58 protein-coding genes, 1 tRNA gene and 1 pseudogene (2 of these 60 cut by a window edge) are annotated in these 55498 nt (G+C 65.0%); 18 read left to right on the top strand and 42 right to left on the bottom strand.

Going from position 1 to position 55498, the window contains the following annotated elements:
• From BSY239_RS07385 to BSY239_RS07360, 6 genes are all read right to left on the bottom strand, one after another.
• Positions 1-425, bottom strand: the 5' end (the start) of a protein-coding gene (locus tag BSY239_RS07385; RefSeq protein ID WP_069046277.1) for an alpha/beta fold hydrolase. The gene continues 469 nt to the left of window position 1, outside the view; only the first 425 of its 894 coding nucleotides appear in the window; it begins with the start codon at positions 423-425; its stop codon lies beyond the left edge, outside the window.
• A gap of 25 nt (positions 426-450) precedes the next feature.
• A complete protein-coding gene (dusA, locus tag BSY239_RS07380) occupies positions 451-1479 on the bottom strand; it encodes a tRNA dihydrouridine(20/20a) synthase DusA (RefSeq protein WP_069046276.1) in 1029 nt (342 codons plus the stop codon).
• A gap of 55 nt (positions 1480-1534) precedes the next feature.
• A complete protein-coding gene (locus BSY239_RS07375) occupies positions 1535-2740 on the bottom strand; it encodes an HD-GYP domain-containing protein (protein ID WP_069046275.1) in 1206 nt (401 codons plus the stop codon).
• Positions 2741-2847: 107 nt separating this feature from the next.
• The gene (gene phbB, locus BSY239_RS07370) at positions 2848-3585 is read right to left on the bottom strand and encodes an acetoacetyl-CoA reductase (protein ID WP_069046274.1); all 738 of its coding nucleotides are present in this window, start codon (positions 3583-3585) and stop codon (positions 2848-2850) included.
• Positions 3586-3666: 81 nt separating this feature from the next.
• A complete protein-coding gene (locus BSY239_RS07365; RefSeq protein ID WP_069046273.1) occupies positions 3667-4845 on the bottom strand; it encodes an acetyl-CoA C-acetyltransferase in 1179 nt (392 codons plus the stop codon).
• A gap of 33 nt (positions 4846-4878) precedes the next feature.
• The gene (locus BSY239_RS07360; RefSeq protein WP_069046272.1) at positions 4879-6741 is read right to left on the bottom strand and encodes a PHA/PHB synthase family protein; all 1863 of its coding nucleotides are present in this window, start codon (positions 6739-6741) and stop codon (positions 4879-4881) included.
• A gap of 129 nt (positions 6742-6870) precedes the next feature.
• On the opposite strand from BSY239_RS07360, the gene BSY239_RS22020 reads away from it, so the two are divergent.
• Complete coding sequence (locus tag BSY239_RS22020) at positions 6871-7200, top strand: hypothetical protein (RefSeq protein WP_083239857.1); 330 nt, start codon at positions 6871-6873, stop codon at positions 7198-7200.
• Here BSY239_RS22020 and pgeF read toward each other — a convergent pair.
• Both pgeF and maiA read right to left on the bottom strand, forming a co-directional pair.
• Positions 7120-7890, bottom strand: coding sequence for a peptidoglycan editing factor PgeF (gene pgeF, locus BSY239_RS07355; protein ID WP_069046271.1), 771 nt, complete (start codon positions 7888-7890; stop codon positions 7120-7122). The two genes, BSY239_RS22020 and pgeF, sit on opposite strands and share 81 nt — an antisense overlap.
• Positions 7890-8531, bottom strand: a complete 642-nt coding sequence (maiA, locus tag BSY239_RS07350; RefSeq protein WP_069046270.1) for a maleylacetoacetate isomerase — start codon at positions 8529-8531, stop codon at positions 7890-7892. Before maiA ends, pgeF begins: the two co-directional genes overlap by 1 nt.
• A 113-nt stretch (positions 8532-8644) precedes the next feature.
• On the opposite strand from maiA, the gene BSY239_RS07345 reads away from it, so the two are divergent.
• The gene (locus BSY239_RS07345; RefSeq protein WP_236944154.1) at positions 8645-9193 is read left to right on the top strand and encodes a hypothetical protein; all 549 of its coding nucleotides are present in this window, start codon (positions 8645-8647) and stop codon (positions 9191-9193) included.
• A gap of 20 nt (positions 9194-9213) precedes the next feature.
• Complete coding sequence (locus tag BSY239_RS07340) at positions 9214-9804, top strand: hypothetical protein (protein ID WP_172823087.1); 591 nt, start codon at positions 9214-9216, stop codon at positions 9802-9804.
• Positions 9805-9847: 43 nt separating this feature from the next.
• Here the strand turns inward: BSY239_RS07340 and BSY239_RS07335 are convergent, their stop codons facing one another.
• From BSY239_RS07335 to BSY239_RS07315, 5 genes are all read right to left on the bottom strand, one after another.
• Positions 9848-10957 carry an alkene reductase gene (locus tag BSY239_RS07335; RefSeq protein WP_069046268.1) on the bottom strand — a complete coding sequence of 370 codons (1110 nt, stop codon included), beginning with the start codon at positions 10955-10957 and terminating at the stop codon, positions 9848-9850.
• A gap of 157 nt (positions 10958-11114) precedes the next feature.
• The gene (locus BSY239_RS07330) at positions 11115-11597 is read right to left on the bottom strand and encodes a hypothetical protein (RefSeq protein ID WP_069046267.1); all 483 of its coding nucleotides are present in this window, start codon (positions 11595-11597) and stop codon (positions 11115-11117) included.
• 97 nt (positions 11598-11694) lie between these two features.
• On the bottom strand, positions 11695-12597 hold the full coding sequence (locus BSY239_RS07325; RefSeq protein ID WP_069046266.1) for a ribose-phosphate diphosphokinase: 903 nt from the start codon (positions 12595-12597) through the stop codon (positions 11695-11697).
• Positions 12597-14162: a thymidine phosphorylase family protein gene (locus BSY239_RS07320; protein WP_069046265.1), complete on the bottom strand. Its 1566-nt coding sequence runs from the start codon at positions 14160-14162 to the stop codon at positions 12597-12599. Before BSY239_RS07320 ends, BSY239_RS07325 begins: the two co-directional genes overlap by 1 nt.
• 29 nt (positions 14163-14191) lie before the next feature.
• Positions 14192-14911 carry a GntR family transcriptional regulator gene (locus tag BSY239_RS07315; RefSeq protein ID WP_069046264.1) on the bottom strand — a complete coding sequence of 240 codons (720 nt, stop codon included), beginning with the start codon at positions 14909-14911 and terminating at the stop codon, positions 14192-14194.
• Between the two features lie 65 nt (positions 14912-14976).
• Here BSY239_RS07315 and BSY239_RS07310 point away from each other — a divergent pair, with 65 nt between their 5' ends.
• The 7 genes from BSY239_RS07310 (at position 14977) to BSY239_RS07280 (ending at position 21925) form a co-directional block, all read left to right on the top strand.
• Positions 14977-16350, top strand: a complete 1374-nt coding sequence (locus BSY239_RS07310) for a Rieske 2Fe-2S domain-containing protein (RefSeq protein WP_069046263.1) — start codon at positions 14977-14979, stop codon at positions 16348-16350.
• Positions 16347-17825, top strand: coding sequence for a glutamine synthetase family protein (locus tag BSY239_RS07305; RefSeq protein WP_069046262.1), 1479 nt, complete (start codon positions 16347-16349; stop codon positions 17823-17825). Before BSY239_RS07310 ends, BSY239_RS07305 begins: the two co-directional genes overlap by 4 nt.
• A gap of 9 nt (positions 17826-17834) precedes the next feature.
• Positions 17835-18158 carry a 2Fe-2S iron-sulfur cluster-binding protein gene (locus BSY239_RS07300; RefSeq protein WP_069046261.1) on the top strand — a complete coding sequence of 108 codons (324 nt, stop codon included), beginning with the start codon at positions 17835-17837 and terminating at the stop codon, positions 18156-18158.
• 45 nt (positions 18159-18203) lie between these two features.
• Positions 18204-18905 carry a fumarylacetoacetate hydrolase family protein gene (locus BSY239_RS07295; RefSeq protein ID WP_069046260.1) on the top strand — a complete coding sequence of 234 codons (702 nt, stop codon included), beginning with the start codon at positions 18204-18206 and terminating at the stop codon, positions 18903-18905.
• Between the two features lie 120 nt (positions 18906-19025).
• Entirely contained in the window at positions 19026-20072 is a 1047-nt protein-coding gene (locus BSY239_RS07290; RefSeq protein WP_069046259.1) for a TRAP transporter substrate-binding protein, read from the top strand.
• Between the two features lie 77 nt (positions 20073-20149).
• Positions 20150-20704, top strand: a complete 555-nt coding sequence (locus BSY239_RS07285) for an NUDIX hydrolase (protein ID WP_069046258.1) — start codon at positions 20150-20152, stop codon at positions 20702-20704.
• 36 nt (positions 20705-20740) lie between these two features.
• On the top strand, positions 20741-21925 hold the full coding sequence (locus BSY239_RS07280) for an MFS transporter (protein WP_069046257.1): 1185 nt from the start codon (positions 20741-20743) through the stop codon (positions 21923-21925).
• Here the strand turns inward: BSY239_RS07280 and BSY239_RS07275 are convergent.
• The 4 genes and pseudogenes from BSY239_RS07275 to BSY239_RS23060 all read right to left on the bottom strand — a co-directional run.
• Positions 21922-22236, bottom strand: a complete 315-nt coding sequence (locus tag BSY239_RS07275; protein WP_069046256.1) for an ATPase with chaperone activity — start codon at positions 22234-22236, stop codon at positions 21922-21924. The two genes, BSY239_RS07280 and BSY239_RS07275, sit on opposite strands and share 4 nt — an antisense overlap.
• Positions 22237-22249: 13 nt before the next feature.
• Positions 22250-23515 carry an RNA-guided endonuclease InsQ/TnpB family protein gene (locus BSY239_RS07270; RefSeq protein WP_069046255.1) on the bottom strand — a complete coding sequence of 422 codons (1266 nt, stop codon included), beginning with the start codon at positions 23513-23515 and terminating at the stop codon, positions 22250-22252.
• The gene (locus tag BSY239_RS07265) at positions 23512-24249 is read right to left on the bottom strand and encodes an IS1595 family transposase (RefSeq protein ID WP_069046254.1); all 738 of its coding nucleotides are present in this window, start codon (positions 24247-24249) and stop codon (positions 23512-23514) included. The genes BSY239_RS07270 and BSY239_RS07265 overlap by 4 nt, the downstream gene beginning before the upstream one ends.
• 36 nt (positions 24250-24285) lie before the next feature.
• A pseudogene (locus BSY239_RS23060) lies at positions 24286-24444 on the bottom strand (transposase); the annotation flags it as partial.
• Positions 24445-24576: 132 nt separating this feature from the next.
• On the opposite strand from BSY239_RS23060, the gene BSY239_RS22380 reads away from it, so the two are divergent.
• From BSY239_RS22380 to BSY239_RS07255, 3 genes are read left to right on the top strand one after another with little or no spacing between them, the layout of a single operon-like run.
• Entirely contained in the window at positions 24577-24741 is a 165-nt protein-coding gene (locus BSY239_RS22380) for a hypothetical protein (protein ID WP_156775432.1), read from the top strand.
• Positions 24738-24992 (top strand): TIGR03643 family protein, encoded by a 255-nt coding sequence (locus BSY239_RS07260; RefSeq protein ID WP_069046253.1) that lies wholly within the window; start codon positions 24738-24740, stop codon positions 24990-24992. The genes BSY239_RS22380 and BSY239_RS07260 overlap by 4 nt, the downstream gene beginning before the upstream one ends.
• Before the next feature lie 11 nt (positions 24993-25003).
• Positions 25004-25558 carry a pyridoxamine 5'-phosphate oxidase family protein gene (locus BSY239_RS07255; protein ID WP_069046252.1) on the top strand — a complete coding sequence of 185 codons (555 nt, stop codon included), beginning with the start codon at positions 25004-25006 and terminating at the stop codon, positions 25556-25558.
• Positions 25559-25561: 3 nt separating this feature from the next.
• Here BSY239_RS07255 and BSY239_RS07250 read toward each other — a convergent pair whose 3' ends face one another.
• Complete coding sequence (locus tag BSY239_RS07250) at positions 25562-27547, bottom strand: hybrid sensor histidine kinase/response regulator (protein ID WP_172823085.1); 1986 nt, start codon at positions 27545-27547, stop codon at positions 25562-25564.
• An 88-nt stretch (positions 27548-27635) separates the two neighbouring features.
• Here BSY239_RS07250 and BSY239_RS07245 point away from each other — a divergent pair, with 88 nt between their 5' ends.
• Positions 27636-28112 carry a hypothetical protein gene (locus BSY239_RS07245; RefSeq protein ID WP_172823084.1) on the top strand — a complete coding sequence of 159 codons (477 nt, stop codon included), beginning with the start codon at positions 27636-27638 and terminating at the stop codon, positions 28110-28112.
• 70 nt (positions 28113-28182) lie between these two features.
• Here BSY239_RS07245 and BSY239_RS07240 read toward each other — a convergent pair.
• The 10 genes from BSY239_RS07240 to aceA form a co-directional block, all read right to left on the bottom strand.
• A tRNA-Pro gene (locus BSY239_RS07240) sits at positions 28183-28259 on the bottom strand.
• A 35-nt stretch (positions 28260-28294) separates the two neighbouring features.
• Positions 28295-28750, bottom strand: a complete 456-nt coding sequence (locus BSY239_RS07235; RefSeq protein WP_069048848.1) for a MerR family transcriptional regulator — start codon at positions 28748-28750, stop codon at positions 28295-28297.
• Between the two features lie 239 nt (positions 28751-28989).
• A complete protein-coding gene (locus BSY239_RS07230) occupies positions 28990-29316 on the bottom strand; it encodes an integration host factor subunit alpha (protein ID WP_069048847.1) in 327 nt (108 codons plus the stop codon).
• 25 nt (positions 29317-29341) lie between these two features.
• Positions 29342-31771 carry a phenylalanine--tRNA ligase subunit beta gene (pheT, locus tag BSY239_RS07225; protein WP_069046250.1) on the bottom strand — a complete coding sequence of 810 codons (2430 nt, stop codon included), beginning with the start codon at positions 31769-31771 and terminating at the stop codon, positions 29342-29344.
• 22 nt (positions 31772-31793) lie between these two features.
• Positions 31794-32846, bottom strand: coding sequence for a phenylalanine--tRNA ligase subunit alpha (gene pheS / locus BSY239_RS07220; protein ID WP_069046249.1), 1053 nt, complete (start codon positions 32844-32846; stop codon positions 31794-31796).
• 122 nt (positions 32847-32968) lie between these two features.
• Positions 32969-33328, bottom strand: a complete 360-nt coding sequence (gene rplT / locus BSY239_RS07215) for a 50S ribosomal protein L20 (protein ID WP_069046248.1) — start codon at positions 33326-33328, stop codon at positions 32969-32971.
• A gap of 24 nt (positions 33329-33352) precedes the next feature.
• A complete protein-coding gene (rpmI, locus tag BSY239_RS07210; protein ID WP_069048846.1) occupies positions 33353-33556 on the bottom strand; it encodes a 50S ribosomal protein L35 in 204 nt (67 codons plus the stop codon).
• A 185-nt stretch (positions 33557-33741) separates the two neighbouring features.
• On the bottom strand, positions 33742-34356 hold the full coding sequence (gene infC, locus BSY239_RS07205) for a translation initiation factor IF-3 (RefSeq protein WP_083239854.1): 615 nt from the start codon (positions 34354-34356) through the stop codon (positions 33742-33744).
• A 108-nt stretch (positions 34357-34464) separates the two neighbouring features.
• Positions 34465-36372 (bottom strand): threonine--tRNA ligase, encoded by a 1908-nt coding sequence (thrS, locus tag BSY239_RS07200; protein WP_069046246.1) that lies wholly within the window; start codon positions 36370-36372, stop codon positions 34465-34467.
• A 246-nt stretch (positions 36373-36618) separates the two neighbouring features.
• A complete protein-coding gene (aceA, locus tag BSY239_RS07195) occupies positions 36619-37950 on the bottom strand; it encodes an isocitrate lyase (protein WP_069046245.1) in 1332 nt (443 codons plus the stop codon).
• Between the two features lie 296 nt (positions 37951-38246).
• Between aceA and BSY239_RS07190 the strand changes: the two genes are divergently transcribed.
• Positions 38247-39218, top strand: coding sequence for a DMT family transporter (locus BSY239_RS07190; RefSeq protein ID WP_083239853.1), 972 nt, complete (start codon positions 38247-38249; stop codon positions 39216-39218).
• A 1-nt stretch (position 39219) separates the two neighbouring features.
• Here BSY239_RS07190 and BSY239_RS07185 read toward each other — a convergent pair whose 3' ends face one another.
• Both BSY239_RS07185 and hemN read right to left on the bottom strand, forming a co-directional pair.
• Complete coding sequence (locus BSY239_RS07185) at positions 39220-39891, bottom strand: sulfite exporter TauE/SafE family protein (RefSeq protein WP_069046244.1); 672 nt, start codon at positions 39889-39891, stop codon at positions 39220-39222.
• 3 nt (positions 39892-39894) lie between these two features.
• Positions 39895-41274, bottom strand: a complete 1380-nt coding sequence (gene hemN / locus BSY239_RS07180) for an oxygen-independent coproporphyrinogen III oxidase (protein WP_069046243.1) — start codon at positions 41272-41274, stop codon at positions 39895-39897.
• Positions 41275-41425: 151 nt separating this feature from the next.
• Between hemN and fnr the strand changes: the two genes are divergently transcribed.
• Entirely contained in the window at positions 41426-42145 is a 720-nt protein-coding gene (gene fnr / locus BSY239_RS07175) for a fumarate/nitrate reduction transcriptional regulator Fnr (RefSeq protein WP_069046242.1), read from the top strand.
• A gap of 112 nt (positions 42146-42257) precedes the next feature.
• Here the strand turns inward: fnr and BSY239_RS07170 are convergent, their stop codons facing one another.
• The 9 genes from BSY239_RS07170 to BSY239_RS07130 all read right to left on the bottom strand — a co-directional run bounded on the left by BSY239_RS07170 (position 42258) and on the right by BSY239_RS07130 (position 50127).
• The gene (locus tag BSY239_RS07170) at positions 42258-42488 is read right to left on the bottom strand and encodes a hypothetical protein (RefSeq protein ID WP_069046241.1); all 231 of its coding nucleotides are present in this window, start codon (positions 42486-42488) and stop codon (positions 42258-42260) included.
• Between the two features lie 31 nt (positions 42489-42519).
• Positions 42520-42804, bottom strand: coding sequence for a hypothetical protein (locus BSY239_RS07165; RefSeq protein WP_069046240.1), 285 nt, complete (start codon positions 42802-42804; stop codon positions 42520-42522).
• 25 nt (positions 42805-42829) lie between these two features.
• Entirely contained in the window at positions 42830-44281 is a 1452-nt protein-coding gene (gene ccoG, locus BSY239_RS07160) for a cytochrome c oxidase accessory protein CcoG (protein ID WP_069046239.1), read from the bottom strand.
• Positions 44282-44287: 6 nt separating this feature from the next.
• Positions 44288-45205, bottom strand: coding sequence for a cytochrome-c oxidase, cbb3-type subunit III (ccoP, locus tag BSY239_RS07155; RefSeq protein ID WP_069046238.1), 918 nt, complete (start codon positions 45203-45205; stop codon positions 44288-44290).
• Between the two features lie 33 nt (positions 45206-45238).
• Entirely contained in the window at positions 45239-45376 is a 138-nt protein-coding gene (locus BSY239_RS07150) for a cbb3-type cytochrome oxidase subunit 3 (protein ID WP_069046237.1), read from the bottom strand.
• A gap of 16 nt (positions 45377-45392) precedes the next feature.
• Positions 45393-46019 carry a cytochrome-c oxidase, cbb3-type subunit II gene (gene ccoO / locus BSY239_RS07145; protein ID WP_069046236.1) on the bottom strand — a complete coding sequence of 209 codons (627 nt, stop codon included), beginning with the start codon at positions 46017-46019 and terminating at the stop codon, positions 45393-45395.
• A 10-nt stretch (positions 46020-46029) separates the two neighbouring features.
• Complete coding sequence (gene ccoN, locus BSY239_RS07140; protein ID WP_172823083.1) at positions 46030-47475, bottom strand: cytochrome-c oxidase, cbb3-type subunit I; 1446 nt, start codon at positions 47473-47475, stop codon at positions 46030-46032.
• Between the two features lie 78 nt (positions 47476-47553).
• A complete protein-coding gene (gene ccoS / locus BSY239_RS07135) occupies positions 47554-47691 on the bottom strand; it encodes a cbb3-type cytochrome oxidase assembly protein CcoS (RefSeq protein ID WP_069046235.1) in 138 nt (45 codons plus the stop codon).
• A gap of 42 nt (positions 47692-47733) precedes the next feature.
• On the bottom strand, positions 47734-50127 hold the full coding sequence (locus tag BSY239_RS07130) for a heavy metal translocating P-type ATPase (protein ID WP_236944152.1): 2394 nt from the start codon (positions 50125-50127) through the stop codon (positions 47734-47736).
• Positions 50128-50206: 79 nt separating this feature from the next.
• On the opposite strand from BSY239_RS07130, the gene BSY239_RS07125 reads away from it, so the two are divergent.
• Together BSY239_RS07125 and BSY239_RS07120 are read left to right on the top strand one after the other, a co-directional pair.
• Positions 50207-50650, top strand: a complete 444-nt coding sequence (locus BSY239_RS07125) for a universal stress protein (RefSeq protein WP_069046234.1) — start codon at positions 50207-50209, stop codon at positions 50648-50650.
• Between the two features lie 66 nt (positions 50651-50716).
• Entirely contained in the window at positions 50717-52084 is a 1368-nt protein-coding gene (locus tag BSY239_RS07120) for an MATE family efflux transporter (protein ID WP_156775430.1), read from the top strand.
• 306 nt (positions 52085-52390) lie between these two features.
• Here BSY239_RS07120 and BSY239_RS07115 read toward each other — a convergent pair whose 3' ends face one another.
• The 3 genes in view from BSY239_RS07115 to BSY239_RS07105 are tightly spaced (at most 32 nt apart) and all read right to left on the bottom strand, a layout consistent with a single transcriptional unit that may run on beyond the window.
• Positions 52391-53932: a malonate--CoA ligase gene (locus tag BSY239_RS07115; RefSeq protein WP_069046232.1), complete on the bottom strand. Its 1542-nt coding sequence runs from the start codon at positions 53930-53932 to the stop codon at positions 52391-52393.
• Positions 53933-53964: 32 nt separating this feature from the next.
• The gene (locus tag BSY239_RS07110) at positions 53965-54735 is read right to left on the bottom strand and encodes an enoyl-CoA hydratase/isomerase family protein (RefSeq protein ID WP_069046231.1); all 771 of its coding nucleotides are present in this window, start codon (positions 54733-54735) and stop codon (positions 53965-53967) included.
• A 4-nt stretch (positions 54736-54739) separates the two neighbouring features.
• On the bottom strand, positions 54740-55498 hold the 3' portion of the coding sequence (locus BSY239_RS07105) for a Bug family tripartite tricarboxylate transporter substrate binding protein (RefSeq protein ID WP_069046230.1). The gene runs 234 nt beyond the window's last position; 759 of the gene's 993 nt are visible here — the last part of the coding sequence; the start codon falls outside the window, past its right edge; it ends in the stop codon at positions 54740-54742.

Here is a 55498-nt window from a genome sequence, read left to right as displayed (position 1 = left end):
GTGGGGCTCACCAGGGCCATGCGCCGCACCGTGTGGGGGGCCTCCTGCTGTGCGCGCACCACGAACTCGCTGGCCAGCGACACGCCCAGCACATCGATCGCCTCCACGCCATGGGCCGCCCGCATGTGGGCGAGCATCGCGTGGATCGCGTCGGTCATCAGTCGCGGCGTGTAGACCCGGTCGCTGCGGTCGGAGAAACCGAAGCCCGGGAGGTCCAGCGCGTACACCGCACGGCGCCGGCGGCAGTGTTCAAACATCGGCTTCACCTCGGCTGCAGACCCAGAGGCGTTGACGCTGTGCACCAGCAGCACCGGCGGCAGGTTGGCCGCCCCCGACTGCGGCCAGGCCCGGTAGGCGCTCACGCGGCCCGCTGGTGTGTCGATCTCGAAGCGTTCAGCATCCAGCGCGGGGGGCAATGCAGACATGAGGACCTTGTGGAAGGGATGGGCGTCACGCCACCGGAGCGGGCACGGACCGGTTTTCAGCTTCGATGCTCTCCCGCGCCATGGCCCACACCTCGCGGGGCGGCAAAGGCTTCAAGCGGTGGTCGCTCCAGATCTGCCGCCAGCGCCGCGCCCCGCGCAGGCCGTGGCGCAGGCCCAGCATGTGACGCGCAATCGCGTACCAGGGGCAACCGTCCTCGGCAAAGGCACGCTCCATGTAGCTCACCATCTGCTCTTCCACCGCCTCGCGTGTGATCGTGCTGGGTGCGGCGCCGAAAAAGGTCTCGTCCCACGAGGTGAGCAGCCAGGGGTTGTGGTACGCCTCGCGCCCCACCATCACACCGTCCACCTGCTGCAGGTGATCGGTGATCTGCGCGTTGGTGGTGATGCCGCCGTTGATGCCGATGGTGAGGTGGGGAAAGTCGCGCTTGAGGCGGTACGCCAGCTCGTAGCGCAGCGGCGGCACTTCGCGGTTTTCCTTGGGGCTCAGGCCGTCCAGCCAGGCATTGCGGGCGTGCACCATGAACACGTTGCACCCCGCTTCGCTCACCGTGCCGACGAAGTCGCGCACAAACTCGTAGCTCTCCACGCGGTCGATGCCGATGCGGTGTTTCACCGTCACCGGAATGGACACCGCGTCCACCATGGCCTTCACGCCATCGGCCACGGTCTTGGGCTCGGCCATGAGGCAGGCACCAAACGCACCGCGCTGCACACGGTCGCTCGGGCAGCCGCAATTGAGGTTGATCTCGTCATAGCCCCAGTCTTCGCCCAGCTTCGCGGCCATGGCCAGCTCAGCCGCGTCGCTGCCACCGAGCTGCAGGGCCACGGGATGCTCTTCGGCGTTGAACCGCAGGTGGCGCTGCACACTGCCGTGCGCCAGCGCGCCGGTGGTCACCATCTCGGTGTAGAGCAAGGTGTTTTTGGTCAGCAGGCGGTGCAGGTAGCGGCAATGCCGGTCGGTCCAGTCCATCATGGGCGCGACCGAGAGGCGCCAAGGGCTGAACGGTGGGTGGGTGGGGCTGGCTTCAATCATCTGGGGGAAATGGCTCGCTGACGCAGCCTGGGACTTTACCGCGCCCTTCGTTGCTTCACAGCCGGGCCAGCAGCTTGCCCACACCCACCAGCACCTTCACGTCGCCCGGCGCCAAGCTGGCCTTGACTTCAAAAGCCGGATCGTTGGTGTCGCGCAGGGTGGGCTCTCCGAGTGGCAGGCCCTGGCGGCCGACGATGGCGAGCACCGTGGGTGCATTGGCCTTGGCGCCGCGCCGGGCCACCACCGCCACTTCGCCGCTGGCAAGCCGCACGTAGCTGCCCGGTGGGTAGAAGCCGATGTTCTTGATGAACAACGCACCCAGGGGGTCGGGTGTGAGGTCGGGGCCCAGGTAGAGTTCGCGCGCCACCTGCTGCGAGAGCAGGCCGCCGCGGCTCTTGCGCGGGCTGATGGAGGCCACGTACACATCGGCCATCTGCAGGAGGTGGTGGGCGGTGCTGTTGACGGGTTTGCCGGCCGGGTAGCCCTGGCCGTCGGGGCGCTCGTGGTGGTCTTCCACCAGTTGCAGCCAGGCGGCATCCGCCACACCGAGCTGCCGCATCACTGCCGCGCTGCGCTGCGGGTGCTCGCGCACGGTCTTGCGCTGGGCATCCGACAGCGGACCCGCCTGGCGGGCCATGTCGTCGTGCGCGCGTGTCATGCCGATGTTCATGGTGAGGGCCGCGCGCACCAGCGCGAGTTGGTCGCCCGCAGCCGTGCCGGCCGAAGGTCCGACCAACGTGCACAACCCCGCGGTGAGCAAGGCATGCGTGGCGCTGTAGTGCATGCCGGGGTCAAACAGCAGCTGCACCAGGATCAACAGGCTGTCGTCGGGGTGCTCGCGCCAAAGCTTGTCGGTCAGCGCGGTCAGGCGCTCCAGGCGCTCGATGAAGTGACTGGCGTCGGCGCCCTGGTGCAGCAGGGTGTTGAGCGCGGCATGGGTGTCGGCCCAGGCCTCGGTGGCTGCGAGTTCGTCGCTGGCCTCGGGTTTGCTGTGAACCGGCACCATGGCGTCGAGCGCGGCGATGCGGCTGAGCGATTCGTTGCCGCGCACCATGCGGTCGAGTGCTTCGGTGTAGCTGTAGCTCCAGGCCTGCCAGTCGGCGGCCAGCACCATGGGCGTGTGCAGCATGAGCAGGCCGCGGTGCTGTTCGGAGGTGATGTGCTCGCCCTTGCGCAGCAACAGCACGCCCTTGGGGTCCCAGATGTTCACGGGCACCGGCTGGTTGAGCGCCAGGGATTCCAGGGGCAAGGGTTTGTACATGCTGGCAATGTATCCGCAGTCGGGCCGGGGCGATCAGGGGAAAACCGCCCGGAAACGCCCACAAAAAACCCCGCCGCAGCGGGGTTGGTCGTCGACATGGGGCGGGTTCAGCCCATGTGCAGGCCGCCGTTGACCGAGAAGTCGGCGCCGGTGGCGTAGCCGCCGTCTTCGCTGGCGAGCCAGGCGATGATGGACGCGATTTCGCCGGGTTCACCCAGGCGCTTCACGGGCACGGTGGCCACGATCTTTTCCAGCACGTCGGGGCGGATGGCCTTGACCATGTCGGTGCCGATGTAGCCCGGGCTCACGGTGTTGACCGTCACACCCTTGTTGGCCAGCTCCTGCGCCAGCGCCATGGAGAAGCCGTGCATGCCGGCCTTGGCGGCGGAGTAGTTGGTCTGGCCGGCCTGGCCCTTCTCGCCGTTGACCGACGAGATGTTGATGATGCGGCCCCAGCCTTTTTCCACCATGTCGGCCACGACCTGTTTGGTCACGTTGAACATGGAGTTGAGGTTGGTCTCGATGACGGCGTCCCAGTCTTCGCGCGACATCTTCAGGAACATGCGGTCGCGGGTGATGCCGGCGTTGTTCACCAGCACGTCGATGGTGCCGTGCTCGGCCTTGGTCTTGGCGAAAGCCTCTACGGTCGAATCCCAGGCGCCCACATTGCCGACCGAGGCGTAAAACGTGAAGCCCAGGGCCGCTTGCTCGTCGATCCACTTCTTGAAATCGCGCGTGGGGCCACAGCCGGCAATGACCTTGAAGCCCTCTTTGTGCAGACGCTGGCAGATGGCCGTTCCGATGCCACCCATGCCACCGGTGACGTACGCTACTTTTTGACTCATTGGGGGTTCTCCTCTGGATTGTGTGTGTTGGGCTGCAAGGCGCGTGCAGCCCCGCAGTAGGACTTTGAATCTACCGGCAAATCAGCGTTCGACCGCGAGGGAAACCCCCATGCCGCCGCCGATACAGAGGGCCGCCACGCCCTTTTTCGCGTCGCGGCGAACCATTTCGTGCAGAAGCGTGACCAGGATGCGGCATCCGGACGCACCGATGGGGTGACCGATGGCGATCGCACCGCCGTTCACGTTCACGCGCGCGGGGTCGATGTCCAGCGCCTTGTTGACGGCGCAGGCTTGTGCCGCAAAGGCTTCGTTGAGCTCGAACAGGTCCACGTCGGACGCTTTCCAGCCGGCGCGTGCCAATGCCTTCTGCGAGGCGGGCACCGGGCCCATGCCCATGGTGGCCGGGTCGAGGCCGCTGGTGCCGAAGGCAGCAATGCGCGCCAATGGCGTCAGGCCCAGTGAAGCGGCCTTCTTCGCGGTCATCACCATCACGGCGGCGGCGCCGTCGTTCAGGCCAGACGCATTGCCCGCCGTCACGGAACCCGCCTTGTCGAACGCGGGGCGCAGGCCGGCCAGCGCTTCGGCGTTGGTCTTCTTGTTGATGAATTCGTCGCTGTCAAAAACGACCGGGTCGCCCTTGCGCTGTGGAATGCTCACGCCGACGATCTCGTCCTTGAACTTGCCGGCGTCTTGCGCGGCGCTGGCCTTTTGCTGGCTGCCCAGCGCCAGCGCATCCTGCATGTCGCGCGTGATGGCGTGGACCTTGGCCACGTTCTCGGCGGTGATGCCCATGTGGTACTGGTTGTAGACGTCCCAGAGGCCGTCGACGATCATGGTGTCGACCATCTTCCAGTCGCCCATGCGCTGGCCGTCGCGGCTGCCGTTGAGCACGTGCGGGCTGGCGCTCATGTTTTCCTGGCCACCGGCAATCACGATTTCGCTGTCGCCCCAGGCCACGGCCTGCGCGGCGAGCATCACGGCCTTGAGGCCGGAGCCGCAGACGGCGTTGATGGTCAGCGCCGGGGTTTCCTTGGCCACGCCGGCCTTCATCATGGCCTGGCGGGCGGGGTTCTGGCCCACACCCGCGGCCAGCACCTGGCCCATGATCACCTCACCGATGACGTCGGCGGGCAGACCACTGCGCTCCATCATCGCCTTGATGACGATGCTGCCGAGCTCGGTGGCAGGGACTTTGGCGAGCGAGCCGCCAAACTTGCCGACGGCGGTGCGGGCGGCTGAAACGATGACGATGTCTTCCATGGGTTTGCTCCTTGTTGTGCTCAAAAAATGGGGTCAGGCCTTGGCTTTTACATAGCGGCCAGGTGCGGGTTCGATGGCGGCGTAGGCCTTGCCCTTGCCATAGGTTTTGGGCGCAGCAATTTGCTTGCCAGCCTGTGGCTTGAGCCAGGCGGCCCAGTCGGTCCACCAGCTGCCGGGTTGTTCATCGGCGCTCGCGATCCACTCGTTCACGTCTTTCGGGAACTTGGTGCTTGAGCCGATCCAGTGGCTGCGCTTTTTCTTGCTTGCGGGGTTGATCACGCCGGCGATGTGGCCCGAGGCACCCATGACGAAGCGCTTCTTGCCCGGGAACACCTGGGTGCTGGCGTAGGCGCCGCCGATGGGCACGATGTGGTCTTCGCGCGAGCCGTAGATGTAGACCGGCAGCTTGACCTGGCGGAAGTCGATCTTCTCGCCGCACACCGTCATCTTGCCGGGCTTGATGAGGTTGTTCTCCAAGTACATCTGGCGCAGATAGCGCGTGTAGTAAGGGCCTGGCAGGTTGGTGCTGTCGGAGTTCCAGTACAGCAGGTCGAACGGTGGCGGTGTTTCGCCCTTGAGGTAATTGCCCACCACGTAGTTCCACACCAGGTCGTTGGGCCGCAGGAAGCTGAAGGTGGTGGCCAGGTCGCGCCCGGGCATGAGGCCGCCCTGGGCAAACTGCGCCTCGCGGTACTTGACGAAGTTCTCGTCAATGAACACATCGAGGATGCCGGTGTCGGTGAAATCGAGCAGCGTGGTGAGGAAGGTGGCGCAGTTCACCGGCTCTTCACCGCGCGCGGCCAGCACCGCCAGCGCGGTGCCGAGCATGGTGCCGCCCACGCAGAAGCCCAGCGCGTTGATGGTCTCTGCGCCGGTGATGTCCTGTGTGACGCCGATCGCCTTGATCACCGCGTCTTCGATGTACTGGTCCCAGGTGGCCTGGGCCAGTGACTCGTCGGGGTTGCGCCAGCTCACCACAAATGTGCGGTGGCCCTGCTCCACGCAGTAACGGATGAGCGAGTTCTCGGGCTGCAGGTCGAGGATGTAGAACTTGTTGATGCAGGGCGGCACCAGCAGGAACGGCCGCTCATACACCTTGGCCGTGAGCGGTTTGTATTCGATCAGCTGGAACAGTTCGTTCTCGAACACCACCGCACCTTCGGTGGTGGCCACGTTCTTGCCCACCTCGAACACGCTCTCGTCGGTCATGGACACGTGGCCCTGCTTCATGTCGTGCAGCAGGTTGGCCATGCCCTTGGCGATGCTCTCGCCCTGGGTGTCGATGGCCTTTTTCTGCGCTTCGGCGTTGAAGGCCAGAAAGTTGCTCGGCGCGCTGGCGTCGATCCACTGCTGCACCGCGAAGCGCACGCGGGTGCGTGTCTTGGCATCTCCCTGCACCGCGTCGGCCAGGGCCATGAGGGTGCGTGCGTTGAGCAAGTAAGCCGCGGCCGAGAACGCCGCCATCGGGTTGCTGGCCCAGGCTTCCGACGCAAAGCGCCGGTCGCCCTCGGGCTTGACGGATGGACCCTGGTTCCACAGAGCGGTCACGTCCTTCAGATACTGGTTCTGGATCTCCAGCAGCTTCGCGGGGTCAAAACTCACCTGCTGACCCGAGGCGTTCTTGAACATGTCGCCCATGCCGGGCATGGCCGGCATCGCGGGCATGCCGGGAAAGGCTGCCCCACCGGCCGGCATGGGCATGCCGAACGGGTTGGCCGCGCCAGCCTGCGGCATGAAAGCCTTGAACGCCGCAAACGGATCGCTGGCGCCGGCCTGCGGGGCGGCAGCGGCACCAGGAAAGGCCTGGGCCATCTGGGTCCACTGCTGGACGAGGTTCTGCTGAAACGCGTTGGCGGTTTCCAGCCAGTCGGTGGGAGGGGTTTTGCCCGATGTCATGCTGGTCTCCTGTGTTTTTGTGTGCGGCCTATCATTCCCCGCGTGGGAAAGGGTGTCCGGCTTTTCTCAAGTATCTGTGTGGCGCCTTCCAGCAGACTGACGCTTTTCCCCCGGCCTGCAAGGATCGCTGTGTACCTGGTCGTGATTGGTTGGATGTATGTTGTTCTGATGATGTCGGTGGCCGAGGCGACCAACACCACAGGCTCGGTCCTTGGAGCCATTGTGACCTTTTTTCTCTACGGTCTGCTGCCCGTGATACTGGTGGTTTACCTGATGAGGACACCCGCCAGGCGCAAGCAGATCAAGGCCCGCGAAGCCGCCGAACACCAGGCGCAGATGGCACGGCTGGCTGCGAACGCAGCGCCTGCGGCAATGGCCTCAGTCGATCCAGACGCAAGCGGCCATGCGCCCGGTGCTGCCGAGGATGGTGGCGTCGCGCCGGTGCGAAAAGAAGTGTGAGGTCTGTGTCACGGTACACCACGGTGGCGAGCCGTCGTTGCCGTGCACGTTGGTGATGCCCACCGCCTGAAGGCGCAAGCGCGCCAGGGCTTGCAGATCGGCCATGAACTTGCCCTTGCCCAGCGGCCAGAAATGCGCTGCGGCTTCGTGGTCAACGGCCACAAATGCCTCGCACACCTCGGCGCCGACTTCAAACGCTTTCGGCCCGATGCACGGGCCGAGCCACGCGATGATCTCGCCTTCGCCTGCGGCATTGTGCAAGGCGCGCGCGGTGACCTCGATCACACCGTCGGCCAGTCCGCGCCAGCCCGCGTGGGCCGCGGCCACCGCGGTGCCCGAGGTGTGTGCGAACAGCACCGGCAGGCAATCCGCCACCATGATCGTGGCGGCCACGCCCGGGCCTTGAACCATGCAGGCATCGGCCACTGCGCCGTCGGGCATGTCGGGCATCAGCCGCACGATCTGCGTGCCATGCACCTGCTTCAAAAACACAGGGCGCGCGGGTGAGGTGAGAGCTGCCAGCCGCTCGCGGTTGCCCGCCACGGCCAGCGGCTCGTCGCGCACATGGTCGCCGAGGTTGAAGCTGTCGAAGGGAGCCATCGACACGCCGCCCACCCGCGTGGTGAACAGTGCCCGCACACCGGGTGGTGCGGGCCAGTCGGGAACGATGGCGTCCGCAGCCGGCAACATCAGGCTTCGGCGTCCGGGCAGGCCGAGGGCTGCGCCTTCTGGAACGCGGGGTGCTTCATGCAGGCCTCAAACGCCGCCATGGTGCGCGGCAGGCCCGAGAAGTCGACGTTGAAACGCTGGCCGTTGAAGATCTGCGGCACCAGGCAGCAGTCGGCCAGGGTGGGGGTTTCACCAAAGCAGTAGGTGCTCGGCGCTTGCGAGGCCAGCTGACGCTCGAACGATTCGAGACCGCTGCGCACCCAGTGGCGGTACCAGGTGTTCTTCGTGTCCTCGTCAACCTTGAGGTCCTTGCTCAGGTACTTGAGCACACGCAGGTTGTTGATGGGGTGGATCTCGCAGGCAATGATCTGCGCCAGGGCACGGACCCGTGCGCGGCCCAGCGCATTGGCGGGCAGCAGGGCCGGCTCAGGGTGCAGTTCGTCCAGGTATTCGATGATCGCCATGGACTGCGTCAGCCGCGTGCCGTCATCGAGCTCGAGCAGGGGCACCAGGCCTTCCACCGCGATGTCGGTGTAGGCCGGCAGCTTGTGCGCGCCCTTGGCCAGGTGGACCGAGTGGTATTCGTAGTCGAGGCCCTTGAGGGCGAGCGCGATGCGAACGCGAAACGAGGCCGAAGAGCGGAAGTAGTTGTAGAGCTTCATGCCCGCGAGGATAAACCGTGAGAGGTATCCCGGCGAAGCTGCGGCTGCTGGTTATAGTCCAGCGCGGTGCATGTGCATCGATCAGAAAAAAGAGAGACAAGATGAAACTCCGCATGGCCATACTTGCCCTCACGGCGGTCACACTGACCGGCTGCGCCTCCTTTGTGGCGCCCACCTACAGCCCCGACTACCCCAGCATCGACCGGCTCAAGCTTGCCCAGCTGGGCAAGGTCGCCGTGGGCGAATTCCAGCCCCGCAGCCCCGAGGCCCCGGTCAACAAAATTTCGCTGCGCGGCGCGGCCTTTGTGTCGTCCAACGGCAGCTTTGCCCAATATCTGGAAGATGCCATCCGCTCCGATCTGACCGAACTGAAGGTGCTCGACCCGAAGGCCGAGACGCGCATTGACGCAACGCTGCTGAAGAACGACATCGATGTGTCCGGCATCAACACCGGCGAAGGATTCATGGACGTGCGCTTGAGCGTGATCAAGCGCGGGCAGACGGTCCACGACAAGATTTACAGCGCGAAGACGCAATTCGAGTCGAGCTTTGCCGCTGCGGTGGCGGTGCCCAAGGGCCAGAGCGAATACCCCCGACTGGTGCGCACGCTGCTGCAAACGATTTACGCCGATCCCGCCTTCATCACCGCCGTCAAACCTTGAACTTGAAAAGAAAGCAATCCATGTCCCTTCAGAATTTCTGGCGCCTTCCCCTGGCTGCAACGCTGCTCGCCCTTCTCACCGCCTGCGCTCACCCCATCGGCATCAGCCCACTTGAAACGCCTGTGCGCAATGAAGCCGGGCTCAATCCGAAGAAGGTCGCTTACGTCATGACCGACGCCGACCGGGGCAAGGAAGTCATCACCGCCGGTGGCGGGGGCGACAAGGTGAGCTACTTCCCCTACCGCGATCTGGAGAAATCAATTCGCGATGCGCTGCGCGCGGTGTACTCGGATGTGTTTGTGGTGAAGTCGGCAAGCGACCGCGAGGCCATCGCCACTTTCGGTGTGACCCATGTGTTCTCGCCCAGCATCACCACCACCACCGAATCGCCTTCGTTGTTCACCTGGCCACCCACCAAGTTCGGGATCGACCTGACGTGTGAGGTCAGCGACGCCGAGGGCAAGGCTGTGACCACGGTGAAGGCCCAGGGCAACGGGACCGCCGAGTTCGCCGAATTCAAAAGCGATTTCGGCCTGGCGGGACGGCGTGCTGCCGCGCAGTTGTCCGAGCAGCTCAAACAACAGGTTCAGGCCAACGCCAAACTTCGTTGAACCCAATGGCACATGCACCAATGCTGTGGCGGTGCATGGTGCGTCAGGCCGCCAGTGCGGGGTAGTCGGTATAGCCCTCGGCGCCACCGCCGTAGAAGGTCTTGTTGTCGGGCTCGTTGAACGGGCCACCTTGCTTCAGGCGCGCCACCAGATCGGGGTTGGCAATGTAGGTCTTGCCGAAGGCCACCAGGTCGGCGCCGTCGTTCACCGCATCCTTGGCCATCGGCAGGTCGTAGCCGTTGTTGACCATCCAGGCCGCCTTGCCGCCCGCTGCGTGGTACGCCGTGCGCAAGGCGTCATAGTCGAACGGTCGGTCGGCCAGCTCGCGCGGGCCGCCGGTGGCGCCTTCGATGAAGTGCACATAGGCCAGGTCGAACTTCGCCAGTTCTTTCATCACGTGGGTGAACAGCGGCTGCGGATCGGCATCGATCACGTCGTTGGCCGGGGTCACAGGCGAAAGGCGAATGCCGGTGCGGCCCGCGCCGATGGCGTCGGTCACGGCCTGGACCACTTCCACCAGCAGGCGCGCCCGGTTCTCGATGCTGCCACCGTAGGCGTCGGTGCGCTGGTTGCTGCCGGTCTTGAGGAACTGGTCGATCAGGTAGCCATTGGCCGCGTGGATCTCCACACCGTCAAAACCGGCTTCGATGGCGGCCAGCGCAGCCTTGCGGTAGTCGTTCACGACGCCCGGCAGCTCGCTGGTCTCCAGCGCACGGGGTACCGAGGTCTCCACGAACACGGGCGCGCCGTCCTTGAGCAGCACGGTCTTGGTCTTGGCCGCAATGGCCGAGGGCGCCACAGGCGAAGCGCCATTGGGCTGCAGGTCGATGTGCGACACACGGCCCACGTGCCAGAGCTGAGTCACGATCTTGCCGCCCGCGGCGTGCACCGCAGCGGTGACGGCTTTCCAGCCGGCGATTTGCTCAGGGGCGTACAGCCCGGGCACATCGGCGTAGCCCTGGCCCTGGTGGCTGATGGCGGTGGCTTCGGTGATGAGCAGGCCGGCGCTGGCGCGCTGCTGGTAGTAGGTGGCCATGAGCGGCGTGGGCACGGCGTTGGGCGCGCGGTTGCGCGTGAGCGGCGCCATGACGATGCGGTTGGCCAGCGAGAGCTGGCCGGCGGTGAACGGAGAAAACAGCGAGGTGGTGGTCATGCGAGCGGTGCGGTCCGTGGAAGTGACAAAGGGAAAACCCGAGTATTCCCCCTTCCCCGGGCGCTCGCGCCGGGCGCCGCCTCATAACCCGCCAGCCGCACGGCCATTCGAAGGCACAAGAACCCTGGCGCCGCACGCGTGGCAGCCCCCGGACCGCTCAGTTGCCACCGATGTGGATGCGGTAGGCCGCGCCGTTGGAAAACGTGCAGGTCCCCGCGCCCTGGTAGGGCGTGTTCATCTGGTATTCGCACGACATGTACATGCCCTTCGGACTGAACGCGCTGGCCACCCCGCGTCGCTCGTCGTTGGACAGACGGGTGGCCTCACCGGTGAGCACCTCACCCATGTAGGAGACGTTGAAGACCCCCTTGCCGGTCATCATGTTGGTGACCGATCCGGTGACGATGCCGGTGGAGGTGGCGATGTCGTTGACCGGGTAAAGGCGCGCCGGCAGGTTGGCAGGCGCGGCCGCACCACCGGGCAGTACAGCCGCGCGCGGCGGCACCACCGTACCCACCGGCGGCAGGGGGTAGTGCTGGTAGATCACCTGCCCGTCGGCCTGGCGTTCGGGCACGACATAACAGGCGGTCAGCCCGGATGACACCAACAGCGTGAGGGCACATGACAGCACGGTGCGCATGAGAGTCTCCTTGGAGCAACCAGGGGTCTCGCCCCTGCAAGGCCAGTCTAGGCAGCGCTTCGCATCCGGCGTTGAGCAACCTCAACGCAGCAACTGTCTAGCGGATGCCCTGCAGCGCGGCCACGACCTCGGGAACGATGCTCACGGCATTGGAGGCATGCGGGATGCAGTCGGTGCTCCAGATTTCACCCACACCCGAGCTGCGCACCAGTTGCACCGCGCCCTGGGCAAACAGTGCATGGGTCACTGCCACGTCGACCGAAGCCGCACCCGCCGCGCGCAGCTTCACGGCTGCGCGCGCCAGCGTGTGGCCGGAACTCGCCACATCGTCCATGAGCACCACCGCGCGGCCCGCCACCGGCAGTTCGGGCAGCACGATGTCCACGTCCCGGTCGCCATGGCGCGTCTTGCGGCACACGGCATGGTCCCAGCCATGGCGTGCAGCGGCCAGCGCCACCCATTGCAGCGCCTCTTCATCCGGCCCCATCAGCAGCGGGTTCTGGCGCTGGGTGGCAATGTGGTCGGCCAGCAGCGGCGCGCCGCTGAGCGCGATCGCGTCCTTCACCGGCATCGCTTCATGCAGCGTGGCCACGCGGTGCAGGTGCGGGTCGATGGTGATGATGGCGTCGAACAACCCGGCCAGGAAACCGCCCACGATGCGCTGGCTGATGGCCTCGCCGGGGTTGAAAGCGATGTCCTGGCGCATGTAGGCCAGGTAGGGCGAAACCAGCGTGAGGTGCTGCGCACCCAGCGTGCGGGCGGTTTGCGCGGCCAGCAACACCTCCACGAGTTTTTCGTTGGGCTGCTGCAGACCGCGCCAGAGCACTACGCGCGCGGGCAGCTCGGCGGGCAGGCGCAGGCGCGTCTCACCGTCGGGAAAACGGTGTCTCTCCACCACGGCCAGGGCCATGCCGAGGGCGCTGGCGGCCTGGCCGGCCAGCGCCGCTTCATCGTCGAAACACAGCACACAACCCGCAGCGAGTTTGCTTGAAAGGGACATCAGAACTCCACAAAAACATGGGGCACCTCGGCGGCGGTGCCCAGGCTGAAACCGCTGGCGCGCTCGCTGGCCTGACGCGCGAATTCCAGATCGGCCGGGTAGCTGGCGTACACGCTGTAGAGCACCTCACCCGCGGCCACCGGCTCGCCGAGTTTGACGCACAGGTCCACACCCGCGCCCCGCACCTTGGGCGCGCCGGCCAGGCGGGCAATCTGCGCGATCTGCAGGTTGTCGATGCCGGTGACCACACCGGCGGCTGGCGCCCTCACCGCCAGTGTGAGCGCGCCCAAGTCGGGGTGGTGGTGGTCAAAACCCCGGTCGCCCTGTGCCTGCACGATGGCCTGCATCTGCGCCAGCGCACGGCCCGAGTCGAGGATGTCGCGCGCGATGCGAAAGCCATCACCACCGCGCACGTCGGGGCTGCATTCGATCAGGCGGCCCGCGAGCCGCAGCGATTTCTGGCGCAGGTCGTCGGGCGCGCGCGGGTCGTTTTCCAGCACCTGCATCACGTCGCGCGCTTCGAGCACCGGGCCCACGCCACGGCCTACCGGCTGGCGGCCGTCGGTGATCACCACATCGAGCGACAGGTGCAGGCGCTGCGCCACGTATTCGAACAGGCGGCGCAGGCGTTGCGCCTCGGGCATGGACCGCACCTTGGCCGTGGGGCCGATGGGAATGTCGAGCACGAGGTGGGTCGCACCGGCGGCGATCTTCTTGGACAGGATGGAGGCCACCATCTGCCCGGGCGAGTCGATGGACAGCGGGCGCTCCACCGAGATCAGCACGTCGTCGGCCGGCGAGAGCTGGGCGGTGCCGCCCCAGGCCAGGCAACCGTGGTGCTGGCGCACGATGCCGGTGAGCTGATCGAACGGCAGCTCCACATTGGCCAGCACTTCCATGGTGTCGGCGGTGCCGGCGGGCGAGGTGATGGCGCGCGACGAGGTCTTGGGAAACACCAGCCCGTGGGCCGCGACGATGGGCACGACCAGCATCGAGGTGCGGTTGCCCGGGATGCCGCCGATGCAGTGTTTGTCGACCACCAGCGGCTCGTTCCAATCGAGCCGCCGGCCGCTGGCCACCATGGCTTCGGTCAGAAAGCAGACCTCCTCGCGGTCGAGCTCGCTGCGGTTGCAGGCCACCATAAAAGCGGTGAGTTCGATCTTGGAATAGCGCAGCTCGGCGATGTCGCGAATGATGTGGCGGAAGTCGTCGCGGCCCAGCCGCTCGCCGTTGATCTTGCGAAACAACGCCGGAATCGACTCGGGCGGCTCGGCCGGCGACACCGAGGCGGGGTGCCCCCCGGCAACTTCCAGCCGGGCAAAGGCGTCCTCGGACACGCCGATCTCGTTGCATCCCACGATGCTGCTGTCGTCCACCACATTGAGCGTGGCCAGGATGCGCCGGCCATTGGCCCTGACCTCCACCTTGGACAAGGCCTGGAAGCCTTCGGCCCGCACCACCTCGCAGTCGCGGTGCAGGTAGGCCACGTTCTCGTGGTACGTGTCGATGGCCACGCGCCGCAGCGTGAGACCGGGGGAGAGAGCTGTTTCAGCGGTGGGCGACATGCCCGGGACGATACACCGCGGCCGTGTCCTCAGCCGACGACAAGCCGCATGACCGGCATCACACGTTCGGACTCCGCGCGCCGCTCCAGCGCCAGGCGCATGTTCATCTGCGCCACCTCGGTGTGCTCCACCGCCAGCGCCTGGGCGCGTGCACCTTCGCCACGCAGGAGCGCGGCGAACAGCATGTGGTGCTGGCGGTGCGCGTAGAGCATCCAGTCGCGGTCGAGTGCCACCGTGCCCTGCATGGGCAACATGGCCGAGGCCGGCGCGAACGGCAGCTTGTCGTTGAGGGCGACGGCGCGTTGCAGGGCACGGTTGCCGCAGGCTTCGAGCAGCAGCGCGTGAAACCGGTCGTTCATCACCGCATAGGCTGCGTAGCTCTCGATGGTCAGCGGGCTGTTGGCCAGCAGCCGGTCGCCTTCGTCCAGACAGGCCTGCAGCTGACCCTGCAACTGGCGCGACACGCCATGCTCCGCCACCAGCCGCGCGGCCATGCCTTCAAGGTGGCCGCGTACGGCAATGGCGTCGGTCACTTCTTGCGCGGTGAACTGGCGCACCAGGTACTTGCCGGTCTCGTTGGCTTCGACCAGACCCTCCTGCTCCAGCGTGACGAGCGCGGCGCGCACGGGGGTGCGCGAGGCACCGAGCCGCTCCGCGAGTTGCTGCTCGGCCAGGCGGTGCCCGGGTTCGAACTGGCCACTCAGGATCAGGTCGCGCAGTTGCATCAAAACGGTGTCTTGCAGGCTCATGCCGCAAACTGTACACTGAAAAATATAAACGGGATACCGTTTGAACCGCACCCACCGGAGCCCCCATGAAAGCCGAACTCAACCAGCGCCTGACCCAGGTCGGGCCCCGCACCCCCGGGGGTGAACTGCTGCGCCGCTACTGGCAACCGGTCGCCCTGCTCGACGAGTTCGATCCCGCGCTGGACCCGGCCATGGCGGTTCGCCCCGTCAAGGCCGTGCGCGTGCTCGGGCAGGACTTCGTGCTGTTCCGTGATGCGCAAGGCACCTACGGCCTGCTCGATCGCGACTGCCCGCACCGCGGTGCCGACCTCGCCTTTGGCCGCAACGAAGGTGATGGCCTGCGCTGCCCGTTTCACGGCTGGAAGTTCGACACCACCGGCCAGTGCATCGAGACCCCGGGTGAGCCCGCCGGCAGCACGCTGTGCACCCGGATCCAACAGCGCAGCTACCCGCTGGTGCAAAAGAGCGGCGTGCTGTTCGGCTGGTTCGGCCCCGAAGACCAGACTCCACCGCCCTTCCCTGCACTCGACTGCTTCAACGCCCCGGCCTCGCACACCTTCGCGTTCAAGGGTCTGTGGAACTGCAACTGGCTGCAGTCGTTCGAGGTGGGCATCGACCCGGCGCACGCCTCGTACCTGCACCGGTTCTTCAACGACGCTTCACTGGACGACAGCTACGGCAAACAGTTTCGTGGCGCGAGTGCGGGCGACGTGGCTGGCGAGCGCTGGCCCATGACGCGTGTGATGCGCGAATTCGGCCAGCCGCAGATCACATTCGAAGCCAAACCCCACGGCCTGCAGCTCACCGCGCTGCGCCCCATGACGGACGAGCTCACGCATGTGCGCGTGACCAACGCCGTGTTCCCGCAGACCTTCGTGATCCCGCTCTCCGAGACCATGACGATCACGCAGATGCACGTGCCGGTGGACGACACCCACAACTACTGGTTCGCCTTCTTCACCAGCTTCACCGCCCCGGTGGACAAGGACGCCATGCGCAAGCCGCGCCTGGCCGCCGTGACCCTGCCCGACTACCAACCGAAGACCGGGCGCCACAACAACTGGGGTTTCAACGCGCAAGAACAGCAGACCCGCACCTACCTGGGCATGGGTGAAGACGACATCAACGTGCACGACCAGTGGGCCTGCGAGAGCATGGGCGCCATTCAGGACCGCACGCGTGAGCACCTGGGCACCACCGACAAAGTGATCATGGCGAACCGGCGCATGCTCCAGCAAGCCATCGACACGGTGGAGCAAGGTGGCTCCGCCCCGGGCATTGCAGACCCGGCTTTGCACGAGCAGATCGGCGGCCCCGACACCGTGGACGGCATCGCACCGTCGCAGGGCTGGCAAGCCTGGTGGCAAGACGCGGTGCGGGCCAAACGTGAAGGCGCGCCGTGGCACCACGTCGCTGGTGAAACCGTGGCGGCGAAATGACCCGTTTCGCCGAACGCTGCGGCATCCACACCGCCGCCCGCGAGGCCGCCTGCGTGCGCCTGGTCAAGCGCATCGAAGCCAGCGGCGTCGAACTCGTGCGCATGGGCTGGTGCGACACCCACGGCATGCTGCGCGGCAAAACCCTCACCGCCACGGCCGCCATGCACGCGTTGCAGGGCGGTGTGGGCATGGTGGGCACGCTCATGCTCAAGGACACGGGCGACCGCACCGCATGGAAAGTGTTCGAACCCGGTGGCGCCGACGACCTGCCCGGCTTTGCCGGTGCGGCCAACCTCATGTTGCTGCCCGACCCCGAGAGCTTCACCGAGCTGCCCTGGGCACCCCACACCGGCTGGCTGCGCTGCCAGCCCTGGTTTGCCGACGGCACGCCGGTGCCGCTGGACACCCGGCGCGTGTTGCAGAACGCACTGGCCCGACTGGGTGAAGCGGGCCATGGCCTGAAGACCGGGCTGGAGGTCGAGTTCCACATTTACCGCATCACCGACACGCGGCCCCAGCTCGACCCCGAGCTGGCTGGATGGCCCGGCCTGCCGCCCACGGTGGAGATGATCCACCCCGGCTACAACCTGCAGGCCGAGGCCATGGTGGACATGAGCGACGAGCCGCTGCGCATCGTGCAGCGCACTGCGCAGGCGCTGGGCCTGCCGCTGCAATCGCTGGAAATCGAACTCGGTCCGAGCCAGGTGGAGGCCGTGTTCGACGCCACCGACGCGCTGACCGCAGCCGACCAGATGGTGCTGTTTCGCAATGGCGTGCGGCAGGCGCTGCGCCGCGCGGGCTACCACGCCACCTTCATGTGCCGTCCGCCGTTTCCGCACATCATGTCCAGCGGCTGGCACCTGCACCAGTCACTGGTCGACCTGAAGACCGGGCGCAACGCCTGCATGCGCGACGCTCCCGCACCCGACACCACGCCGCTGGACGCGCGGCACACCTTGTCGGACGTGGCCAGCCACTGGCTTGCCGGCCTGCTGGCGCACGCGCGCGGCATGACCCCGCTGTGCACGCCCACCATCAACGGCTTCGCGCGCTTTCGTCCCAACGCGCTGGCGCCGCAAGCCGTGCTCTGGGGGCGCGACAACCGGGGCGCCATGCTGCGCGTGGTGGGTGGTGCGGGTGACCAGGCCACGCGCATCGAGAACCGCATTGGCGAACCTGCGGCCAATCCGTATCTCTACATGGCCGCACAGATCCACGCCGGGCTTGACGGTCTGCATCAGCGGCTGCAGCCGCCACCCGCCAGTGAAACGCCCTACGCCGACGGCAGCGAGAAAATACCGACCTCGTTGTCCGAAGGTCTGCAGGCGCTGGAAGCCGACGCGGCCTTGTGCAAGGGCCTCGGCCAGGAGGTGGTGCACCATTTCTGCCGCGTCAAACGCAGCGAGATCGAGCGCCATGCGCTGGCCGAGGACAAGACCGACTTTGAATGCCGCGAGTATTTCGCCCGCACTTGAAACACAGCCATGATCTCCATCCGCTTCATCCACCCCGACCAGACGCAGCAAGACATCCAGGCCCGCCCGGGCGACAGCCTCATGAAGGCCGCAGTGGACGCCGATGTCAAGGGCATCGAGGCCGACTGCGGCGGCAGCCTCACCTGCGCCACCTGCCACGTGATGATCGACGCCCCGTGGTCCGATCTGCTGCCCCCGCCTGTGCCCGACGAGCTCGACATGCTCGACTTCGCCTCCAGCCCGGTGGTGCCGCAGAGCCGCCTGAGCTGCCAGGTGCGCCTCACCGCCGAGCTCGATGGCCTGGTGGTGCGCCTGCCGGCTTCACAGCACTGATGGCACACTGACCGCGCCCATTCCATCCAACCCAGCCCACACACCATGTCCGAGCACTATGCCTTCACCCCGCCCGCCACCGTCTCCGTACCCGTGGTCGGCAGCACCGAGCGCTTTCCGGTTCACCGCATCTACTGCGTGGGCCGCAACTACGAAGAGCACGCGAAAGAGATGGGCTTCACCGGCCGCGAGCCACCCTTCTTCTTTTTGAAGCCGGCCGACACCGTCGTGGTGGCCGAGCCGGGCCAGACCGCCAGCACACCCTACCCCAGCCTCACCAACAACCTGCACCACGAGATCGAGCTGGTGGTGGCCATCGGCACTGTCGGCAAAAACATCAAGGCGGCCGACGCTGCGAAACACATCTACGGTTACGCCGTGGGCCTGGACATGACGCGCCGTGACCTGCAAGGCGAGATGAAGAAGCAGGGCCGCCCGTGGTGCATCGGCAAGGCATACGACCACTCGGCGCCCATCGGCCCGATCACGCTGGCAGCCGACGCCGGTGACGTGAACAACGCGCCCATCTGGCTGCAGGTCAACGGCAGCGACCGCCAGCGCAGCAACGTCAACAAGCTGATCTGGAACGTGGCCGAAACCATCGAGCACCTCTCGGCCGCCTGGGAACTGCAACCCGGCGACCTGATCTACACCGGCACACCCGAAGGCGTGAACGCTGTGGTGCGCGGCGACACGCTGGTCGGCGGCGTGGACGGCCTCACGCCCATCAGCGTGGCCATCAGCTGATGCACCTTGCCGGTTCTACGCAGTATCCCCAATAGGCCCTTGCGGGTTTGACCTCTGAACACCGGCGCCGCATCACCCTATCCTCGATTCACTTTTTCATCGACCTCAGGAGACCTCTTCATGATCCAACGCAGAACCTTGATCCAGTCCGGCGCGGCCATCGCACTGGGCGCACCCGCCCTCGTGGGCTTTGCCCAGCAAAGCGTCACGCTCAAGTTCCATACCTTCATGGCGCCGCAGTCCAACGTGTGGCTGAACATGCACAAAGCCTGGATGGACAAGGTCGAGAAGGACTCGGGCGGACGCATCAAGTTCGAGGCCTACCCGGCCATGCAGCTGGGCGGCTCGCCGGTGCAGCTGTTCGACCAGGCGCGCGACGGTGTGGTGGACATCGTGTGGACCCTGCCGGGCAACACGCCAGGCCGCTTCCCGCGCATTGAAGTGTTCGAGCTGCCGTTCATGATGAACAACGCCGAAGCCACCTCCAAGGCCTACTGGGAATACGTGCAGACGGTGGCCAAAGACGAGTTCAAGGACGTGCAGCCGATCGCGCTGCAGGTGCACGGCCCCGGCATGTTCCACATGCGCAGCAAACAGATCAAGACCGCAGAAGACCTGCGCGGCTCCAAGGTGCGCGGCCCCACCCGCCAGATCACCAAGATGCTGGGCTACCTGGGCGCCACGCCGGTGGGCATGCCGCTGCCGCAGATTCCCGATGCCCTGTCCAAAGGTGTCATCGACGGCTGTGTGATTCCATGGGAAGTCGTGCCCTCGGTCAAGGTGCAGGAGCTCACCAAGTTCCACAGCGAGTTCGACCCGGCCGGCGGCGCGCTCTACACCACCACCTTCGTGATGGCCATGAACAAGGCCAAGTACGCCAGCCTGCCACCCGACCTCAAGGCCGTGATCGACAAGAACTCCGGCATGGAAACCTCGGGCTGGCTGGGCAAGACCCAGCAGGCGGGTGATGCTGCAGGCCGCGAATCGGCGGTCAAACAGGGCAACACGATCTACACCATCCCGTCGGCCGAAGCCCAGGAGTTCCGTCGCAAGGCGCGCCTGGTGGAAATCGAGTGGATGCAGGACATGGACAAACGCGGATTCAACGGCAAGGAACTGCTGGAAACCGCGAAGGCACTGATCGTCAAACACGGCAAGAAGGCTTGAAGCCAATACTCTCCAGAAAGCCGGGCCTTGCAGCCCGGTTTTTTTTCGCCTTCACAGCGGCCCGCTAAACTGCCCCGATGCTCCGCTCACCCGCCAAACACTGCCGCAATTGCGGCACAGCTGTCGACATCCGCCTGCCCGACGATGGCGACACCAAGCCGCGCGCGGTCTGTCCGGCCTGCCACCTGGTGCACTACGACAACCCGCTCAATGTGGTGGGCACCGTGCCGGTCTGGGGCGACAGTGGCCAGTACGTGTTGCTCTGCAAGCGCAACATCGAACCGCGCTTCGGCAAATGGACGCTGCCTGCGGGCTTCATGGAACTCAACGAAACCACCTCCGAAGGCGCAGCCCGCGAGACCGTGGAAGAAGCCGGTGCGCAGTTTGAAATGGGCGAAATCTTCACGCTGATGAACGTCTCGCGGGTGGGTCAGGTGCACATCTATTACCGCGCCCGCCTGCTCAGCGACATCTTCGATCCCGGACACGAAACCATCGAGGCGCGGCTGTTCACTGAAGAACAGATTCCCTGGGACGAGATCGCTTTTCGCACCGTCCGGGAAACGCTGGAACACTACTTCGCCGACCGCCGCCAGGGGCGCTTCAGCTTCCACGCTTTCGACATCGCCTGACACCGGGCAGCCCGGTCGTCACCACTCCGCGCCGGCATGACCACCCCCCGCACCTGGCCCCTGGTGCTGCGCCTGGGCACGGCGCAGACCCTGGCCTGGGGCTCCACCTACTACCTGCCCGCCCTGCTCGCCCGTCCCATGGCCGAGGGCCTGGGCCTGCCCATCTCGCAGATCTGGATCGCGTTCACCGTGGCCTTGTTGGCCTCGGCTGTGCTGGGCCCGTTCGCCGGCCGAGCGATCGACCGCTGGGGTGGCCGCCCGGTGCTCATGGGCACCAGTGTGCTGTTCGCGCTGGGCCTGGGCTGCTTGTCGCAAGTGCAAGGCAACACCAGCCTCATGCTGGCCTGGCTGCTGATCGGCATGGCGATGGGCAGCGGGCTGTACGAAGCAGCGTTCGCCGCCTTGGTGCGCCTGCACGGCACGCAGGCGCGATCGGCCATCACCGGCATCACGCTCATCGCGGGTTTTGCCAGCACGGTGGGCTGGCCACTCACGGCGCTGCTGGAGGCCGAATTCGGTTGGCGTGGCGCCTGCCTGGCCTGGGCCGGCCTGCACGTGCTGGTGGGGCTGCCATTGAACGCCAGCATTCCGCGCGCAGTGGGGCTGCACACGCCGCCGCAGGCTGTTGAAGCGGACAACCCCACCTTGCAGCCCCACACACCGCCCCCCAGACACACCGCCTGGGTTCTGTCTTATGTGTTCGCCGCCACCTGGTTCATCAGCACCGCCATGGCCGCGCATTTGCCGCAGCTGCTGGTGGCCAGCGGTGCCACGCTGGCCGGGGCGGTGGTCATTGGTGCCCTGGTGGGCCCGGCGCAGGTGGCGGGACGCATGCTGGAGTTCGGCTTTCTGCGCCGGCTCCATCCCTTGCTCTCAGCGCGCGCTGCGGCTCTGGCCCACCCGGTGGGCGTGGCCTGCTGGCTGCTGCTCGGGCCGGCGGCCGGACCGGCGTTTGCGCTGCTGCACGGCGCGGGCAACGGCATCCTCACCATTGCCAAGGGCACCTTGCCGCTGGTGTTCTTTGGCCCGGTGGGCTACGGCCAGCGGCAGGGGATCATGATGGCGCCTTCGCGCTTGGCGCAGGCCTTTGCGCCACTGCTGTTCGGGCTTTGCATCGAGCGGTGGGGGGCGGGCGCGCTGTGGATCTCGGGCGGGCTGGGCCTGAGCGCACTGGCTGCGTTGCTGTGCCTGCGCGCCGGGTCGCCAAAGACCCGGCCTTAGTGCTGCAGGCCTGCGTCGCCCCAGCCCAGCAACTCGGCCAGGCGGCGTACCACCCACACCGACTCAGCTTCGTTGACGACCGCAGGCTCCACGCGCAGGCCTTGCAGGCAGCGGGTGAGCACATCGTTCTCGGCCAGTCCGAGGCTGAACTCCATGTTGCGAGCGGTCTCGGTCAGGAGCTGGGCCATGTCTTCGCAGAGCTCGTAGCGCGCGGCGAGGTCATCGCGCGCCAGGCTGGGCTTCTGGCGGCCAGGAAGCACATACAGGGCCATGAAAGAGCTGGGGATTTCTATCTGGTATTCGTCGGACACGGAATTATTTACTTTAAACAAGCGCGCGACTTGATTCGCGCCCTATCCGTTTCAAGATTCGCGTTTCATCCTGGGGCACTAGCGGGATTGCTCCTGCCTGATCTCCACCAGTCCACGCGCTTTCGACCGTGTTGCCGGTCACGTTTCGGCGTTCCTCGCCGTACGCATAAATGTTCTTAGCCGCATTGTGGTCGCGGTCATGGATCGCGCCACAGCCCCTGCACACCCACCGGCTGATGCCCAGCACCACACCGGGTTCACGGGCGCCGCAGTCACTGCAGGTCTTGCTGGTCGGCTCCCATTGGCCAACCTCAACGAGGCTTCGTCCGGCCCAATCGGCCTTGTAGCGCAGCATGCTCAGGAACATCCCGACGCTGGCGTCGGCGGTACTCTTGGAAATGCTTCGGTTCTTCGCCCAACTCTTGACGTTGAGGGTCTCGACCTTGATGGTTTGCGCACTGGCCACGATCTCACCGGTTGCCTTGTGCGCGTAGTCCTTGCGGATGTTGGCGATGCGCTGGTGCAGCCGTGCGACAGCCTGCTTGGCCTGATTGCGGCGGCGGCTGCCCTTGACCCTTCTACTCATCCGACGCTGGTACCGCTTCAGACGCTGCTCATGCTTTCGCAGAGCGCCGAGCTTTGGCACCTCGCGGATGTTCAGTCCGTCATAGATCGTGGCCAGCGTCTTCAGGCCCATGTCGATGCCAACGCATTCAACGGGCGCAGCATTCATCTGCGGCACAGCGCACTCAAAGATGCTGGCCATGTACCACTTGTCCGCTTCGCGGTAGACGCGGCTGGACAGCAGGCGCCCTGCAGGCAGGTCGCATCCCCGGAACTTCACCTTTCCAAGTTTGGGTAATTTGACCAGGCCATCACCGAACGAGGTGTTCTGGTTCACCATGTAGACTGAAAGCTGCTTGGCGACCTTGCCCCGGAAACGCGGGCGCGCAATCTTGGGCCCCTTGCGCTTGCCAGAGAGGCCGTTGAACCAGTTCACCAAGGCCTTGTGCAGATCGTCGGACAGCGTCAGCAGCGCGTGCGCAGGCATGTCGGAGATCCATTCGGTTCCCGCCATCTTCTTCATGCCGACGATGAGGGCGTGAATCTCGGCCTTGCTGGGCCAACGGCCGTTGATATCGCGCGCAGTGAACACGCAGTCCAGCGCTGCGTTCCAGACGTAGCGCAGCCCGCCCTGCCAGCGTCGCAGGGATGATGCCTGCTGTTGGTTCGGGTACAGGCGCAGCACGGCAGCACGGGTGATCTTGGCCCCGCTCATGCGGTCAAGGCCCTCCAGCTCAGGGAGAGGGCGAACATTGATCCGAGGACTGCATCGAATCGCTCCATCCGGCTCATCCGGCGCATGTCCCAGCGGACGGCCAGCTCCCGCAGATACCTGTCTGCGTGCTTGATGCTGAACCATTGCCACACGCCAGCGATGGCGCGTTTGATGGTGGCGTTGAAGCTCTCAACGCTGTTGGTGTGTGCACAGACGACGGCCAGCGGATCGCGCCTGGACCACTCGCCCTTGCTGTGGTTCACGCGCAAATGTGCTGGAAAACGCTTGCCGATCCAGCGATAGGCTGGCAGCTCGTCGGTGACGTGGACGGCGTCTCGGTCCAGCCAGTCAAACACCGCGCCCGCAATGGTTCGCTCGCTGTGAGTGCGGCCCCTGCGAGCTTTGGCGTTGCCGTCGCGCTCAACGGCAGTGACCGCCATCATCTTTCGGGAGCCACCGCGCCCTTTGGGTTGATCGTCGTCGCTGTCGTGCTTGCTCTTCGCATCGCGGCCGCGTTTACCCCCGATGTAGGTCTCATCGACTTCCACGATGCCCTTGAGGGTGGAATCATCGTCGGCCAGAAGCTGGCGAATGCGATGACACAGGAACCAGGCGGTTTTATAGGAGATGCCGAGCTGTCGGCTGATGACCATTGCCGACACGCCTTTGCTCGAAGTGGCGATCAGGTAGATCGCCATGAACCAGGTCGGCAGCGGCAAGTGCGTGCGCTCCATGGGCGTGCCAGCTGTCACGCTGAACTGCTTTTGGCAGGCCCGACATGCCCAGGTACGCGGTTGAGCCGTCTTCCAAGCGTCTGAAATGGACCCGCATTTGTCGCAGACAGGACCATGGGGCCAGCGCGAGCGTGCGAGGTACTCAACGCACTGCCCCTCTGTGCCGAAAGTGTCTGTGAACTGTTTTAGGTCCATACTCAATTTATACCCCAAAGCTTTTCTAAAGTAAATAGACCCGGTCGGACATACCGCACTGTATTGCTCCGGCATGGGCGTTCGGGCACGATCCGGGCGTCTTCAACGCACAAACACCTCAAGGCGCTCACCATGGGTATCTGGCTCGAACTCGGCATCTTTCTGGTCATCCTGGCGTTTGGTGTCTGGCAGTTGATCGACGTTAAGAAGGCGATCCGCGAACGCAAACAGCGCCAGGCCGTCGAGAAGGCCTCCGCGCCTGACACCGATGTGGCACCCGATGAGCACCGGGCATGACGGCTGCCCGACCAGTTCCACCCGCACCCTCTAACACCGCAGAACTCACGGCCGGAGACCAGTCGCGCATCATTGAAATGGCCTGGGCCGACGAGATCTCGTTTGAGGCCATCCGCTTCCAGTTCGGGCTTGATGAATCCGCCGTCATCCGTTTCATGAGACGGTCATTGAAAGCGGGCTCGTTCAGGCTGTGGCGGCGGCGCGTCGAAGGCCGCAGCGCCAAACACGAGCGTCGCCTGCGCTCCCGCTGAATCCCTTCTACGTGAACACCGAACCCCAAGTCACCGAAGCCGAACTGGTCCACCGCATCTGGACCGAACTGCAACGCGCGACGGTGGACCGGCACCACGAATGGCGCACGCCGGTGCTGGCCACCACCGGGCTGGACGGTCTGCCCCAGGCCCGTACCGTGGTGCTGCGCACGGCCGATGCCACGGCTTCACAACTCAGCTTTTTCACCGACTGCCGCAGCCCCAAGGTGGCGGAGCTGCGGGCCACACCCACCGCCGCCTTCGTGTTCTGGAGCCACCGTTTGAACTGGCAGCTGCGCCTGCGGGTCGGCACGCAGGTACACGTTGATGGTTCTTTGGTCGACGCGGCCTGGGCGCGTGTCAGCCCGTCGACCGCTGCGAGCGACTACCGCGCCCCGCAAGCGCCGGGTTCGACCTTGCATGCCCTTGCAGACCCCCAACCGGGCACGCACCACCTGGCCGTGGTAACCGCGCGCATCGAACACATCGACTGGCTGGAGCTGGCCCGCGAAGGCCACCGGCGCGCCCGCCTGACCCAGAACACCCTGGCGTGGCTTGTGCCCTGACCTTCATCGATGGCTCGGCGGCCCGAGCACGGCGCGCGCGAGCCGGTCCACTGCGGCAAACAACTCTTCCACCGTGTTGGGCTTGTAGATCAATTCGCTCACGCCCGCCGCCGGTGCCTGGACGCGCAGTTCTTCGGAGATGTAACCCGAGGTGATAGCCACGGGCGAGTCGGGCCGCAGAGCCTTGACGGCGCGCGCAAAGTCCAGCCCCGACATGCCGGGCATGTTGTAGTCGGTGATCACCAGGTCGAAGGGCTCGGCATGGTCGCGAACCGCTGCAAGCGCCTGGCCTGCGTGGGTGAACACCGTGAGACGGTAGCCCTCGCGCTGGAGCAGGCGCTTCATGAGGAACGCGATCATCTCGTCGTCGTCCACATACAGAATGTGCGCCCCCTGGGGCGCGGCAGCCCGCTTCGGGGGGAGTTGTTGCACCATGGGCGCCGGAGGGGCCGAAGCCGCGCCGACCGTGGCCGGAAAGCAGACCGAAAAGGATGAACCTTCCCCAGGCGCACTCTGCATCTCCATCACCGCTTCGTGGTCGCGCAAGATGCCATGCACCACCGCCAGGCCCAGGCCTGTGCCCGTCCCGGGCGGCTTGGTCGTGAAGAAGGGCTCGAACATGCGCGCACGCGTCTCGTCGCTCATGCCCTGCCCGTTGTCGCTCACGGTCAATCTGGCCCATGCGGTCTGCGCCGCGCCCACCACAGGGCCTTGATGCGCCTCCAGCCGGACCGCAACATGCCCTTGCGCGGCACCGCGAACCGCCTGCCAGGCGTTGGTGCACAGGTTGAGCAGGACCTGTTCGATCTGGGTGGCATCGGCCAGCACACGCGGCACGTCGGGCCCGATGTGCAGGCTCAGGTTCACGCCGGCTGGCAAGGTGGCGCGCAACAACCGCACCGACTCTTCGACCACTGGCGCCAGTTCGATCACCTGGCGTTCGAGCAGCTGGCGTCGGCTGAAGGCGAGGATCTGCTGCACCAGATCGCGCGCGCGCCGGCTGGCCTTGCGGATCTCCGTCAAGCTTGTGCGCGCCGGGCTGTCGGCGGGCACATCGTCCAGCGCCAGCTCCACATTGCCGATGATGGCCGCCACGATGTTGTTGAAGTCGTGCGCCACGCCGCCCGCCAGCGTGCCCAGCGCCTCCATCTTTTGCGACTCGCGCAGTTGCGCCTGCAGCTGCGCCCGGATCGCCTCGGAGTCCCGTCGCTCGGTCAGGTCAAAGTCGATGCAGTAGAACTCGGGTTCGTGGCCGGGGATGTTCAGGTACACATGGCTGGAATACACCTCCACCGAGGAACCGTCCTTGCGACGCAGCGTGAGATCGGCGGACGGGATCGGCAGGCCGCTTTCGATCATTTCGGTCACCGCGCCCACCACGCCGGCGTGCACTTCGGGCGGAATGATCAGGTCCAGCAAGCTCTTTCCAATGGCCTCGGTGGCCGAATAGCCGTACAGGCGCTCCGAGGCCTGGTTCCAGTAGCGGGTGCTCAGGTCCAGCCCATAGCCCTGCACCGACACATTCGGCACGTACTCCAGCAGCTGACGAAACCGCGCCTCGCTGTCGCGCATGGCGTCGCCGGAGCGCTTGCTGTCGGTCACATCCACGATGACGGTGTTCCAGAACACCCCACCGTCTTCCATGCGCTGCGGCCTGCCCGTGCCATGCAGCCACTTGCGACGGCCCGACGCCGTGGTGATGCGCCATTCATGCACCCAGTCCTCCAACGTGCTCGCGGAAGCCAGGACCGACGCCCGCATGCCCACCAGGTCCTGTGCATCCACCAGCGACCACAGCAGGTCGGCGTCTTGCTCGGCGGCTTGCGGGGCCACCTCCCAGATTTCGTGGCAGCCCCGGCTCATCCAGCCGATGCGGTGCTCTCCCCCGGGCCCCAGCACATACTGCAACAACGCGCCGGGCATGTGCTCGGCCATCGTGGCAAAGATCGGCTCGCGAGATGAAGCGCCAGGATCGGATCTGAAGCTCAAGGTCGGCCTCCGTGACGGTGGTGACAGTCCTTACAGTATCGACTGCTTCCGCACTTCCGAAAACACTTGTCCCTGCTTCACCATCACCATGACCTCTGATACCAACGAACCCATTCACCAAGACCGTCTCTGGGACGACGGGCACTGGACCGCCCGCGTGATCAAGAACGAAGACGACGACGGTTGGGCGGTGGCCATGCACCTGAACGGCGCTACCGAACCTGCCCTCGTGGGCCCCTGGACCATGGGCCGCGACAAGAAGAACCCCAAGCCGCTGGACACGGCGGCCTTCAACACTCTGGTGAAAACCGCCAAGGAAGTCATTCGCCGCTCTGAACAGCAACTGCATGCGCAGCTCAACAAGAACGTCACCGTGACGGTCGATGGCCAACGCATCCGGGTCGCTCTGGCCATCGTGCCGGACGAAGAAGGCGCCACCGCGACCCTGAGTGCGGTGAATGAATTTGACGAGGAACTGGCCCGTGTGCCCGCTCCGCCGACCTTCAAGCTCTCGGTCGACAGCGCGCAAGCATGGATTGCCGCCGGCTTTGCGCGGCCGCGCTGACATTCAAGAACTCGGGCGCCGACAACTGAAAAAGCCCGCAACCTTTCGGTTGCGGGCTTTCAGATCTCAATGGTCGGCGTGGCGGGATTCGAACTCGCGACCCCTTGCACCCCATGCAAGTGCGCTACCAGGCTGCGCTACACGCCGACAAGCCTCGAATTATAGCTGCCAAAGACAGGCTTTCAGACCGTGTGACGAAGAAGCTCGCGTATTTCGAGCAACTCACGGCGGACCTCATGGACCAGCAATCCCGTACCTGCAATCACTTCGTGGCTGCGTTCGTTGGTTGAGGTGGGCGCTTCGTCGTGAATCACGGCATCCAGATCGATCACATCGATGGCTTCGTCTTCGTCTTCGCCGCGGCGCTTTTCCCGTTCGGCCTGAACGAGCTCCTGCAGCTTGTTGCGCGCTCCGCTGATGGTGAAACCCTGGTCGTACAGCAGCTCCCTGATGCGGCGGATCATCAGCACCTCGTGGTGCTGGTAGTAACGCCGGTTGCCGCGCCGTTTCATGGGCCGCAGCTGCGTGAACTCCTGCTCCCAGTAACGCAGCACGTGCGGCTTGACACCACACAATTCGCCGACTTCACCGATGGTGAAGTAGCGTTTTGCAGGTATGGGAGGGAGCGTTTTTTCCATGAAAATCAAGGCGGTACAGACCGAAGCTTGAATTTACTCTAACAAGCACGGGCGTGCGCGGAGCGGGGCGGAATTCTGTGTGAAATGTTGCAAACACCACCGAGCGGCGTCGCATACGACCGCTCGGCAGCGCTAGCCGACCGCTTGGCGCCAAACCAAGAACGGATGCAGGAACCCCGGGCGAGGCCGGCGCTCCGAGAGCTCGCGGAGAGCCCTGCAAAGTGACAAGGAATCGCGGTTCAAACGCCGATCACGGCGGTCTGCACCTGTTCCTTGAGCTTGGGGCTGGCGTGGAAGGTGACCACGCGGCGAGCTTCAATGGCCACCGGCTCGCCGGTGCGCGGGTTGCGACCGGGGCGTGGCGCCTTGGTGCGGATCTGAAAATTGCCAAAGCCCGAAATCTTCACATCGGTGCCCTCGACCAGGCTGTCGGTGACGAGATCGAAAAAGGCGTCGATCATGTCCTTGGACTCCCGCTTGTTCAGACCGATCTGGTCAAACAGCATCTCGGCCAGTTGGGCTTTGGTCAGTGCCGGGGTTTCCAGGCTTTCAACTGCGAGTTCCATGCGGTGCTTCTCCATCCTCGTTCGGTCAGGCGCGCAGCCGGGCGGCCACACGCGTTTGCAGGGACTCGAGTGCCGCCTTGACGGTGGCCTCGATGTCTTCGTCGGTCAGTGTAGCGTCGTCACGGTTGAGCACGAGTCGCACGGCGAGGCTTTTTTCGTCGGGCGCCAGGGCACCTGCGGCACCCGCTTCTGCCTGCTTCTTGGGCCGGTACACATCAAACAGCACCACGTCGCGCAGCCAGGCACTGGCAGGCGCGCGAATCGCGTCCACCAAGGCCGCATGGCTCACGCCCTCCTTGACCACGATGGCCAGGTCGCGCTCGACGGCCTGGTGACGGCTCACCGGCTGATACACCGGAACGTCGCGTGCCAGCACGGCGTCGAGCTCCAGCTCGAACAACACCGGTGCCTGCGCCAAGTCGTACGACTGGCGCCAGCGCGGATGCAACTCGCCCACATGGCCGATGCACCGGCCCTGCAGCCAGACGCTGGCACAGCGGCCAGGGTGCATGGCCGGGTGTTCGTCGACGCGAAACTCGGGCTTCAGCGGCGCGAGCAGTGCCTGCACATCGCCTTTGGCATCGAAGAAATCGGCCACACGCTCTGTTGTGCCCCATTGCAGCGTGTCCACCGCACCAAAGCTCAATCCGGCCACGCGCATGGGCTGGTGGAACCCGGCCACACTGGTGTCGCTGTCGAGAACCGAAGCGTCCTTGTGGAACACGCGACCCACCTCGAACAGGCGCACGCGCTCGGCGCGGCGGTCCAGGTTGAACTTGAGCACAGCCACCAGGCCGCCGATCAGAGACGAACGCATCACGCTCATCTGGCTGGCGATCGGATTGAGCAGGCGGATCGGGTTGGCGTTGCCAGCGAGCTCATGCTCCCAGCGCTCTTCGACGAAACTGAAATTGATGGTTTCCTGGTAGCCGAGCTGGGCCAGCAGCCGACGCACAGCAAACGGGCCGCGTTGGGCTTCAGGGCGGATCTTGGCGGTGATCGGCGCCAGTGGCGGCGTCTCGGGCAACTGGTTGTAGCCCACCACACGCGCGACTTCTTCGATCAGGTCTTCCTCGATCTGGATGTCGAAACGGTAGGCCGGCGGCGTGACCGTGATCGTGCCCTCGCCCTCTTCCAGGTCCAGCCCGAGCCGGCGCAAGGCGCCCGCGCACTGTGCCTGCGTGAGCGGCATGCCGATGACCTTGTTCGCGCGCGCCACGCGCAACATCACCGGTTTGGCCACCGGCAGGTTGACCACGTGGTCGTCCATTGGCCCGACCTGACCGCCGCAGATCTCGAGCACCAGTTGCGTGATGCGTTCGATGTGCTCGACAGTGGTCGATGGGTCCACGCCGCGCTCGAAACGGTGCCCGGCGTCGGTGGAGAAGTTGTAGCGGCGTGAGCGGCCGGCAATCGCTTTGGGCCACCAGAACGCGGCCTCGATGTAGATGTTCTGCGTGTCGTCGGACACGGCGGTCGCGTCGCCGCCCATGATGCCGGCCAGCGACTCCACAGCCTGGTCATCAGCAATCACGCCCACAGACGAGTCGACCGTGACGGTGTTGCCGTTGAGCAGTTTGAGGGTCTCTCCCTCGCGACCCCAGCGCACCTGCAGTCCGCCGTGGATCTTGTCGAGGTCGAAGATGTGCGACGGACGACCGAGTTCGAACATCACATAGTTGGAAATGTCCACCAGGGGCGTCACGCTGCGCTGACCGCATCGCGCCAGACGATCGACCATCCACGCTGGCGTGGCGGCGCGGGTGTTCACGCCACGCACGATGCGGCCGGTGAAGCGACCGCACAAATCGGGCGCTTGCACCTGCACCGGCAAGCGGTCCTGCAACGACACCGTTGCGGCGGGAAACGTCGGCTCGACCAAGGGCGAACCCGTGAGCGCCGACACTTCGCGCGCGATGCCGTACACGCTCAGGCAATGCGCAAGGTTGGGCGTCAGCTTGAGGGTGAACAGCATGTCGTCGAGCAGCAGCTGTTCGCGGATGTCGCGACCCGGCACCGCATCGGCGGGCAACTCCAGCAACCCCCCGTGGTCTTCACTCAGCTTGAGTTCGCGCGCGGAGCACAGCATGCCCTGGCTCTCCACGCCGCGCAGTTGGCCCAGATTGATCAGGAACGGCTTGCCGTCTTCACCCGGCGGCAACTCGGCGCCCACCAAAGCGCACGGGACCTTGATGCCCACGCGCGCATTGGGCGCACCGCACACGATGTTGAGCAGCCTGCCCTGCCCCACGTCCACCTGACACACCCGCAAGCGGTCGGCATTCGGGTGTTGCTCGGCGGACTTGATTTCGCCCACCACGATCTTGGAGAACGGCGGTGCCACAGGCTGCAGCTCTTCCACTTCCAGACCGGCCATGGTCAGGGTGTCGGCCAGTTGCTGGCTGGTCAGGGGCGGATTGCAGAAGGCACGAAGCCAGGATTCTGGGAATTGCATGTCGGTGTCTTTGCGCGAGGGATCAACGGAATTGCGACAGGAAGCGGACGTCGCCGTCAAAGAACAGGCGCAGGTCGTTCACGCCGTAGCGCAACATGGTCAGGCGGTCCGGGCCCATGCCGAAGGCAAAGCCGATGTACTTCTCGGGGTCCAGGCCCATGTTGCGCACCACGTTCGGGTGCACCTGGCCGGAGCCCGCCACTTCCAGCCAGCGGCCGGCCAGCGGTCCGCTCTGGAACTGGATGTCGATCTCTGCGCTGGGCTCAGTGAACGGGAAAAAGCTCGGGCGAAAGCGCAGCACGAGATCGTCCGATTCGAAGAAGGTGCGGCAGAAATCGGTGAAGACGAACTTCAGGTCCTTGAAGCTCACGTTCTCGCCCACCCACAGGCCTTCGCACTGGTGGAACATGGGCGAGTGTGTGGCGTCGCTGTCCACACGGTAGGTACGGCCGGGCGCGATCACGCGAATCTCGGGCATGGGTTGACCCGCATCCAGCGCAGCTCGGTGGCGCTTGACGTGTTGCACCGCATGGCGGATCTGCATCGGGCTGGTGTGGGTGCGCAGCAGGTTGGGCGCTTTTTCGCTGCCGCCTTCGACGTAAAACGTGTCGTGCATCGAACGCGCCGGGTGGTCCTCGGGCGTGTTCAGCGCGGTGAAGTTGAACCAGTCGGACTCGATTTCGGGGCCCTCGGCCACTTCAAAACCCATGGAGCCGAAGATGGCCTCGATGCGCTCCAGCGTGAGGCTCACCGGGTGAAGACCACCCTGCCCGCGCTGACGACCTGGCAAGGTCACATCCAGCGCCTCGGCCTTGAGCTGGATCTGCAACTCGGCATCGGCCAACGCCTGACGGCGCTCGGTCAGCGCGGCTTCAATCGCCTGCTTCGCCAGGTTGATCGCAGCGCCACGGGTCTTCTTCTCGTCAACAGGCAGCGCGGCCATGCCCTTCATCAGCTCGGTGATACGGCCGGCCTTGCCCAGGTACTGGGCCTTGGCATTTTCCAGATCGGCCGGGGTGGTGGCCTGCGCAAAGCCTGCGCGGGCGCTGTCGACCAGTGCGTCCAACTCGTTCATGTGTGTACTTGAATCGTTGCCAATGAAAAAAGGGGTTGAAGCCAGCGAGGGAATTCCCCTCAAGCCTCAACCCCTTTGAGCGACCGGAGATCACCGCTGTGAAGCGGTGTCCCTGTCGTGAATCAAGCGGCCAGCTTGGCTTTGACTTGCTCCACGATGCTGCCAAAGGCAGCCGGGTCGTTCACGGCCAGATCGGCCAGAACCTTGCGGTCGATTTCGATCGAAGCTTTCTTCAGACCGTTGGCGAACTGGCTGTACGTCATGCCGCATGCGCGAGCACCGGCGTTGATACGGGCAATCCACAACTGACGGAAGACGCGCTTCTTGGTGCGGCGATCGCGGTAGGCGTATTGCCCCGCCTTCATCACCGCCTGTTTGGCGATGCGGAAGACGTTACCGCGGCGGCCGCGGAAACCTTTGGCCAGAGCCAGTACTTTTTTGTGTCGGGCACGAGCCGTGACACCACGTTTGACGCGAGGCATGTGTGTTCTCCTGTTCGTCGTTGATCAAATACCCATGCCGGGCAGCATCTGCGCCATGTGACCCATGTTGGTCTCATGCACAGTGACTGCTCCACGCAGGTGGCGCTTGGTCTTGGTGGACTTCTTGGTCAAGATGTGACGTTTGAAGGCTTGGCCGCGCTTGACGGTGCCACCGGGACGAACGCGAAAACGCTTCTTCGCGCTGCTCTTGGTCTTCATTTTGGGCATCTTCATGCTCCTTTTCGTTTGTGCTCGTGAGGCGCTGCGAACCTTCCGCAGACTTGTTGGCCCCGAGCCACTTTTCATGGAAGACCTTTCGGACTTCCGGTTCGGCGTCCGGCTTTTCAGCCAGCGCCTCGGACCGGCAGGAGACTACCCTGCCTGTCCAATGCTGTTCTTCTGGTCAGCGGCCTTCAGGCTGCCGTTTTTCCTGTCTCAGGCACTGCCGCCGCTTCGGCGGGTTTCGCCGCGCCGCCACCGGTCTTCTTGCGACCGGGCGCGATCATCATGATCATCTGGCGGCCTTCCAGCTTGGGAAACTGCTCCACGATGATCGAATCGGCCAACTCGTCACGGATGCGGTTCAACAGGGCCAGACCCAGATCCTGGTGGGTGATCTCACGACCGCGGAACCGCAGCGTGATCTTGCACTTGTCACCATCGTCCAGGAAGCGCCGGATGTTGCGCATCTTGATGTTGTAGTCGCCATCGTCGGTGCCGGGCCGGAATTTGATTTCCTTGATCTCGATGACCGTCTGCTTGGCTTTGGCTTCCGCCGCCTTCTTCTGCTCCTGGTACTTGAACTTGCCGTAGTCCATCAGGCGACACACGGGAGGCACGGCCGTGGCCGCGATCTCAACCAGGTCCACGTCCAGTTCACCGGCCATGCGCAGCGCTTCAGACAGACTGACGATGCCGAGCGGCTCGTTTTCCGGGCCGTTGAGGCGAACCTCGGGAGCCATGATTTCACGGTTCAGTCGGTGTGCACGCTCTTCACGTTGGCGGCGGTCGCGAAAGTTGGTAGCTATGGTGGTTTCCTTGATGTGGGCAGTTCAGGCGACAGGGCGGCCCCTCGGCCGCCCGCATGCACATGAGGTGCGCCACGGCAGCAAGGGCATCAACCTGGATGTTTGAAATCAAACCTTGGATGAAACGTCTGCCGCAATGAGTTTGGAAAAGGCTTCCAGCGGCATGACACCGAGGTCTTTGTTACCCCGAGCCCGCACAGCCACGGCGCCAGCTTCTTTCTCTTTGTCGCCCACGACAACGATGAAAGGCAGCTTTTGCAACGCGTGCTCTCGTATTTTATACGTAATTTTCTCGTTGCGCAGGTCGGTTATGACCCTAAGCCCTTGATTTTGCAATGATTTCGCGATTTCCCGACAGTAATCGGCCTGCGCGTCGGTGATGTTGAGCACCGCCACCTGCACCGGAGCGAGCCATGTGGGCAGCGCGCCGGCGTGTTCTTCGATCAGGATGCCGATGAATCGCTCCAGGCTGCCGACGATGGCACGGTGCAGCATCACAGGGCGGTGACGGGCGCCGTCTTCACCCACGTATTCGGCGTCCAGCCTTTCGGGCATGGAGAAATCGACCTGCATGGTGCCGCACTGCCACTGACGACCGATTGCGTCCTTCAGCGTGTATTCGATCTTCGGGCCGTAGAACGCACCGTCGCCCGGGGAGATCTCGAATTCGCAGCCCGAAGCGCGCAAGCTTTCCATGAGCGCGTGCTCGGCTTTGTCCCACACTTCGTCGGAGCCAATGCGCGCTTCTGGCCGCGTGGCGACCTTGTAGATGATGTTCTTGAAGCCGAAGTCGGCGTAGACCTTCTGCAGCAGCGCCGTGTAGGCCAGGCACTCGGGCAGGATCTGCTCTTCGGTGCAGAAGATGTGGCCATCGTCTTGCGTGAAACCGCGCACACGCATGATGCCGTGCAGGCCACCGCTGGGCTCGTTGCGGTGGCACTGGCCGAATTCACCGTAGCGCAGCGGCAGGTCGCGGTAGCTCTTGATGCCCTGCTTGTAGATCAGGATATGACCCGGGCAGTTCATGGGCTTCAAGGCATAGTCGCGCTTTTCACTCTCGGTGGTGAACATGTTGTCGCGGTACTTGTCCCAGTGGCCGGTCTTCTCCCACAGCGACTTGTCGATGATCTGCGGGCCTTTGACCTCCTGGTAGCCGTTGTCGCGGTAGACGCGGCGCATGTACTGCTCCACCTCCTGCCACAGCGTCCAACCCTTGGGGTGCCAGAACACCAGGCCCGGCGCGTGTTCGTCGATGTGGAACAGGTCGAGTTCGCGACCGAGCTTGCGGTGGTCGCGCTTCTCGGCCTCTTCGATCATGGTCAGGTGCTGCTGGAGCTCGTCCTTGGTGGCCCAGGCCGTGCCGTAGATGCGTTGCAGCATCTCGTTGCGGTGGTCACCGCGCCAGTAGGCGCCAGCCACCTTCATGAGCTTGAAGTGCTTGAGCTTGCCAGTGCTGGGCACGTGCGGGCCGCGGCACAGGTCTTCAAAGGCGCCTTCGCGGTAGAGCGACACGTCTTCATTGCTCGGGATGCTGGCGATGATCTCAGCCTTGTAGTGCTCGCCCATGCCCTTGAAATGCGCCACTGCCTCGTCGCGCGGCAACACGCGGCGCACCACGGGCTCGTCCTTGTTGGCCAGCTCGGTCATGCGCTTCTCGATGGCCACCAGGTCGTCGGGCGTGAAAGGTCGCTTGTACGAGAAGTCGTAGAAGAAACCGTGCTCGATCACCGGGCCGATGGTCACCTGCGCGTCCGGGAACAGCTCTTTCACCGCATAGGCGAGCAAGTGGGCTGTGGAGTGGCGGATGACTTCCAGACCATCGGCGTCCTTGGCGGTGACGATGGACAGCGGGCTGTCCTGCGTGATGAGGAAACTGGTGTCGACCACCTTGCCGTCAATCTTGCCAGCCAGTGCGGCCTTGGCCAGACCGCTGCCGATCGAAGCGGCCACCTCGGCCACGGTGACCGGGCCGGGAAATTCGCGTTGGGAACCGTCGGGGAGCGTGATGTGCAACATGGGGTGGTCCAGAAAACAAAAAAGCGCGGCAGGGGCCGCGCTGGTGGGGGTCGAAAGGGAATCGGGCAGGCGCGAACTGCAGGCCTTAGAAGGCCGGGAGGGTGATCTCCTGAGTTCGCGGTGTCATAACCAGATTGCCTTTCTCGCTCTTGCTGATTCAAAGAGCACAAATTTTCCCACAAAAAAGCCCGGGACTGGCCCGGGCTCCTTGTCTCCTCCAACCGCTCTGTGGCGGACTCGGGGATCTCAGTGGAACTGCTCTTCTTCGGTCGAGCCGGTCAGGGCCTTCACGCTGGAGGAGCCGCCCTGGATCACGGTGGTCACGTCGTCGAAGTAACCGGCGCCCACTTCCTGCTGGTGCGACACGAAGGTGTAGCCCTTGTCGCGTGCGGCGAACTCGGGTTCCTGCACCATGTTGACGTAGTGCTTCATGCCTTCGCCGCGGGCGTAGGCGTGGGCGAACTGGAAGGTGTTGAACCAGTTGATGTGGATGCCGGCCAGGGTGATGAACTGGTACTTGTAGCCCAGTGCGGCCAGGTCTTCCTGGAACGAGGCGATCTGCTTGTCGTTGAGGTTTTTCTTCCAGTTGAACGACGGCGAGCAGTTGTACGACAGCAACTTGCCAGGGCAAGCAGCTTGCACGGCTTGTGCGAACTCGCGGGCAAAGCCGATGTCGGGCACGCCGGTTTCGCACCACACCAGATCGGCGTAGGGCGCGTAGGCGATGCCGCGGCTGATGGCTTGCTCGAGGCCGTTCTTGACGCGGTAGAAACCTTCTTGCGTGCGCTCACCGGTCAGGAAAGGCTTGTCGTTGGCATCGTGGTCGCTGGTGATCAGGTTGGCGGCTTCGGCGTCGGTGCGGGCCAGCACGATGGTGGAAACACCCATCACGTCGGCGGCGAATCGCGCGGCGATCAGCTTCTCGCAGGCCTCTTGCGTAGGCACGAGCACCTTGCCACCCATGTGGCCACATTTCTTCACGGCGGCCAGCTGGTCTTCGAAGTGCACGCCGGCAGCACCGGCGGCGATCATGTTCTTCATCAGCTCGAACGCGTTGAGCACGCCGCCGAAACCGGCTTCGGCGTCGGCCACGATGGGCAGGAAGTAGTCGATGAATTCCGGGCTGCCCGGCTCGATGCCGCGGCCCCACTGGATTTCATCAGCGCGCTTGAAGGTGTTGTTGATGCGGCGAACCATGGTGGGCACCGAGTCGTAGGCGTAGAGCGACTGGTCGGGGTACATAGTCTCGGAGGTGTTGCCGTCAGCGGCCACTTGCCAGCCCGACAGGTACACGGCTTCCAGACCCGCCTTGGCCTGCTGCATGGCCTGGCCGGCGGAGATGGCACCAAAGGCGTTGACATAGCCCTTCTTGGAGCCGCCATTGACCTTGTCCCACAGCTTCTCGGCACCGCGCTTGGCCAGCGTGTGTTCGATGTTCATGCTGCCGCGCAGACGCACGACGTCGGCCGCGGAGTAGCCGCGCTTCACGCCCTTCCAGCGTGGGTTGGTGGCCCAGTCTTTTTCCAGGGCTTCGATTTGCTGCTGGCGGCTCAGTTGCTCGGTCAGGGATTGAGGCATGGGGATACTCCGTGAGGTTGATGGAACAGGGTTGGCTTCGGGTTGGAGCAAGTTCGCTTGCAAAGCCGCAGCCAGTGCCTTGACTTTAAGTCTTATAGAAGACTTTTAGAAGCTCTTATGTCTTATATAAGAGAAAAGATTTTTCCTTGTTTATCAAAGACATCTTTGCCTGCTTTCTCAATGCAAAATTCTTTTTCTTGTATCAAGAAATTTTTCTGCACCGCAGCATTCTATGATTTCGTATTGCGGAATCACGTGACCTCATTCCGAAAAGTGAAGGCGCCGAGCCTTGGGGCATGATCCAGCCCACTTTCGAACCGGCCGATCTTGTGAATCCCATCCCTCCCCTGAACCGCTGGTGGGCTTATGCCTGCCTCGCATTGAGCATGTCCCTTGTAGGCAGCTACGTGGCCCTGTCCAAGCCGCTGGTGCTCGTGTTTCCCATCTTCCTGCTGGCCTGGTTGCGCTTCGGCATTGGTGGGCTGGCCATGTTGCGCTGGCTCAAGAAGCCGCCGGGCGAACCGCCGATCACGCCGCACACCCGCGGGTTGCTGTTCCTCGAATCCTTCCTGGGCAACTTCCTGTTCTCCATCTGCATGCTGTTTGGCGTGAGCATGACCACGGCGGTGGCGGCCGGCGTGGTCATGTCGTCGATTCCGGCGGTGGTGGCCGTGCTGAGCTGGATCTTTTTGCGCGAACGCATCGGCTGGCGCAGCGCGGCCGGCATCGCGTGTGCGGCGCTCGGCATCGGCCTGTTTTCGCTGCAGAAGGTCGACACCGGCGTGGCGGTGGACAGCAGTGGTCCGCTGGGCATCAGCCGCGCGCTGCTGGGCAATCTGCTGGTGTTCGCGGCGGTGGTGTGCGAGGCCTCCTACGTGGTGATCGGCAAGCGCCTCACCGAAGGCCTTGGACCCAAACGCATCTCGGCCATCATCAATCTGTGGGGCTTTGCGCTGGTCACGCCGTTCGGGCTGTGGGCCGCATGGTCGTTCGATTTCGGCACGGTGAGCTTGCCGATCTGGACGCTGCTGGTGTTCTACGCGCTGGCGGCCAGTGTGTGGACCGTGTGGCTGTGGATGACCGGTTTGAAGACGGTCCCGGCCTCCCAGGCCGGGGTGTTCACGGTGATGCTGCCGGTGAGCGCGGCGGCCATCGGTGTGCTGTTCATGGGCGAGCGCCTGACAAGCTTGCAGGTGGTTGCTTTCGGCATCGCGCTGCTCGGGCTCGTGCTGGCCACCCTGCCCCAGCGTCGCCCCGCTCAAGCCTGATTCAAAGGCACCAGAGACCGGTGGGCTGTGTGATGCCCATCCACAAGGCCCAGCCGGACGTGGCGGCCAACGCCAGGCCGGCCAGACGAATGCCCCAGGAGCCGGAGCGCGCGCCGTTCAGGCGCAGCAGCAGCCAGGGCGCGGCGGTCAAGGAGATCGATGTGCCGATGGAGAACAGCGCCATGATCGCCGCGCCCTCCAGCGCGTTGGCCGAGAGTGACGCCACCAGCAGAGCCGAATAGAGCAAACCGCAAGGCATGAGCGCCCATGCCACGCCCAGCACCACCGGCGCGCGCTGACCCATGGAGGTCAGCACCGGGCGCGCCTTGCGCCAGATGTTCTGACCCAGGGTCTCGATCCAGGCGGGCTGGCGTGCGCGCCAGATCAGCACCACACCCAGCAACAATGCGGCCACGTGGAACGAGGTCCACACCGGGCGGATCGCCGTGGTGTTGGTGCCCAGCCAGGCCAGCCCTTGCACCGAGCCTGCGGCAAACGCACCGAACAAAGCGTAGCCGACCATGCGGCTGAGCTGGAAGGTCCACAAGGCCTGGGTGCTGCGCGCACCCGCAGCGCGGCTGATGCCGGCGCACGCGGCACCGCACATGGCCACGCAGTGGGGACCACCCACCACGCCCATGAACAAGGCCGTGATCGCCATCGAGGTCTGCATGGATCAGATGATCTTCGAAAACCGCGCCCGATCCATGTCCACCTGCAGATTCTTGTCGAACACCATGGCGATCGCCCGCACCAGGTACCAACCGGCCTCGGTGACCTGCACGCCCGTGGCGTCCAGACGCACCAGCCCGTGCTCGGCCAGGCCCGCCAGCACTTCAAGCTCTCGCGCAAAGTGCTTCCGGAAGTTGATCAGGTGTCCGAGTTCGATCGACTCGAACTGCAGCTCGCCCTGGCACATCAGGGACATGATCACCGCGCGGCGCAACAGATCGTCGCGCGTGAGCGCCAGGCCACGCACGATGGGCAGGCGGCCCTGGTCGAGCATGTCCCGGTACTCCTCCAGCGTCTTGGCGTTCTGGCTGTAGGTGGCGCCGATGCGGCCGATGGCGGAGACGCCGAGCGCGATCAGGTCGCAGTCGGGCTGGGTGCTGTAGCCCTGGAAGTTGCGGTGCAGCCGGCCCTGGCGCTTGGCCACGGCCAGCGCGTCGGTGGGCAGTGCAAAGTGGTCCATGCCCACGTACACGTAGCCGGCGTCCTGCAGGGCGTCGAGTGAGGCCGAAAGCATGGACAGTTTGGCGCCGCCGCTGGGCAGTTCGGCGGCAATGATGCGCCGCTGCGGCTTGAAGCGCGACGGCAAGTGGGCGTAGGCGTAGAGCGCAATGCGGTCGGGCCGCAGGTCGTTGACCTGGGCGAGCGTGCGCGCAAACGACTCGGGCGTCTGCAGCGGCAGGCCGTAGATCAGGTCCACGTTGATGGACTCGAAGCCGATGCGCCGCGCGGCGGCCACCAGCGCAAACACCTGCTCGGCGGGCTGGATGCGGTGCACCGCCTTCTGCACCGTGGGATCGAAGTCCTGCACACCGAAACTCAGGCGGTTGAAGCCCAAGCGCGCCAGCGTGCGCAGGCGCTCTTCGGTCACGGTGCGCGGGTCCACCTCGATCGAATATTCGCCGCCGGGCACCAGCGTGAAGTGCGAGCGCAGCATGCTCATGAGGTCTTCGAGTTCGGCGTCCGACAGGAAAGTCGGCGTGCCGCCACCCAGGTGCAACTGCGACACGTGTTGCCCGGGGCCCACGTGCGCCACCTGCAACTCGACCTCCAGCGCCAGGTAGCGCAAGTACTCGGCCGCGCGGTCGTGGTGCTTGGTGATCACCTTGTTGCAGGCGCAGTAGTAACAGACCGATTCGCAAAAAGGTATGTGCACGTAGAGCGAGAGCGGCAACGCCATGGAGCCCGCCTTGCGCTGCTCCAGCGCCTGGACGTAGTCGTCCTCGGTGAAGGCTTCAACGAACCGGTCGGCTGTGGGGTACGAGGTGTAGCGCGGTCCGGGAATGTCGAAACGGCGCAGCAGATCGTCGGAAATGGTGTGGCTCAAGGGGTGTCTCCCAATCTAGGGAGCCACTGTGCAACAGGCCCCGCGCGCGGGCCTTGATCTTCATCAAGCAGCGCAGCATGATCCGCAAGACACCACCATCGACTCCCCACGGGGGTATGCTGTGGCCTGTCACACATTCCCCGGATTCTGTATGGATGCCCACACGATCAAAGTTGCCTGCTCCAGCTGCAACCTTCGCGAACTCTGCCTGCCCATGGGTTTGAACGCGGACGAGATGGTCAAGCTGGACCGCGTGATCTCCACCCGCAAGCGCATCAAGCGTGGTCAGGCGTTGTTCAACGTGGGCGACAAGTTCACGTCGCTCTATGCCGTGCGCTCGGGCTTCTTCAAGACCTGTGTGACCACGGCCGATGGCCGCGACCAGGTGACGGGCTTCCAGATGACGGGCGAAATCATCGGCATGGACGGCATCGTGAGCGACCACCATTCCTGCGACGCCGTGGCACTGGAAGACGCCGAGGTCTGCATCATGCCGTTCGACCAGGTGGAAGAGCTTTCGCGCGAGTTCACCACGCTGCAGCACCACGTGCACAAGATCCTGAGCCGCGAGATCGTGCGCGACCACAGCGTGATGCTGCTGCTGGGCAGCATGCGGGCCGAAGAGCGGCTGGCTGCCTTTCTGCTGAACCTGGTGCAGCGCCTGCATGCGCGCGGCTTCTCGCAGTCCGAATTTGTTCTGCGCATGACGCGCGAAGAGATCGGCAGCTATTTGGGCATGAAGCTGGAGACCGTGAGCCGCACGTTCTCGAAGTTCGCCGAGGACGGCATCATCGACGTGAAGCAGCGCCACGTTCACATCAAGAACGTGGAAGCACTGCGCCAGATCGTCAATCCTCAAACGTGCATTTGAGGCCCCCACGCTCCGCCGCTGCGCGGGTCGCTGCCCCCCGAGGGGGCTGATCCGGCTTGGGGCGGCCCGGCGCCGGATCGCGCACCCCGCTCCCCGCTCCCCGCTACGCCGCTCAGAGCTCGGACGGCGGCAGGCTCAGCAGCGTGGTGAGCGCACTCGACGCCATCGTCAGCGCCCAGAACACAAAAAACGCCAGTGTGTAGACCGCCTCGCGCGACAGCGCCAGCGGAGCGCCAAACCAGTGCAGGTCGCTCGGGTCGACCAGCGCAAACACCACCATCTCGAGCACGGCCGCCACCAGAAAGGCGGGCCAGGCAATCACCATCAGGCGTTTTCCCCACATCGGCTGGTCTCCCCCTTGTTGTGATGGCCAATCACTCGGCCGGAATCACCGGTGAAGCCGCGTTGTTGCGCGCCTGGTGGGCCGGTTGCAGCTTGGCCAGCGCGTCGATGCGCGCCTGACCCTGCAGCGCATGGGCGGCCTTGTAGTCGCGCTGGTAGTCGGCCTTGTTGAGCACCGGATCGGCCCCGTTGATGGCGAAGAAGGCGGCCGTGAGGCTGGCCGCCACGCCCACCAGCGGCGCGCCCACCACCAGCCACATCTGTGGCGTTCGCCACCAGGCGGCTGCAGTGTCGGGTGAAGTTTTGTTTGAACTCATGGGAATCTCCTGAAATACGGCGGGTTCAGCGCGGCACGAGGAAGGCGGCCTTCTCGGTCACGCGGGCCACCTCGTCGCCGGTGGAACGGATCTCGAACTGGATCGGGTGCGAGCCGGTGGACGCGGTGCCGGGCGGGATCTGCACCCGCACCGCAGCCGATCGCACCTCGGTGGGCAACACCTCGACCTCGGTGACCGGATCGAGCGTGATGCCTGGCAGACCCGAGACGCTGATGGCATAACGCTGCGTCTCCTCGGTCGCGTTCATGATCTGCAGTCGGTACACGTTCTCGATGCGGCCCTGCTCCACCATGCGCGCCATGGAGCCGCGGTCTCGCATCACGTCCACGCGCAGCGGCGTTCGCATGTAGAGGCTCACGCCCACCGCTGTCGTGATGGTGAGCAGAATCGCCGAATACACCAGCACACGCGGACGCATGGCGCGCTTGAGCATCTGTTTCGTGTCCCAGCCCTGCTGCATGCCGTTCTGCGTCGAGAACTTGATGAGGCCGCGCGGGTAGCCCACCTTGTCCATCACGTCGTCGCACACGTCCACGCAGGCCGCGCAACCGATGCACTCGTACTGAAGACCTTTGCGGATGTCGATGCCGGTGGGGCAGACCTGCACGCACATGGTGCAGTCGATGCAGGAGCCCAGCCCCAGCGCCACCGGGTCGGCCTTTTTGGAGCGCGGGCCACGTGGTTCGCCGCGCTTCTCGTCGTAGGTCACGATCATCGTGTCCTTGTCGAACATGGCGCTCTGGAACCGCGCATACGGGCACATGTACTTGCACACCTGCTCGCGCAGAAAGCCGGCGTTGCCATACGTGGCGAAGCCGTAGAAGAACACCCAGAAGGTCTGCCAGGGGCCGAGCGACGCGGCCAGCGAGAGCGCAGCCAGTTCGCGGATGGGTGTGAAGTAGCCGACGAAGGTGAAGCCGGTCCAGAGCGCAAATGCAATCCACAGTACCTGCTTGAGTACCCGCTTGCCGAGCTTGGCGGCCGACATGTTGGCCGCGTCCAGCCGCAGGCGGGCCGAGCGGTCGCCCTCGACCTTCTTCTCGATCCACAGGAAGATTTCGGTGTAGACCGTTTGCGGGCAGGCAAAGCCGCACCACAGACGCCCGGCCACCGCGGTGAACAGGAACAGCGACAGCGCCGAAATGACCAGCAGACCCGTGAGGTAGATGAAGTCCTGCGGGTACAGCACCAGGCTGAAGATGTAGAAGCGGCGAACTTCGAGATCGAACAGCACCGCCTGGCGTGCGTTCCACTCCAGCCAGGGCAGACCGTAAAAGACGATCTGCGTGATCCACACCATGAGCCAGCGCCAGTTGGAGAACACGCCCGAAACCGAGCGCGGGTGGATCTTCTGGCTGGCCGCGTACAGCGACACCATCGCTTCATCGTCCACTGCGGCGGGCACGATGGGGATGACGGTGGCGGAGGGCTTGGTGGTGGACACGGGTGGTTTCAAACGGACTCAGTTCGCCGCGGCCGCGGGTTTGTTCGACATTCCCCAGACATACGCGGTCAACACGTGGATCTGGTCGGCGTTGAGTTTGCCCGCCTGTGCCGGCATCTGGTTGGTGATGCCGTTGGTCACGGCGCGCACGATGGCCTCTTCACCCCAGCCGTGCAGCCAGATGCCGTCGGTGAGGTTGGGCGCACCCAGTGCGGTGTTGCCTTTGCCGTCCGCACCGTGGCAAGCGGCGCAGACCGCGAACTTGGTGCGACCGAGCGCAGCGCGAATCGAGTCGTGCGGCGTGGCCGAGAGGCTGAGCACATAGTGCGCCACGTTGCGCACGTCATCCGGCGTGCCCACAGCGGCGGCCAGCGGCGGCATCATGCCGATGCGTCCTTGCGTCAGCGTGGTCTTGATCGCGGCCGGTTCGCCGCCATGCAGCCAGTCGCCGTCGGTGAGGTTTGGGAAGGTGCGGGCACCGCGGGCGTCCGAACCGTGGCACTGTGCGCAGTTGTTCATGTACAGCCGCTCACCCACCGCCATGGCGGGTGCGTCACCTGCGAGTTGTTCGGGCGAGAGACCGTTGAAGCGGGCGTAGATGGGCGCAATGTCTTGCTGCATCTTGTCCACCTCGGCCTGGTGCTGACCTTGCGAAGACCAGCCCAGAACGCCTTCGTATTTGCCGAAAGTCGGGTACAGCACACCGTAAACGAGCGCGAAGATCACGGTGATGATGAACAGGTACACCCACCAGCGTGGCAGCGGGTTGTTCATCTCCTGCAAGTCTTCGTCCCACACATGACCGGTGGTGTTGTCGGCGCGTGCCTTGACCTTGGTGGTGCCACTGATCCAGAGCAGGACCGCGCAGGCCAGGATGCTGACCAGGGTCAGCCCGGCCACGTACCAGGACCAGAATTCGCTGGTGAAATCACTCATGATGTTTCTCTTGTTCTGACAGGTTCGCGGGGTTCACTCGTCCTGGAAGGGCAACTGGGCCGCTTCCTCGAAGCGGTCCTTGTTGCGCTTGGACCAAGCCCAGGCCACGATGCCCAGGAAGGTCAGCAGGCTGACCAGGGTGACGATGCTGCGCAGGTCGTTGATGTCCATGGTGTCCTCCGTGGGTTCACTTGATCGCGGTGCCGAGCACCTGCAGGTAGGCCACCAGCGCGTCGAGCTCGGTCTTGCCCTTCACGTCGGCGGGGGCCGCTGCGATCTCTTCATCGGTGTAGGGCGCGCCCAGGGTGCGCAGCACCTCCATGCGCCGCGGCACACTGCCCTCGTTCACGGTTTTCTTTTCCAGCCATGGGTAGGCCGGCATGTTCGACTCGGGCACCAGGTCTCGCGGGTTGGTCAGGTGCACGCGGTGCCATTCGTCGCTGTAGCGTCCGCCCACCCGGTGCAGGTCGGGCCCGGTGCGCTTGCTGCCCCACTGGAAGGGCCGGTCGTACACGAACTCACCGGCCAGCGAATAGTGGCCATAGCGCAGCGTCTCGGCCTGCAGCGGCCGGATCATTTGCGAGTGGCAGTTGTAGCAACCCTCGCGCACGTAAATGTCGCGTCCGACGATCTGCAGCGCGGTGTAGGGCTTGAGGCCCTCCACCGGCTGGGTGGTGGACTTCTGGAAAAACAGCGGAACAATCTCCACCAGTCCACCGACCGCGATCACCAGCACGATGAGCACAATCATCAGAAAGTTGTTGGTCTCGATCCGCTCGTGCGTGAAACCCTGGGGCTTGTCTTGGTTGGCCATGTTGTTGTCCTCAGGCGTGGGCAGGGTTGATGGCGGGAATGCGCACTTCGGGCACCTGGCCGTTCCTGACCGTCATGAAGGTGTTCCATGCCATGACCAGCATGCCGCCGAGGTACAGCAGGCCACCGAGCAGGCGGATCACGTAGAAGGGATAGGTGGCCTTGACGGACTCCACGAAGGTGTAGGTCAGGCTGCCGTCGGGGTTGATCGAGCGCCACATCAGGCCCTGCATCACACCGGCAATCCACATGGCCGCGATGTAGAGCACGATGCCGATGGTGGCGACCCAGAAGTGGATCTCGATGGCGGGCACCGAGTACATCTTCTTCTGGCCATAGAGGCGCGGGATCAGGTAGTACATGGATCCCATGGTCACCAGACCCACCCAGCCCAGGGCGCCGCTGTGCACATGGCCCACGGTCCAGTCGGTGTAGTGGCTCAGGGCATTGACCGTCTTGATCGACATCATCGGACCTTCGAAGGTCGACATGCCGTAGAACGAGAGCGAGACGATCAGGAATCGCAGGATCGGGTCGTCGCGCAGTTTGTGCCAGGCGCCCGAGAGCGTCATGATGCCGTTGATCATGCCGCCCCAGCTGGGCGCGAGCAGGATGAGCGAGAACACCATGCCCACCGATTGTGTCCAGTCGGGCAGGGCGGTGTAGTGCAGGTGGTGCGGGCCGGCCCACATGTAGGTGAAGATCAGCGCCCAGAAGTGCACGATCGACAGGCGATACGAATACACGGGGCGCTCGGCCTGCTTGGGAATGAAGTAATACATCATCCCGAGGAAGCCGGCGGTGAGGAAGAAGCCCACCGCGTTGTGGCCGTACCACCACTGCACCATGGCGTCCTGCACACCGGCATAAGCGGAGTAAGACTTGAAGCCGTCCACCGGCAGTGCCGCGCTGTTGACGATGTGCAGCATGGCCACGGCCAGGATGAAAGCACCGAAGAACCAGTTGGCCACGTAGATGTGGCGCACCTTGCGTTTGCCGATGGTGCCGAAGAACACCACCGCGTAGGCCACCCAGACCACCGCGATCAGCAGGTCGATCGGCCACTCGAGTTCGGCGTATTCCTTGCCCGAGGTGAGACCCAGCGGCAGCGTGATGGCCGCCAGCACGATCACCAGTTGCCAGCCCCAGAAGGTGAAGGCCGCCAGACCGTCGGAAAAGATCCGCGTCTGGCAGGTGCGTTGCACCACGTAGTAACTCGCGGCGAACAGGCCGCAACCACCGAAGGCGAAGATCACCGCGTTGGTGTGCAGCGGGCGCAAGCGCCCGTAAGACAACCATTCAATGCCCAGGTTGAGCTCGGGCCAGGTGAGCTGGGCGGCAATGATCACGCCCACCAGCATCCCCACCACCCCCCACACCACCGTCATGATGGTGAATTGCCGCACCACTTTGTCGTTGTAGACCGCCGATGGGCTGGCCTGGTTTGTCACGGACATACAGAACTCCTCGCAAATGTCACTCGTTGAAGTGTCTTGTGCGATGGAGCCCGGCGCCTTGACCTACATCAAGCGGACTCAATCGCTTTTGAGAATCCGCTCACCTTCGCGCTCGATGTTGTCGAACTGCCCCGACTGCAGCGCCCACCAGAACACGCCGATGATTCCGAACACGATCAGCACGGACAGGGGAATCAGCAGGTAGAGGATGTCCATGAAAGTCGGGCTCGCGAAGTGTTCCAGGAGGTCGAGGCCATGCTACGCCGATGCGGGCGCAGAAACCGGATTGATCGACGAGGAGGCTGGGGTCTTCCCCGCCAGGCGCAAGGCGTTGCCGATCACCAGCAGCGAGCTGCCCGCCATGCCCAGGCCGGCCAGCCAGGGCGGCATCCACCCCACCAGCGCCAGCGGCACGGCGACCACGTTGTAGGCGGCCGCCCAGATGAGGTTCTGCCGCACCACACGCAGCGTGGCCCGGGCCTGGGTGAGTGTGTGCACCACATCCATGACCTGCCCGCCCTGGATCACGTAGTCGGACTGGGCCTGCGCCAGTGGCGCGGCATGGCCGAGCGCAAACGAGGTGTCGGCGCGCGCGAGCACCGGTCCGTCGTTGAGCCCGTCGCCCACCATCGCGATGGTGAGACCCTGCGCCTGCAAGCGGGTGACCTCATCCAGCTTCTGTTCGGGCGTGGCACCGGCGATCACGTGGTCCACCCCCACCGCCTGCCCCACGGCTTCGGCGGCGCTTGCCCTGTCACCCGAGAGCAGCCAGGTGCGCACGCCCAGCGCACGCAGCGCAAGCACCGCCTCGCGCGCGTCGTCGCGCAGGCCTTCTTCCAGCGTGAAGCTGGCCATCCAGCCATGGTCGTCGCTCAGGTGCGCGCGCGGCGCGTCTTCAATCGCATCGGCCAGGGGCGCCCCGCAGAACGCGGCCGAGCCCAGCCGCACCCCGGTGCCGTCGGGCAGGCGTGCCTGCATGCCCTGCCCCGCCACCTCGCGCACATCCACCAGCTGCTGCCCTGTGGAATGCTGCGCCAGCGCACGGGACACCGGGTGGAGCGAGCCGGCGGCCAGTGCGCCGGCCAGGGCCAGCGCACGATCGCGGCCCACCCCGGCGCGCGTGGCGACTTCGCGCAACACCAGACGGTCGTGGGTGAGCGTGCCGGTCTTGTCGAACACCACCGCGTTGATGCCCGCCAGCACCTCGAAGGCCTGCAGCCGTCGCACCAGAACCCCGCGGCGCGCCAGCGCCCCGGCCGAACTGAGCATGGCCGCCGGCGTGGCCAGCGAGAGCGCACACGGGCAGGTGACGATGAGCACGGCCACCGCCACTGCGAGTGCGCGCGTGTGGTCGATCTGCCACCAGTACACCCCGGCCACCGCCGCTGCCAGCAACACCAGCAACAGAAACGGCGCCGCGATCCGGTCGGCCAGGATGGCCAGGCGGGGCTTCTCGGTGGAAGCCTGTTCCATCAGTTTGACGATCTGGGCAAAGCGCGTGTCGCGCCCCACCTGCATCACGCGCATGCGCACGGGACCACCCAGATTGAAGCTGCCCGCCACCACGCCCTGCCCTTGCTCGCGTGTGACCGGGCGCGATTCGCCGGTGAGCAGCGCCTCGTCCACCGTGGCGCGCTCGCTCAGCAGTTCACCGTCGGCCGCAAAGGCCTGGCCCGCCTGCACCCGAACCACGTCGCCCACCACCAGCCGGCGCACGGACACCGTCTCCAGGCCCTGGGCGGTCTCGCGTTCGCAGACCTCGGGGAGCCGGTTCATCAGACTGTCGAGCGCGCCTGCCGTGCGGTCGCGCGCCTTGAACTCGAGGTAGCGCCCGCCGAGCAGGAAAAACACGAACATGGTCAACGAGTCGAACCAGACCTCGGCACCCCAGGGTCCCGTGGGGTCGAAGGTCGCGGCCGAGCTCACCAGGAAAGTGACGAGGATGCCGATGGACACCGGCGTGTCCATGCCCACACGGCCGTGCTTGAGGTCGCGCCAGGCACTCTCGAAAAAGGGGCCGCTGGCAAAAAACACCACCGGCAGGCTGATCACCCAGCTGGCCCAGCGCAGCAACTGGTCGATGTCGGCCGGGATCTCGCCCGGCTCGGTCACATACGCCGGCCACGCGTACATCATCACCTGCATCATGCAGAAGCCCGCGACAAACAGGCGCCACAAACCCTGCCGTGTTTCGCGCAGTCGCTCGCTGATGCCCAGCGCCTGTTGCATGGGCAGCAGCCGGTAGCCACGCTCGCCCACCACCTGCGCCAGGCTCGACATGCGCGTGGCTGACGGGTCCCAGCGCAGCGTCAGCCGGCGTGTGGCCGCGTGCACCCGGGCCTGCTGCACGCCGGGCAGGCCTTGCAGGGCCGACTCCACCGTGTCGGCGCAGGCGGCGCAATACATGCCCTGCACCATCAATACCGATTCGGCGAGATCACCATCGGGCTGTTCAATGCGCTGGGTGAAGGTCTCCTGCTCCACCGGATCGTCGAGCACCGCAAAGTTGTCGGTGACGGTGAGCGGGCCCCGGTGGTCGCCCAGCCAGCTGGGGGCCGACGGTACGGAATCGGGGTCGGCAAGCGGGGGCCGCACCGGGAGCGTGGCAACGGCCTGGTTCATGGCTTGAGCGTAATCGGGGTCTTGCTTCATGGGCTTGATCCAAGTCAACCACAAGCCGGCCAGCTGCGCTACCCTGCGGGCTCGAACAACAACCTTGAAGGAGCAAGCCATGTACAAGCGCATTCTGGTCGCCACCGACGGATCCAAACTCTCGACGATGGCGGTGGAACACGCCATCAACCTGGCCGATCTCACCGGCGCCGAAGTCGTGGCCCTCAAGGTGGTGCCTCGTTATCCACAAACCTACTTTGAAGGCGGCGTGGCCCTGGCTGCCGCCGAGATTGCGCGGATCGAAGCGCAGTGGAACGAGGAAGCGCTGACGGCGGTGAACGCGGTGAAGTCGGCTGGGCAACTGCGCGAGGTCAAGGTCAAGCCGGTCACCGTGAAGTCGGACCTGATTGCCGAAGCCATCATCGCCACGGCCAAACGCAACAAGTGCGACCTCATCGTGATGGCATCGCACGGTCGCCGTGGCTTGAAGCGCCTGCTGCTGGGCAGCGAGACCCAACAGGTGCTGACGCACTCGCACACGCCGGTGCTGGTCCTGCGCTGACTTGACCCCGGTCTCACAGGGCGCAGAGGCCCGGTGTAGAGTGGCGCGCCACCACGCCCACCTTGCATGCCACCCTCATCCCACGCCGACCCGAAGTTCGTCACCGGCTCCACGCTCAGACACGTCATCGGAATGACCGCCACCGGCTCCATCGGGCTGGCGGCGGTTTTTTTCGTGGACGTGCTCAACCTGTTCTACATCTCGCAGCTGGGCGAAAAGGAGCTGGCCGCCGCCGTGGGCTACGCGGGTACGTTGCTGTTCTTCCTCACCTCCCTGGCCATCGGCCTGTCGATCGCGGCCACGGCGCTGGCTTCGCGTGCGCTGGGGCGCGGCGAGCGCGACGCGGCCAAGGTGATCGCAGGCGCTTCCCTCGTGCTCATGGCCGTGTTCATGGGCGGCGCGGTCGCCCTGGTGTACCCGTGGCTCGCCAGGCTGCTCGCCCTGCTCGGCGCCACGGGCGACACCGCCACACTGGCCCTGGGATTCACGCAATGGGTGTTGCCCTCGGCTGTGCCGCTGGGCCTGGGCATGTGCCTGGCGGCGCTGCTGCGCTCGCTCGGTGACGCCCGCCGGGCGATGTACGTCACGCTGGGCGCCGGCGCGGTCTCGGCTGTGCTCGACCCGCTGCTCATCCTCGGCCTGGGCTGGGGGCTGGACGGTGCGGCCGTGGCCACGGTGCTGGCGCGCTGCTCCATGGCCGTGATCGGACTGCACGCGCTGCTGCGCGTGCACGGGCTTTTTGCCTGGCCAAATGCTTCGGTGCTGCGCAACACCCTCAGGCCGTTCCTGGCCATCGGTGTGCCGGCGGTGCTGACCCAGGTCGCCACACCGGTGGGCAACGCCTTCGTGACCGCAGCGATCGCGCCCTTCGGCGACAACGCGGTGGCGGGCTGGGCGGTGATCGTGCGCCTGATTCCGGTGGCCTTCGTGGCCTTGTTCGCCCTCTCGGGTTCGGTGGGCCCGATCCTGGGCCAGAACCTCGGTGCGCGCCGCTTCGATCGCCTGCGCAGCACGGTGCGCGACAGTTTGAAGGTGACGCTGGTTTATGTGTTGGTGGTGTGGCTGCTGATGGCGCTGGGCAGTGGTTTCATCGCCACCGCGTTCGGGGCGCAGGGGGAAGCGCGCGAGCTCATCGTGTTTTTCTGTGTGTTCGTGGCGGGCAGCTTTTTCTTCAACGGCGCGCTGTTCGTGGCCAATGCAGCCTTCAACAACCTCGGATTTGCCTTCTACTCCACGGCCCTCAACTGGGGCCGCGCCACGCTGGGGGTGGCGCCTTTCATCTGGATCGGTGCGCAGTGGTTCGGTGCGCGTGGGGTGTTGGCGGGGTACGGGCTGGGGGTGGTGGTGTTCGGGGTGGTGGGCTTGTGGTTGAGTCGGCGGGTGCTCAAGCGGTTGGAGCGGGAGGCCACCTTTTCTGTTCTCGCTCCGCCTTAGTTTTTTGTTGATTGCCTGCGCTTCTTCGACTCGCGGACGTGGGGTGCGCTGCTCCGCGAATGTCCCCCGGGTCCTGCGGCCCCTCCTCCTTTACTTCGCTGCGCAGCGCACCCACGCCCGCGAGCGGCCAGCTCCCTTGCGCGCCACTGTCAACAGGCCTTTCGCACGTCAACAAGGTCCTATGCGACCGGGCTGACCGGCGCAGCGAAGTAAAGGAGGAGAGGCGGCAAAGCCGCCTCGGGGGACATTCGCGGAGCCGGTCAACCCGGTCGCAGAAGACCGGAGCCAGCCAACGCCAACAGAAGCTCAGGCAAACAAGCCCTTGTGCTCTTCACGCAGCAAATTCTTCTGAACCTTGCCCATCGTGTTCCGCGGCAACTCGTTCACCACAAAACAGCGCTTGGGAATCTTGAAGTTCGCCAGACGGGACTTCAACGAAGCCAGCACCTGAGCGGCGTCCACCTGCGCGCCCGGCTTGGCAATCAACAGCGCCACACCCACCTCGCCAAAGTCCGGATGCGGCACACCGATCACCGCACTCTCGACCACACCCGGCATCTCGTTGATGTAGCCCTCGATCTCGGCCGGGTACACGTTGTAGCCACCCGAAATGATCAGGTCCTTGCTGCGGCCCACGATGTTCACGTAGCCACGATCGTCAACTCGGCCCACGTCGCCGGTCTTGAAGAAGCCGTCGGCGGTGAACTCTTCGGCCGTCTTCTCCGGCATGCGCCAGTAGCCCTTGAAGATGTTGGGCCCACGCACCTGGATGCCGCCAATCTCACCCGGCTGCACCGGTTTTCCATCGTCGCCCATCACCCGCAACTCCACACCCGGCAACGGGAACCCCACCGTGCCACCACGCCGCTCGGTGGCGCCACCGTGGCGCGCGTCGGCCGTGCAGGGGTTGGACGTCAGCATCGCGGTTTCGCTCATGCCGTAACGCTCCAGGATGGTGTGGCCGGTGCGCTCTTTCCATTCGTTGAAGGTTTCGATCAGCAGTGGCGCCGAGCCCGAGATGAACAGGCGCATGTGAGCCGCCTGCTCTTTGGACAGCGTGGGCTCGGCCAGCATGCGGGTGTAGAGCGTGGGCACGCCCATGAACACCGTGGCCTCGGAGAACTTGGCAATCGCCAGCTTGGGGTCGAACTTCGACATCCAGAACATCTTGCTGCCATTGATCAGTGCGCCGTGCAGGGCCACGAAGAGGCCGTGCACGTGGAAGATCGGCAGCGCGTGGATGAGCACGTCGTCGGGCTGCCAGCCCCAGTAGGTCTTGAGCACCTCGGCGTTGCTGCGCAGGTTGCCGTGCGTGAGCATGGCGCCCTTGCTGCGACCGGTGGTGCCGCTGGTGTACAGAATGGCGGCGAGATCGTCGTCTGACCGCGCGGCGGGCGTGTGCCGGTCGCTCATGTGGCTCGCGCGTTCCAGCAGGCTGCCGGTGCGGTCGTCGCCCAGCGTGAACACATGGCGGGTGCCGGCGGTGAAGGCGATCTTGCTGACCCAGCCGAACTGGCCCGGGCTGCACACCACCACGGCGGGTTCGGCGTTGCCGATGAAGTACTCGATCTCGGCGCTCTGGTAGGCGGTGTTGAGCGGCAGGAACACATGGCCGGCGCGCAGTGTGGCCAGGTACAACACCAGCGCTTCGACCGATTTCTCCACCTGCACGGCCACGCGCGAGGCGGTTGGCAGCGCCAGCGAATCCAGCAGGTTGGCCACCATGGCCGAGGCGCGGTCGAGGTCGCGCCAGGAGTATTTCAGACCATCGTCGGTCTCGATGGCCACTCGGTCGAGGTCTTGCGGAAACGCCGCGCGCAGGGCGGCAAAGAGGTTGGAGTTGCTCATGGTCTGGTCAACAAAGTGGTGTGACAAAAAAATCAGAAAACGGCAGCGCGTTTGGACATGAAGGCCGCGATGCCTTCGCGGTGATCCGGACTGTCGGCGTACCGGTAAGCACCTTCGCCCGTGGCGGGCATGGCGCCCTGCGTGGTCCGCAGAGCTTGTTTGTTCAGGCGCGCGGCCTGGGGCGACAAAGCACAGATGCGCTGGGCGCGAGCCAGCACGGCAGGGGTCAGCGTGCCGTCGGGCAGGACGGTGTTGAGAAAACCGCGCGCCTTCATGTCGGTGGCGTCAAACACCGCCGCTTCCAGCAGCATTTCGCGCGCGGTGGCGGTACCCGCCTCGCGGGCCACCAGAGCGGCCTCACGCGGCGCCATGGGAAACCCCAGCTTGGCAATCGGCGCACCAAAGCGCGCGCCACTGCCCGCCACGCGGATGTCGCAACAGCTCGCAATCTCGACGCCCGCACCCATGCAGTTGCCCTCGATCTGCGCGAGAAGCGGTAGGTCACAGGCGAGCATGGCGCTCAGGCCGCCCCACACCTCGTCTTCATGAAAGCCGCGCAAGGCGGCCTCATCGAATCGGAAGTCGGGGTACTCGGCGATGTCGCCACCGGCGCAGAAGTGACCGCCCTCGCCCGCCACGATCACGCAGCGCACGTCACTTCGGCCTTGCAGCTCCACGAACGCGTCCTTGAGCTCACGCCACATCGCGCGCGACATGGCGTTGAACTTCCCGGGATGCGACAGGATGACCTGGGCCACCTGACCATGCAGGGCCAGGTGGACCCGGCCGGTGACGGAGGTCAAGTGATCAGTCCAGCTTGGCGCCAGAGGCCTTGACCACCGCCGCCCATTTGCGGATTTCTGCCTTGACGAAGGTGTCGAACTGCGGACCGCTCACGTTGGCGAACTCGGCGCCCTGGTTGGCCCAGACGGCCTTGGCTTCGTCGGTGCTTACCGCCTTGCGGATCTCTTCGATCGCACGGGCCTGTGCATCGGCCGGCGTGCCCTTGGGCGCCCACACGCCGTACCAGGTGGTCACGTTGTATTCAGGCATGCCGAGTTCGGCGGCGCATGGCACGTCGGGGAACGCCGCGTTGCGCTTGGGGCCTGAAACCATCAGTGCCTTGATGCGGCCACCCTTGATGTGGGCCGCGGATGAACCCAGACCGTCGAACATCATGTCGACCTGGCCAGCGATCAGGTCGTTGAGCGCGGGGCCTGCGCCACGGTAGGGGATGTGGGTGATGAAGGTGTTGGACTGCTGCTTGAACAGTTCGCCCGCGAGGTGGTGCGATGTGCCGCCACCGGCCGAACCGTAGTTGAGCTTGCCGGGGTTGGCCTTGACCTGCGCCATGAATTCCTTGAAGCCTGCGCCCGGGATGTTCTTGGGGTTGACCACCAGCACCTGCGGCACGCTGGCCACCAGGATCAACGGGATCAGATCGGTCTCGATGTTGTAGTCGAGACGGGGATACATGCTCGGGGCGATGGTGTGGTGCACCGCACCCATGAAGAGGGTGTAGCCGTCGGGCGAGGCCTTGGCCGCAATGCCGGCGCCCAGCGTGCC

The sequence above is a fragment of the Hydrogenophaga sp. RAC07 genome (genome assembly GCF_001713375.1).
Classification (GTDB): domain Bacteria; phylum Pseudomonadota; class Gammaproteobacteria; order Burkholderiales; family Burkholderiaceae_C; genus Hydrogenophaga.
This window is presented reverse-complemented; position numbering and strand designations above follow the sequence as displayed.

Bases quoted from the DNA above. Each gene is read 5' to 3' on its own strand.
- BSY239_RS07230 (WP_069048847.1), bottom strand. From the start codon at position 29,316: ATGGAACTCGCAGTTGAAAGCCTGGAAACCCCGGCACTGACCAAAGCC.
- BSY239_RS07280 (WP_069046257.1), top strand. From the start codon at position 20,741: ATGACCACCCCCCGCACCTGGCCCCTGGTGCTGCGCCTGGGCACGGCG.
- BSY239_RS07190 (WP_083239853.1), top strand. From the start codon at position 38,247: ATGATCCAGCCCACTTTCGAACCGGCCGATCTTGTGAATCCCATCCCT.
- BSY239_RS07245 (WP_172823084.1), top strand. From the start codon at position 27,636: ATGACCTCTGATACCAACGAACCCATTCACCAAGACCGTCTCTGGGAC.
- BSY239_RS07125 (WP_069046234.1), top strand. From the start codon at position 50,207: ATGTACAAGCGCATTCTGGTCGCCACCGACGGATCCAAACTCTCGACG.
- rpmI (WP_069048846.1), bottom strand. From the start codon at position 33,556: ATGCCCAAAATGAAGACCAAGAGCAGCGCGAAGAAGCGTTTTCGCGTT.
- BSY239_RS07265 (WP_069046254.1), bottom strand. From the start codon at position 24,249: ATGGAGCGCACGCACTTGCCGCTGCCGACCTGGTTCATGGCGATCTAC.
- ccoO (WP_069046236.1), bottom strand. From the start codon at position 46,019: ATGGCCAACCAAGACAAGCCCCAGGGTTTCACGCACGAGCGGATCGAG.
- BSY239_RS22380 (WP_156775432.1), top strand. From the start codon at position 24,577: ATGGGTATCTGGCTCGAACTCGGCATCTTTCTGGTCATCCTGGCGTTT.
- rplT (WP_069046248.1), bottom strand. From the start codon at position 33,328: ATGCCTCGCGTCAAACGTGGTGTCACGGCTCGTGCCCGACACAAAAAA.
- BSY239_RS07335 (WP_069046268.1), bottom strand. From the start codon at position 10,957: ATGACCACCACCTCGCTGTTTTCTCCGTTCACCGCCGGCCAGCTCTCG.
- BSY239_RS07375 (WP_069046275.1), bottom strand. From the start codon at position 2,740: ATGTACAAACCCTTGCCCCTGGAATCCCTGGCGCTCAACCAGCCGGTG.
- BSY239_RS07165 (WP_069046240.1), bottom strand. From the start codon at position 42,804: ATGAGTTCAAACAAAACTTCACCCGACACTGCAGCCGCCTGGTGGCGA.
- BSY239_RS07260 (WP_069046253.1), top strand. From the start codon at position 24,738: ATGACGGCTGCCCGACCAGTTCCACCCGCACCCTCTAACACCGCAGAA.
- BSY239_RS07315 (WP_069046264.1), bottom strand. From the start codon at position 14,911: ATGAGCCTGCAAGACACCGTTTTGATGCAACTGCGCGACCTGATCCTG.
- BSY239_RS07185 (WP_069046244.1), bottom strand. From the start codon at position 39,891: ATGCAGACCTCGATGGCGATCACGGCCTTGTTCATGGGCGTGGTGGGT.
- BSY239_RS07325 (WP_069046266.1), bottom strand. From the start codon at position 12,597: ATGTCCCTTTCAAGCAAACTCGCTGCGGGTTGTGTGCTGTGTTTCGAC.
- thrS (WP_069046246.1), bottom strand. From the start codon at position 36,372: ATGTTGCACATCACGCTCCCCGACGGTTCCCAACGCGAATTTCCCGGC.
- BSY239_RS07150 (WP_069046237.1), bottom strand. From the start codon at position 45,376: ATGGACATCAACGACCTGCGCAGCATCGTCACCCTGGTCAGCCTGCTG.
- BSY239_RS07310 (WP_069046263.1), top strand. From the start codon at position 14,977: ATGAAAGCCGAACTCAACCAGCGCCTGACCCAGGTCGGGCCCCGCACC.
- ccoN (WP_172823083.1), bottom strand. From the start codon at position 47,475: ATGTCCGTGACAAACCAGGCCAGCCCATCGGCGGTCTACAACGACAAA.
- BSY239_RS07330 (WP_069046267.1), bottom strand. From the start codon at position 11,597: ATGCGCACCGTGCTGTCATGTGCCCTCACGCTGTTGGTGTCATCCGGG.
- BSY239_RS07130 (WP_236944152.1), bottom strand. From the start codon at position 50,127: ATGAAGCAAGACCCCGATTACGCTCAAGCCATGAACCAGGCCGTTGCC.
- BSY239_RS07295 (WP_069046260.1), top strand. From the start codon at position 18,204: ATGTCCGAGCACTATGCCTTCACCCCGCCCGCCACCGTCTCCGTACCC.
- BSY239_RS07365 (WP_069046273.1), bottom strand. From the start codon at position 4,845: ATGGAAGACATCGTCATCGTTTCAGCCGCCCGCACCGCCGTCGGCAAG.
- pgeF (WP_069046271.1), bottom strand. From the start codon at position 7,890: ATGTTGCCGGCTGCGGACGCCATCGTTCCCGACTGGCCCGCACCACCC.
- BSY239_RS07170 (WP_069046241.1), bottom strand. From the start codon at position 42,488: ATGTGGGGAAAACGCCTGATGGTGATTGCCTGGCCCGCCTTTCTGGTG.
- phbB (WP_069046274.1), bottom strand. From the start codon at position 3,585: ATGAGTCAAAAAGTAGCGTACGTCACCGGTGGCATGGGTGGCATCGGA.
- BSY239_RS07115 (WP_069046232.1), bottom strand. From the start codon at position 53,932: ATGAGCAACTCCAACCTCTTTGCCGCCCTGCGCGCGGCGTTTCCGCAA.
- BSY239_RS07270 (WP_069046255.1), bottom strand. From the start codon at position 23,515: ATGAGCGGGGCCAAGATCACCCGTGCTGCCGTGCTGCGCCTGTACCCG.
- BSY239_RS07235 (WP_069048848.1), bottom strand. From the start codon at position 28,750: ATGGAAAAAACGCTCCCTCCCATACCTGCAAAACGCTACTTCACCATC.
- pheT (WP_069046250.1), bottom strand. From the start codon at position 31,771: ATGCAATTCCCAGAATCCTGGCTTCGTGCCTTCTGCAATCCGCCCCTG.
- BSY239_RS07320 (WP_069046265.1), bottom strand. From the start codon at position 14,162: ATGTCGCCCACCGCTGAAACAGCTCTCTCCCCCGGTCTCACGCTGCGG.
- maiA (WP_069046270.1), bottom strand. From the start codon at position 8,531: ATGAAGCTCTACAACTACTTCCGCTCTTCGGCCTCGTTTCGCGTTCGC.
- BSY239_RS07340 (WP_172823087.1), top strand. From the start codon at position 9,214: ATGTCCCTTCAGAATTTCTGGCGCCTTCCCCTGGCTGCAACGCTGCTC.
- dusA (WP_069046276.1), bottom strand. From the start codon at position 1,479: ATGATTGAAGCCAGCCCCACCCACCCACCGTTCAGCCCTTGGCGCCTC.
- ccoP (WP_069046238.1), bottom strand. From the start codon at position 45,205: ATGAGTGATTTCACCAGCGAATTCTGGTCCTGGTACGTGGCCGGGCTG.
- ccoS (WP_069046235.1), bottom strand. From the start codon at position 47,691: ATGGACATCCTCTACCTGCTGATTCCCCTGTCCGTGCTGATCGTGTTC.
- BSY239_RS07120 (WP_156775430.1), top strand. From the start codon at position 50,717: ATGCCACCCTCATCCCACGCCGACCCGAAGTTCGTCACCGGCTCCACG.
- BSY239_RS07300 (WP_069046261.1), top strand. From the start codon at position 17,835: ATGATCTCCATCCGCTTCATCCACCCCGACCAGACGCAGCAAGACATC.
- BSY239_RS07305 (WP_069046262.1), top strand. From the start codon at position 16,347: ATGACCCGTTTCGCCGAACGCTGCGGCATCCACACCGCCGCCCGCGAG.
- BSY239_RS07285 (WP_069046258.1), top strand. From the start codon at position 20,150: ATGCTCCGCTCACCCGCCAAACACTGCCGCAATTGCGGCACAGCTGTC.
- BSY239_RS07360 (WP_069046272.1), bottom strand. From the start codon at position 6,741: ATGACATCGGGCAAAACCCCTCCCACCGACTGGCTGGAAACCGCCAAC.
- BSY239_RS07290 (WP_069046259.1), top strand. From the start codon at position 19,026: ATGATCCAACGCAGAACCTTGATCCAGTCCGGCGCGGCCATCGCACTG.
- aceA (WP_069046245.1), bottom strand. From the start codon at position 37,950: ATGCCTCAATCCCTGACCGAGCAACTGAGCCGCCAGCAGCAAATCGAA.
- pheS (WP_069046249.1), bottom strand. From the start codon at position 32,846: ATGAACGAGTTGGACGCACTGGTCGACAGCGCCCGCGCAGGCTTTGCG.
- BSY239_RS07345 (WP_236944154.1), top strand. From the start codon at position 8,645: ATGGCCATACTTGCCCTCACGGCGGTCACACTGACCGGCTGCGCCTCC.
- fnr (WP_069046242.1), top strand. From the start codon at position 41,426: ATGGATGCCCACACGATCAAAGTTGCCTGCTCCAGCTGCAACCTTCGC.